This is a genomic window from Marinicrinis sediminis (assembly GCF_042685085.1).
GTDB lineage: Bacteria > Bacillota > Bacilli > Paenibacillales > KCTC-33676 > Marinicrinis > Marinicrinis sediminis.
In genome coordinates this window covers 137,645-195,315 of the sequence record NZ_JBHUMM010000045.1, presented here as the reverse complement: position 1 = coordinate 195,315, position 57,671 = coordinate 137,645, and the positions used below count along the sequence as shown (strand labels likewise).

General features: G+C 48.8%; 49 protein-coding genes and 1 pseudogene (1 of these 50 cut by a window edge). 38 read left to right on the top strand and 12 right to left on the bottom strand.

Going from position 1 to position 57,671, the window contains the following annotated elements:
* The first annotated feature begins 232 nt into the window (after window positions 1-232).
* From ACFSUC_RS19250 to ACFSUC_RS19230, 5 genes are all read left to right on the top strand, one after another.
* Window positions 233-571, top strand: a complete 339-nt coding sequence (locus ACFSUC_RS19250) for a hypothetical protein (RefSeq protein ID WP_379931275.1) — start codon at window positions 233-235, stop codon at window positions 569-571.
* A 117-nt stretch (window positions 572-688) separates the two neighbouring features.
* Window positions 689-1,465 carry an SDR family NAD(P)-dependent oxidoreductase gene (locus ACFSUC_RS19245; protein WP_379931274.1) on the top strand — a complete coding sequence of 259 codons (777 nt, stop codon included), beginning with the start codon at window positions 689-691 and terminating at the stop codon, window positions 1,463-1,465.
* Between the two features lie 17 nt (window positions 1,466-1,482).
* On the top strand, window positions 1,483-1,785 hold the full coding sequence (locus ACFSUC_RS19240) for an ArsR/SmtB family transcription factor (RefSeq protein ID WP_379931273.1): 303 nt from the start codon (window positions 1,483-1,485) through the stop codon (window positions 1,783-1,785).
* A 157-nt stretch (window positions 1,786-1,942) separates the two neighbouring features.
* Entirely contained in the window at window positions 1,943-2,251 is a 309-nt protein-coding gene (locus tag ACFSUC_RS19235) for a hypothetical protein (protein WP_379931272.1), read from the top strand.
* 11 nt (window positions 2,252-2,262) lie between these two features.
* Window positions 2,263-3,138 carry a serine/threonine protein kinase gene (locus tag ACFSUC_RS19230; protein ID WP_379931271.1) on the top strand — a complete coding sequence of 292 codons (876 nt, stop codon included), beginning with the start codon at window positions 2,263-2,265 and terminating at the stop codon, window positions 3,136-3,138.
* On the opposite strand, the gene ACFSUC_RS19225 is transcribed toward ACFSUC_RS19230, so the two are convergent.
* A complete protein-coding gene (locus tag ACFSUC_RS19225) occupies window positions 3,086-4,021 on the bottom strand; it encodes a cation diffusion facilitator family transporter (protein WP_379931270.1) in 936 nt (311 codons plus the stop codon). The two genes, ACFSUC_RS19230 and ACFSUC_RS19225, sit on opposite strands and share 53 nt — an antisense overlap.
* A gap of 266 nt (window positions 4,022-4,287) precedes the next feature.
* Here ACFSUC_RS19225 and ACFSUC_RS19220 point away from each other — a divergent pair, with 266 nt between their 5' ends.
* Window positions 4,288-4,917 (top strand): HoxN/HupN/NixA family nickel/cobalt transporter, encoded by a 630-nt coding sequence (locus ACFSUC_RS19220; protein ID WP_379931269.1) that lies wholly within the window; start codon window positions 4,288-4,290, stop codon window positions 4,915-4,917.
* Window positions 4,918-5,147: 230 nt separating this feature from the next.
* Complete coding sequence (locus tag ACFSUC_RS19215) at window positions 5,148-6,296, top strand: diguanylate cyclase (RefSeq protein WP_379931268.1); 1,149 nt, start codon at window positions 5,148-5,150, stop codon at window positions 6,294-6,296.
* Window positions 6,297-6,379: 83 nt separating this feature from the next.
* On the opposite strand, the gene ACFSUC_RS19210 is transcribed toward ACFSUC_RS19215, so the two are convergent.
* The 3 genes from ACFSUC_RS19210 to ACFSUC_RS19200 form a co-directional block, all read right to left on the bottom strand.
* Window positions 6,380-6,937 (bottom strand): hypothetical protein, encoded by a 558-nt coding sequence (locus ACFSUC_RS19210; protein ID WP_379931267.1) that lies wholly within the window; start codon window positions 6,935-6,937, stop codon window positions 6,380-6,382.
* Between the two features lie 324 nt (window positions 6,938-7,261).
* Complete coding sequence (locus ACFSUC_RS19205) at window positions 7,262-8,914, bottom strand: FAD-dependent oxidoreductase (RefSeq protein ID WP_379931266.1); 1,653 nt, start codon at window positions 8,912-8,914, stop codon at window positions 7,262-7,264.
* A 15-nt stretch (window positions 8,915-8,929) separates the two neighbouring features.
* Window positions 8,930-9,253, bottom strand: a complete 324-nt coding sequence (locus ACFSUC_RS19200) for an ArsR/SmtB family transcription factor (RefSeq protein WP_379931265.1) — start codon at window positions 9,251-9,253, stop codon at window positions 8,930-8,932.
* Window positions 9,254-9,559: 306 nt separating this feature from the next.
* Between ACFSUC_RS19200 and ACFSUC_RS19195 the strand changes: the two genes are divergently transcribed.
* The 4 genes from ACFSUC_RS19195 to ACFSUC_RS19180 all read left to right on the top strand — a co-directional run bounded on the left by ACFSUC_RS19195 (window position 9,560) and on the right by ACFSUC_RS19180 (window position 15,645).
* Window positions 9,560-10,333, top strand: coding sequence for a C40 family peptidase (locus ACFSUC_RS19195; RefSeq protein WP_379931264.1), 774 nt, complete (start codon window positions 9,560-9,562; stop codon window positions 10,331-10,333).
* Window positions 10,334-10,746: 413 nt separating this feature from the next.
* Complete coding sequence (locus ACFSUC_RS19190; protein ID WP_379931263.1) at window positions 10,747-13,908, top strand: efflux RND transporter permease subunit; 3,162 nt, start codon at window positions 10,747-10,749, stop codon at window positions 13,906-13,908.
* Window positions 13,909-13,925: 17 nt separating this feature from the next.
* Complete coding sequence (locus ACFSUC_RS19185; protein ID WP_379931262.1) at window positions 13,926-14,822, top strand: TetR/AcrR family transcriptional regulator; 897 nt, start codon at window positions 13,926-13,928, stop codon at window positions 14,820-14,822.
* Window positions 14,823-14,850: 28 nt separating this feature from the next.
* Window positions 14,851-15,645, top strand: coding sequence for a lytic transglycosylase domain-containing protein (locus tag ACFSUC_RS19180; RefSeq protein WP_379931261.1), 795 nt, complete (start codon window positions 14,851-14,853; stop codon window positions 15,643-15,645).
* Window positions 15,646-15,719: 74 nt separating this feature from the next.
* Here ACFSUC_RS19180 and ACFSUC_RS19175 read toward each other — a convergent pair whose 3' ends face one another.
* The gene (locus ACFSUC_RS19175) at window positions 15,720-16,538 is read right to left on the bottom strand and encodes an alpha/beta hydrolase (protein WP_379931260.1); all 819 of its coding nucleotides are present in this window, start codon (window positions 16,536-16,538) and stop codon (window positions 15,720-15,722) included.
* A gap of 214 nt (window positions 16,539-16,752) precedes the next feature.
* Between ACFSUC_RS19175 and ACFSUC_RS19170 the strand changes: the two genes are divergently transcribed.
* Entirely contained in the window at window positions 16,753-18,075 is a 1,323-nt protein-coding gene (locus ACFSUC_RS19170) for a sensor domain-containing diguanylate cyclase (RefSeq protein ID WP_379931259.1), read from the top strand.
* A gap of 86 nt (window positions 18,076-18,161) precedes the next feature.
* On the opposite strand, the gene ACFSUC_RS19165 is transcribed toward ACFSUC_RS19170, so the two are convergent.
* A complete protein-coding gene (locus ACFSUC_RS19165; RefSeq protein ID WP_379931258.1) occupies window positions 18,162-19,010 on the bottom strand; it encodes a C40 family peptidase in 849 nt (282 codons plus the stop codon).
* 312 nt (window positions 19,011-19,322) lie between these two features.
* On the opposite strand from ACFSUC_RS19165, the gene ACFSUC_RS19160 reads away from it, so the two are divergent.
* The 6 genes from ACFSUC_RS19160 to ACFSUC_RS19135 all read left to right on the top strand — a co-directional run bounded on the left by ACFSUC_RS19160 (window position 19,323) and on the right by ACFSUC_RS19135 (window position 25,773).
* Window positions 19,323-20,282 (top strand): HAMP domain-containing protein, encoded by a 960-nt coding sequence (locus ACFSUC_RS19160; RefSeq protein ID WP_379931257.1) that lies wholly within the window; start codon window positions 19,323-19,325, stop codon window positions 20,280-20,282.
* A gap of 139 nt (window positions 20,283-20,421) precedes the next feature.
* Window positions 20,422-21,759, top strand: a complete 1,338-nt coding sequence (locus tag ACFSUC_RS19155; protein ID WP_379931256.1) for a TrkH family potassium uptake protein — start codon at window positions 20,422-20,424, stop codon at window positions 21,757-21,759.
* 150 nt (window positions 21,760-21,909) lie between these two features.
* A complete protein-coding gene (locus ACFSUC_RS19150) occupies window positions 21,910-22,509 on the top strand; it encodes a trimeric intracellular cation channel family protein (protein WP_379931255.1) in 600 nt (199 codons plus the stop codon).
* 17 nt (window positions 22,510-22,526) lie between these two features.
* On the top strand, window positions 22,527-23,873 hold the full coding sequence (locus ACFSUC_RS19145; protein WP_379931254.1) for a TrkH family potassium uptake protein: 1,347 nt from the start codon (window positions 22,527-22,529) through the stop codon (window positions 23,871-23,873).
* Window positions 23,874-23,968: 95 nt separating this feature from the next.
* Window positions 23,969-24,610, top strand: a complete 642-nt coding sequence (locus ACFSUC_RS19140; protein WP_379931283.1) for a DedA family protein — start codon at window positions 23,969-23,971, stop codon at window positions 24,608-24,610.
* Window positions 24,611-24,798: 188 nt separating this feature from the next.
* On the top strand, window positions 24,799-25,773 hold the full coding sequence (locus tag ACFSUC_RS19135) for a serine hydrolase domain-containing protein (protein ID WP_379931253.1): 975 nt from the start codon (window positions 24,799-24,801) through the stop codon (window positions 25,771-25,773).
* On the opposite strand, the gene ACFSUC_RS19130 is transcribed toward ACFSUC_RS19135, so the two are convergent.
* Window positions 25,742-26,554 (bottom strand): Cof-type HAD-IIB family hydrolase, encoded by an 813-nt coding sequence (locus tag ACFSUC_RS19130; RefSeq protein ID WP_379931252.1) that lies wholly within the window; start codon window positions 26,552-26,554, stop codon window positions 25,742-25,744. The two genes, ACFSUC_RS19135 and ACFSUC_RS19130, sit on opposite strands and share 32 nt — an antisense overlap.
* Before the next feature lie 233 nt (window positions 26,555-26,787).
* On the opposite strand from ACFSUC_RS19130, the gene ACFSUC_RS19125 reads away from it, so the two are divergent.
* Window positions 26,788-27,087 (top strand): carboxymuconolactone decarboxylase family protein, encoded by a 300-nt coding sequence (locus tag ACFSUC_RS19125; protein WP_379931282.1) that lies wholly within the window; start codon window positions 26,788-26,790, stop codon window positions 27,085-27,087.
* A 114-nt stretch (window positions 27,088-27,201) separates the two neighbouring features.
* Here the strand turns inward: ACFSUC_RS19125 and ACFSUC_RS19120 are convergent, their stop codons facing one another.
* Entirely contained in the window at window positions 27,202-27,402 is a 201-nt protein-coding gene (locus ACFSUC_RS19120; RefSeq protein ID WP_379931251.1) for a hypothetical protein, read from the bottom strand.
* A gap of 270 nt (window positions 27,403-27,672) precedes the next feature.
* On the opposite strand from ACFSUC_RS19120, the gene ACFSUC_RS19115 reads away from it, so the two are divergent.
* The gene (locus ACFSUC_RS19115) at window positions 27,673-28,524 is read left to right on the top strand and encodes a DUF4097 family beta strand repeat-containing protein (RefSeq protein WP_379931250.1); all 852 of its coding nucleotides are present in this window, start codon (window positions 27,673-27,675) and stop codon (window positions 28,522-28,524) included.
* A gap of 107 nt (window positions 28,525-28,631) precedes the next feature.
* Here ACFSUC_RS19115 and ACFSUC_RS19110 read toward each other — a convergent pair whose 3' ends face one another.
* Window positions 28,632-29,339: a hypothetical protein gene (locus tag ACFSUC_RS19110; RefSeq protein ID WP_379931249.1), complete on the bottom strand. Its 708-nt coding sequence runs from the start codon at window positions 29,337-29,339 to the stop codon at window positions 28,632-28,634.
* Window positions 29,340-29,676: 337 nt separating this feature from the next.
* Here ACFSUC_RS19110 and coxB point away from each other — a divergent pair, with 337 nt between their 5' ends.
* The 6 genes from coxB (at window position 29,677) to ACFSUC_RS19080 (ending at window position 35,223) form a co-directional block, all read left to right on the top strand.
* A complete protein-coding gene (gene coxB / locus ACFSUC_RS19105; RefSeq protein WP_379931248.1) occupies window positions 29,677-30,699 on the top strand; it encodes a cytochrome c oxidase subunit II in 1,023 nt (340 codons plus the stop codon).
* Window positions 30,700-30,729: 30 nt separating this feature from the next.
* Window positions 30,730-32,613, top strand: a complete 1,884-nt coding sequence (gene ctaD, locus ACFSUC_RS19100; RefSeq protein WP_379931247.1) for a cytochrome c oxidase subunit I — start codon at window positions 30,730-30,732, stop codon at window positions 32,611-32,613.
* The gene (locus ACFSUC_RS19095; RefSeq protein WP_379931246.1) at window positions 32,610-33,224 is read left to right on the top strand and encodes a cytochrome (ubi)quinol oxidase subunit III; all 615 of its coding nucleotides are present in this window, start codon (window positions 32,610-32,612) and stop codon (window positions 33,222-33,224) included. The genes ctaD and ACFSUC_RS19095 overlap by 4 nt, the downstream gene beginning before the upstream one ends.
* A 4-nt stretch (window positions 33,225-33,228) precedes the next feature.
* Complete coding sequence (locus ACFSUC_RS19090) at window positions 33,229-33,555, top strand: cytochrome C oxidase subunit IV family protein (RefSeq protein WP_379931245.1); 327 nt, start codon at window positions 33,229-33,231, stop codon at window positions 33,553-33,555.
* A gap of 221 nt (window positions 33,556-33,776) precedes the next feature.
* Entirely contained in the window at window positions 33,777-34,673 is an 897-nt protein-coding gene (gene ctaG, locus ACFSUC_RS19085; RefSeq protein ID WP_379931244.1) for a cytochrome c oxidase assembly factor CtaG, read from the top strand.
* A gap of 88 nt (window positions 34,674-34,761) precedes the next feature.
* On the top strand, window positions 34,762-35,223 hold the full coding sequence (locus ACFSUC_RS19080; RefSeq protein ID WP_379931243.1) for a DUF420 domain-containing protein: 462 nt from the start codon (window positions 34,762-34,764) through the stop codon (window positions 35,221-35,223).
* Between the two features lie 181 nt (window positions 35,224-35,404).
* Here ACFSUC_RS19080 and ACFSUC_RS19075 read toward each other — a convergent pair whose 3' ends face one another.
* Window positions 35,405-36,025 (bottom strand): hypothetical protein, encoded by a 621-nt coding sequence (locus tag ACFSUC_RS19075; protein ID WP_379931242.1) that lies wholly within the window; start codon window positions 36,023-36,025, stop codon window positions 35,405-35,407.
* Window positions 36,026-36,364: 339 nt separating this feature from the next.
* Between ACFSUC_RS19075 and ACFSUC_RS19070 the strand changes: the two genes are divergently transcribed.
* Window positions 36,365-37,774, top strand: coding sequence for a C39 family peptidase (locus ACFSUC_RS19070; RefSeq protein WP_379931241.1), 1,410 nt, complete (start codon window positions 36,365-36,367; stop codon window positions 37,772-37,774).
* 193 nt (window positions 37,775-37,967) lie between these two features.
* On the opposite strand, the gene ACFSUC_RS19065 is transcribed toward ACFSUC_RS19070, so the two are convergent.
* Window positions 37,968-39,047 carry a Gfo/Idh/MocA family protein gene (locus tag ACFSUC_RS19065; RefSeq protein ID WP_379931240.1) on the bottom strand — a complete coding sequence of 360 codons (1,080 nt, stop codon included), beginning with the start codon at window positions 39,045-39,047 and terminating at the stop codon, window positions 37,968-37,970.
* Window positions 39,048-39,074: 27 nt separating this feature from the next.
* Entirely contained in the window at window positions 39,075-40,238 is a 1,164-nt protein-coding gene (locus ACFSUC_RS19060) for a Gfo/Idh/MocA family protein (protein ID WP_379931239.1), read from the bottom strand.
* 214 nt (window positions 40,239-40,452) lie between these two features.
* Here ACFSUC_RS19060 and ACFSUC_RS19055 point away from each other — a divergent pair, with 214 nt between their 5' ends.
* The 11 genes and pseudogenes from ACFSUC_RS19055 to ACFSUC_RS19005 all read left to right on the top strand — a co-directional run.
* Window positions 40,453-41,319: a helix-turn-helix transcriptional regulator gene (locus ACFSUC_RS19055; RefSeq protein WP_379931238.1), complete on the top strand. Its 867-nt coding sequence runs from the start codon at window positions 40,453-40,455 to the stop codon at window positions 41,317-41,319.
* Between the two features lie 139 nt (window positions 41,320-41,458).
* Window positions 41,459-42,430, top strand: a complete 972-nt coding sequence (locus ACFSUC_RS19050; RefSeq protein WP_379931237.1) for a carbohydrate ABC transporter permease — start codon at window positions 41,459-41,461, stop codon at window positions 42,428-42,430.
* A complete protein-coding gene (locus ACFSUC_RS19045; RefSeq protein ID WP_379931236.1) occupies window positions 42,427-43,284 on the top strand; it encodes a carbohydrate ABC transporter permease in 858 nt (285 codons plus the stop codon). The genes ACFSUC_RS19050 and ACFSUC_RS19045 overlap by 4 nt, the downstream gene beginning before the upstream one ends.
* A gap of 178 nt (window positions 43,285-43,462) precedes the next feature.
* Window positions 43,463-45,244, top strand: a complete 1,782-nt coding sequence (locus ACFSUC_RS19040; protein ID WP_379931235.1) for a cache domain-containing sensor histidine kinase — start codon at window positions 43,463-43,465, stop codon at window positions 45,242-45,244.
* Window positions 45,245-45,256: 12 nt separating this feature from the next.
* Window positions 45,257-46,885, top strand: a complete 1,629-nt coding sequence (locus ACFSUC_RS19035; protein ID WP_379931234.1) for a response regulator — start codon at window positions 45,257-45,259, stop codon at window positions 46,883-46,885.
* Window positions 46,886-47,038: 153 nt separating this feature from the next.
* Complete coding sequence (locus ACFSUC_RS19030) at window positions 47,039-48,340, top strand: ABC transporter substrate-binding protein (RefSeq protein ID WP_379931233.1); 1,302 nt, start codon at window positions 47,039-47,041, stop codon at window positions 48,338-48,340.
* A 263-nt stretch (window positions 48,341-48,603) separates the two neighbouring features.
* Window positions 48,604-49,512 (top strand): ABC transporter ATP-binding protein, encoded by a 909-nt coding sequence (locus tag ACFSUC_RS19025; RefSeq protein ID WP_379931232.1) that lies wholly within the window; start codon window positions 48,604-48,606, stop codon window positions 49,510-49,512.
* Window positions 49,505-50,809 (top strand): ABC transporter permease, encoded by a 1,305-nt coding sequence (locus ACFSUC_RS19020; protein WP_379931231.1) that lies wholly within the window; start codon window positions 49,505-49,507, stop codon window positions 50,807-50,809. Before ACFSUC_RS19025 ends, ACFSUC_RS19020 begins: the two co-directional genes overlap by 8 nt.
* Window positions 50,810-51,111: 302 nt before the next feature.
* Window positions 51,112-51,522 (top strand): hypothetical protein, encoded by a 411-nt coding sequence (locus tag ACFSUC_RS19015; RefSeq protein ID WP_379931230.1) that lies wholly within the window; start codon window positions 51,112-51,114, stop codon window positions 51,520-51,522.
* A gap of 250 nt (window positions 51,523-51,772) precedes the next feature.
* Window positions 51,773-52,895 (top strand): annotated as a pseudogene (locus tag ACFSUC_RS19010) (IS3 family transposase).
* A 1,185-nt stretch (window positions 52,896-54,080) separates the two neighbouring features.
* Window positions 54,081-57,671, top strand: partial view of an AAA family ATPase gene (locus ACFSUC_RS19005; RefSeq protein ID WP_379931229.1) — the 5' portion only. It continues 1,818 nt past the right edge of the window; 3,591 of the gene's 5,409 nt are visible here — the first part of the coding sequence; the start codon lies at window positions 54,081-54,083; its stop codon lies off the right edge, out of view.

Genomic DNA, 57,671 nt, shown 5'->3' with positions numbered 1-57,671 from the left:
TGGGGATAGCAGCCCTTTTTTGTGTAAGCCCAGCGACCATGAAAACGCCCTATATATCCTCGCTTGTCTGCCTCCATACGAGCATACTTTCATTTGTGCTGTATAAGGCCAGGAACGTTAAAGAGATTAATGACTCTTGCGCAACTGTGCCGATTGACGTACAATAAAACACAACTGATATGTTTAAATGATTAAACATTAGAACATATGACAGTTAGGATAACCAGCATATTTGAAAACAAAACAACTCAAACAACGAAAACAACGAAAAGAACCAAAACAACCAAAACAACCAAAACAACCAAAACAACCAAAACAACCAAAACAACCAAAACAACCAAAACAACCAAAACAACCAAAACAACCAAAACAACCAAAACAACCAAAAGCCCTAAAAGCCCTAAAAGCCCTAAAAGCCCTAAAAGCCCTAAAAGCCCTAAAAGCCCTAAAAGCCCTAAAAGCCCTAAAAGCCCTAAAAGCCCTAAAAGCCCTAAAAGCCCTAAAAGCCCTAAAAGCACTAAATGAACTAATTCAACAACAGAACCAAAGAACCAAAACATCTATTAAATAGAGAAGTGATCGTCGGGGAGCTTATGCATGAATTCTCACGCCAGAAGAAAACTAGTGCAGGAAACGCAACAGCCAATCGAAGCAGCAAGTGATATGCGAACATACAGGAGGAATTGACATGACACAGACAGTTTTAATTACGGGGGCATCCGGAGGAATTGGATTGGAACTCGCGCGGGAGTTTGCCGCAGCGGGTCATACGCTCATCCTGACTGCCAGAAGCGGACAGAAGCTGGAGCAGGCCAAGCAAGAGATCGAGCAGCAGTACGGAGTGCCTGTAGCTCTATTTGTACATGATCTGGCTAAGCCCGCAGAGATCGAAGCGCTGTGGACGTCTGTGCAGGAAGCGGGTTGGTCTGTAGATATCCTGGTGAACAATGCAGGGTATGGATTGTTTGGTCCTTTTGCAGAGACGGATCTGCAGGATGAACTGAACATGATTGACCTGAATGTACGGTCGCTGACGCAATTGACAAAGCTGGCTTTGCAGGATATGGTGAAGAAAGGCCGCGGCCGCATATTAAACGTGGCTTCAACGGCTGCGTTTCAGCCAGGTCCTCTCATGGCGGTCTATTATGCAACGAAGGCGTTCGTGCTTTCCTTCAGCGAGGCATTGGCCAAGGAATTGGAGGATCATGGGATCACCGTGACAGCCCTCTGCCCGGGGGCAACCGCGACGGGGTTTGAAGAAAGGGCCAATTTGCAGGGATCAGGCCTGTTGAAAAGCGGTGTGATGGACGCGCGGACAGTTGCGAGAATCGGGTATGACGGAACGATGCGCGGAAAACGAGTCGTGATTCCGGGGTGGCGCAATCGAATGCTTGCCCAGAGCGTACGCTTTATGCCGCGCAAACTGGTCACCACCATCGTGAAAAAAATTCAGCAGAAAAGCTGAGCAAGGAGGGGGCGGAGATGCACCAGGATGCAGTCGAGCGATTTCGGGTGTGTATACCCTTATTTCAGGCGTTGAGTGATTCAGCGAGGCAGGACATTATTTTGTTGCTCGCTGAGCAGCAGCCTTTGACAGTGAATGAGATTGCGGCGTCATCCAATTTATCCAGACCAGCCATCTCCCACCATTTGAAAATTTTGCGCGATAACGGACTGCTTGCGATGGAGCAGCAGGGTACACAACGCTACTATTCGCTGTCTCTGGAGAATGCCGTATCGGTGATCAAAAATTTAGTGACAACGGTAGAGGAAACGTGTCTGTAAGACAGGTCCAGCGGGCAGTTTCAGCATGAACAGTCAGAGGGTCAGTCGTTCTCACCGGGAGGACGGCTTTTTTCATATGCGCGAGCCTGCCTCATGTGAAACCATTCAGATTGGATTGCGTATGTATGGGTATTCAAAACGAGAAAGGATGAAGCGAATGTTAAAGTTTTTGGGCGTTTTATTTCTTATATTTATCATCATCATTGCTCTCGGTGCTTATTTGGTAATGAAAAAGGGCAGACATGCAATGAGAATGCTGAAGCAGCGCGGTTACCGACATCACAGCAGCAGCATGCACGCCATGCATCGTCCTCATCAGGGCCACGGTCATTACCGTCATGCGCGGCATTCAATGAGCAGCAGTGACCGCTACTATCCGCCGAGACAGGCTCACCGGGGACACAGCCGTTACGGACACGGTCATTACAAGCGCTCCCGCAGCAGTCACAGCTTTTTTTCTTCTTGAGCCCTCGTCCGGTGCTTCGTTTTTTCACCTTGCAGGCTGAGTGGTTCAGGCATGTGTGGGAAGTGTTCGTCGTGGATCGTCCGTATGAGAAAGGCAAGCAAATCAGATCCTACGAGATCATGGATTTTCTCGGGGCGGGCGGGTACGGGATGGCCTATCTGGTTCGTCATCGCAGTTCCGGAGAGCGTTATGTAATGAAGCAGCTCCGACCGAGCAGCAAGAAGAATAAGCAGGGCCTGCGTGCCCATCAGAACGAGATCGACATGCTGTCGCAATTGCATCATCCGGCCATCCCGACACTCGTCGAGCAGTTTGAATGGCAGCAGCAAGAGTTTGTTGTGATGGCGTGGGTGGAGGGCGCGACGTTTTGGGAGCAGATTTTCGAACAGGGAGTTCGCTACTCTCATGCAGAGGCCTTTCAAATGCTGCACAAGCTGCTGGACATTGTGCAGCATATTCACCAAAAGGGAATCGTACATCGCGATTTGCGCATTCCAAACGTCATTGTGCATGAAGATCGGCTGTTTGTCATTGACTTTGGACTCGCCTGCAAACAGGATGATTCCCGTCCGTTCTTGTGGGAACAGACGAGGCAAGATCCGGCCTTTGATCCGCGAAAAGCTCCGTTCTGTCAAAGCGATCATTATGCGCTGGCCCATCTCGTGCTGTTTCTGCTCTATTCATCCTATGAACCGGCAGCGAATGAGTCGGAGCGCAGCTGGCAGGAGGAACTGGGCCTTCCCTCAAGGGCCCGGCAGTTGCTCGAACGCATGCTTCAGGTGAAAGCGCCCTTTCGTTCCACGGAAGAACTCTCCACAGAGGTGGAGAATCTCATTAAAAATCACATGGATGATGCTCAAAATCCTTCGACTCCACCTGTATCGTAGCATGATGCAGGTGGTATTTATTTTCCAGCAGCTGCAGCGAACATGCCAGGACAGACTGCCACTGCATCGTATCTTCAATGACCACATGGCAGGCGATTACGTGCTTGCCGGATGTGATGGTCCAAATATGAAGGTCGTGTACGTCTGAAACGCCGGGCAGGGAAAGGAGAGAGGATTTCACCTCTTCGGGCTGGATCGAAGGAGGGGTCCCCTCCATGAGAATATGAATCGTTCCGGCCAATACTCCCCATGCCCCTCGCAAGATCAGCAGGGCGACTAGCACACTGATAACCGGATCAGCCCAGAACCAGCCAAACAGCAGCATGACTGCGCCGGCAGCAATGGCTCCAACTGAACCGAGTGCGTCTCCCAGCACATGCAGATAGGCGCTTCGCACATTCAGGTTGTCCTTCGTGTCTCCCTGCTTCATCAGCACCCAGGCACTAAGCAGATTGGCAGCAAGTCCGATGCAGGCAATGAGCATCATGACGCCGCCAGCTACTTCAGGGGGGTCCTGAATGCGCTCGAATGCCTCCCATAAAATGAAGCCGGCAATGAAAAACAGCGTCATGCTGTTCACCAGTGCAGCCAGAACTTCAAAGCGGTGATACCCATAGGTCTTGCCCATGGTGGTGGGTCGTTTGGCGATCCAGATGGCGGTCAGACTGAGTGCCAGAGAAGCGGCGTCGCTGAGCATGTGCCCGCTGTCAGACAGCAGAGCCAGACTGTGGGTAATGATACCGCCGATCGCTTCCAGCACCATGATGCTGGTTGTGACGATCAGGGCGATGGCAAGCCCACGCATATTGTTATGGCCGATTCCATGACTGTGCCCATGCCCGTGAAGCCCATGCCCGGGCCCATGATGATGATGGTGTCCCATACTGATTCCTCCCGACTGATTGTCGATCGATCTGGTTTTTGTTTTGCGGCAGCGCATATCCGCCCTCTATATACTACCGGGGGGTATATGAGAGAAGTGTATCAAAGCGAGAGAAGGATGTCAAAAGCTGGTTTTGGCAAGTGATGGTGAATCTTTTGCGAGACGGTCATTCCAAGTCTGATTAAAGTATGCTATAATATCTGTGTTAGGTTATATAACATAGACATATACATCGAGAGAAACATTAACGGACTGGAGTGAGGATCATGGAGGCAAGCTTGTGGTCATTGTTGCTGTTAGGATTTGGATTAGGAATTAAGCATGCGATTGAACCGGATCATGTGATTGCCGTTTCGACGATTGCCAGTCGTTCGAAGAAGCTTTCCCAGTCTTCCATGGCAGGGGTCTTCTGGGGGATCGGGCATTCAGTCACCATGCTGATTGTAGGTATGGTATTGATCATAAGCAAATTTCAGCTCCCGGAAACCTGGGTGTCGACGATGGAGATTGCGGTAGGACTGATGATCATTTATTTTGGATTGACCAGCATGTGGGCTCATCGGCATCAGGTCTCCGCGCAGGCAGGGGAGACGGGAATTTCGCCTAGAAGTCAATGGTATCGCTCCATCTTCATTGGAACGGTGCATGGCCTCGCTGGCAGTGCCGCACTGGTCCTGCTAACTCTGGCCACGGTAGACACTTGGTGGCAGGGCGCCTTGTATATGCTCATCTTTGGCGGAGGGACTGTAGCCGGCATGTTTTTGTTTACAACCTTGCTGGGGATGCCCTTTGTGATGAGCCAGCGATGGACTGGATTTCATCGGTCCTTTGTAAGATGGACCGGGACATTGAGTATGCTGTTCGGTGTGTACTATATTTATGCGGTGATGGCCTGAGAAGCTGGCTGAACCTTGGCTGAACCGGAAGAGAAACAGGCGACTTTCCAACAGGGAGGTCGTTTTTTGTCGTATTTGGGAGGACGCGAGGCAAGAAAAATAGCGAAAAAGCGCACATTGCCTTGTGAGTAAGCGTCTATATGTGATTAAATGAAAGGACAGTCTGCAGAGGTCTGCCCACACCATGAGGCAGTGCGGTCTGAAAAACGTAGTCAGTGGGGAATTTAAACATGATTCAAGCGTTTATATACAATATGACAGTTATGATTACCTTGACCTTTCTATTCTTGAAGTTTCGGGACTGGTTGAACCCGGTTGTGAGCAAGCGGCATCGATATTCTTATATGGTGGGCCTGTCCTTGCTGATTGGCGTTTTTACGATCGCGATCATGCATGATCAATTTGTGATCAACGGGATCTTGTTCGATCTCCGAAGTACACCGATGCTCATCTATGCCAGTCTCGCCGGCCCTGTATGGGGATTGTTGGCCGCTATTCCGGTAATGGGATATCGATTGCTGCTGGGCGGGGATACGGCCTGGCTTGGTGTAATGGTGACGGTGCTGCTGCCAGTGGGCATCGGCGGCTTCCTGTATCCGCGCACCCGCATCCGAAAGCAGCATCTGAAGCAGCTGTCACCACTGCTGTCGGAGCAGAAGATATCCTACTATCCGATGATTCGGGTTACCAATATTGTCGGACTTGCATTGATGGAGCATTTGCTGACGTATGTCATTGGGGTATTTACCCTTGAGCTGCCTGCAAAGGAATGGATCATCATTTCCGGCTTTATGGCTTTGTTCGGGACACTGTCGCTTTTGTTTACGGTCTTGATGATCAACGAACATACGAAGTCGTTTATCGACCGGGAAGAGCTGTATGTATTGTCTGCCTATGATGCGAAGACGGGTCTGCCGAATCTGCGCTATTTTGAATCCAAGGTCCGGGAGTCGCTGAGCGGCCGAACCGGATACATTATTATGATGGATATCGATCATTTCAAGGTATATAACGATACCCATGGTCATATCGCCGGAGATTTGCTGCTGGGCAAACTGGGCAAGCTGCTCCAGGAAGAAGTATCAACTCCTCATCTGGCCGGACGCTTTGGCGGGGAAGAGTTCATTATGATGGTAGATACAGACGATCTGAATGAAGCGGAGCAAGTAGCAGAGATCGTGCGTACGACAATAGAGGAGACTTCATTTTACGGGGAAAGTCATCAACCTGGCGGAACTCTGACCGTCTCCCTCGGCGTGAGCAAGGCGGGCCAGGAGCTCGAGCGTCTCATCAAGGAGGCGGATGAAGCCCTATATAGGGCGAAAGGACAGGGTCGGAACCAAACGGCTCTCTATGATCAAGAAGCGGCTACTGTGTAAAAACAGTGCCGCTTCTTTTCTGCATTCAGCTTGGCTCCGTCCGGTTCCTCCTGGCCTTACCTCCAGCGTGAATGTCCGGATCGCTAGTAATCTTTTAATTCAATATAGCCTTCTTTAAAAGTGGTGATAGAATGGCTGTCGTTGCTGATCCAGTCTAAATTAAACGCATTCGTCGATCTTAATTTATAGAAGGTATACGTTTTCGTCCTGTTTTCTCGGTGAAATTCAATTAGATGCTTGGATAACACGTCTTTTTCATTCGATTCCCTGGAGGAATGTTCGATCCATTTCTTTGCTTCATTTTGATCTGAAGAAGAGAGTTCAGTTCCACCATGTATGATTAAATACGTGCTATTAACGGAATCGCGACCTCGATTTCCGAAATGTTGATCCACAATCGCAACCTTGGGAGTCTGTCCCTTTTCCTCCCAAATATAAAATCCGTACAAATAGGGAGAGGTGTCCATAAGATCCGATTCAAACGGTCCTATTAACTGCGCGTCATAGAGATCCAGAAGCTTGACGACAGAGCGAGTAGAAGGGATTTCTTTATGGGTCATCAGATGCTGAAACAGGAGCTTCCCTCCGTAGAAAAGCGTGATGGCTAAGATCACGATTCCAAGCATGTACCTGATTTTCATACAACCCCTCTTTCTGTGTGTTGACCTGAACTCATCACATTTCATTGATTCATGGGCATATTGAACGTTTTGAAACCATTTATTTGCATCCATGCCGTTCTGCAAGATGTCAGTTACACATGTGTATGATCCTAATCCAAACTTTACATAAATGAACGAATTTTCACAACATCAATCAACTATAAGCGTGACTAGAATGATGATTTAATCGGGTACGAATGCAGGCAACCGTGATAAAAGAAAATCGAGTAGAAAGGGGGGATTACGCACCCCCTGCTACTCGATTTTTATTCGTTTTATGCTCTTTTTGTTGGATTCGATTGGTTACCGGTTCATCGCTGCATAGGACTTGTATCCGCCAGTGAGATTACGGGTTTCATAGCCGTGCTGCTCCAATATGCGGCTGGCCGTGTAACCGCGGATGCCAACCTGGCAATATACCCAGATTTCTGTTTCTGTCGGCAGCTCATTTATGCGATCGCGCAGTTCATCGACCGGGATGTGCACAGAGCCTGGAATATGACCTTGCTCAAATTCCTTTTTCGTCCGTACATCAAGCAGAACGCTCTGCTCGTCACGGGTAGATAGATCTTCTACAGCAAAGACACGGGTCTTTCCGGTACGGATATTTTCTGCCGCATATCCGGCCATGTTGACGGGATCTTTGGCAGAAGAGTAAGGGGGAGCGTACGACAGTTCGAGCTCGGTCAGATCGTTGATCGATCCTTTGAAATGGATCGCCGTGGCCAGCACATCGATGCGCTTGTCCACCCCATCCTTTCCGACTGCCTGCCCGCCCAGCAGCTTTCCTTGTTCATCGAACAGGATTTTGAGTGTCATTGCTGAAGCTCCGGGATAATAGCCCGCATGGGAAAGTGGGTGAACGATGACTTTCTGGTACGGGATGTTCTGCTGCTTCAAGGCCTTTTCGTTCATGCCTGTGCAGGCTGCAGTCAGATCAAATACCTTGATAATGGCCGTCCCCTGCGTCCCTGTATACGTGGTGGACAAGCCTGCGATCTGATCCGCTGCGATCCGTCCCTGCTTGTTGGCTGGTCCGGCAAGAGGAACAGCTGTGGCATGGCCATTTACTTTGTCTGCAACCTGAATGGCATCCCCGACGGCATAGATATCTGCCACATTGGTTCGACACTGCTCGTCAACGATGATGTGGCCTCGATCTGTACGTTCAATGCCGCTGTCTGCCAGAAAAGCGGTGTCTGGCTGGACACCAATGGCCAGAATGACAAAGTCCGTTTCCAGTGGCTGGTTAGGGTGTTCAAACGATAGCTGCAGCTTGTCGGCTTGTTCCGCGATGGCGGTCAAGCGATGCTCTGCAAGCAGATGAACCCCTTTTTGCTGGAGTTCATGCTCGATCCATACGGATACATCTGCATCAAAGGGTGCCAGAATGTGCGGGCCGGCTTCAATCAAGGCTACGTCCAATCCAATCTCCCGCAAGTTTTCTGCCATCTCTACCCCAATGAACCCGCCTCCGATAATGGTGGCATGCTGAGGGCGATGGGCTTGAATCTGTTCCTTGATTCGGTCCATATCTGGAATGCTGCGCAACGTGAATACCCGTTCGTGATCCATACCAGGCAATGCAGGCCGAATCGGCTTCGCTCCCGGAGAGAGCAGCAACTGGTCATACGATTCCTCATATTGTCCGCGCTCCCGGCTGTTGACGGTCACCATCTTCCGCTCCGGGTCAATGGCGACGACTTCGCTTTCGATCCGAATGTCCAGATTAAATCGCTGGGTCATGGCTTCAGGTGTTTGGACGAGCAATTTCCCCCGATCCTGAATCGTTTCACTGATATGATAAGGCAGACCGCAATTTGCAAATGAAATATAAGGGCCTCTTTCAAATAGGACAATGTGCGCCTGCTCGTCGAGTCTTCTTAACCGGGCCGCTGCGGAAGCTCCTCCGGCTACTCCGCCTACAATGAGTACTTTTTGTGGATGATTTGTCATACGAACGCCTCCTGATTAGTTAGTTTCCTGATGGTTGTTTTGGGAATCGAAGCGGGATGAGGTGTGGAATAGCTGCAATAGCAAACCTCTTACTTCTTCACTGGCCAATCGATAATGCATTTCAAGTCCGTTTCGTTCTGCTTGTATGAGACCTGCGCTCTTCAGCTTCTGCAGATGTTGGGAAATCGTCGGTTGCGGAACCTGCAAGCACTGCTGCATATAGCTGACATTGCAGGATGTTTTCTCAGAGAGACCATGCAGAATACATAGTCGAATCGGGTGTGCCATCAGTTTCAGCCATTCCGCAGTCTGCTCGTATTGCTGCAAGGATGTATCCATCTCTCATGACCTCCTTTTGATTGATATATGACTATATTCGAATATTACAATATATAAAGGATAGTGGCTGTGACATTGATCACAGAACAAGCGTTGAATTTTATACATTTCGTGGGCGGTCTCAAGATAAGGGGGTCTGGAGATTGGAAATGAATACGTATACAGTTTTAAACCTTGTTATATGACGGTTCCAACATTTTCAACGCCCGTGCATTTCCAGCCTGTGTTAGTCTGATTGCGGAGTAAAGGACAAGCATACAAGCTTTTGAAATCTCATGGGAGAATTGTTGAGGAGGAACCATTTGTATGAAAAAGAACTTCAAGGGAATGACAGCAGCAGCGTTAGCATCTGTACTTACGATCAGCAGCCTCGGATTGTTTCCGTCTGCAGCAGAAGGAGCAAACAGCGGTTCGATCGTAAGGGATGTTAATTTTCGTACAGCTCCATCTCTCTCTGCCAGTACAAAAGGAATGCTGGATCGTGGAGACAAGATCACCATCTTATCCAAGCCGAACAAGTATTGGTACAAGATCAAGGATGATCGTGGACGAGTTGGCTATGTGTCCAGCTTGAGCAAATATGTTCGCACCACATCCTCGTCTCCGGCCCGGGTATCGAGCGCATCTTCTTCGAGCAGCTCTTCATCCCGAAATGCCATCGTGCGCACCGGCAAGAAGTATCTGGGGACGCCTTACCAATACGGTTCCAATCGGGCAACGACCACGACTTTTGACTGCTCGGACTTTGTGCGGCACGTTTATCAGAAAGCAACCGGGATCAAGCTACCGAGCAATTCACGCTCACAGGCAAACTATTTCAAGAAAAATGGCAAGACCACGACCAACTGGCGCAGCCTCAAGCCCGGAGATGTCATCTTCTTCATGGGCTACAAAGGGACTGCAAAGAGCAACTATACGGGTATCAACAAATCCAAACAGCGCATCAGCCATAACGCCATCTACCTGGGGAACGGCAAAATCATGCACACCTACTCCAAGAACTCTGGCGGCGTACGGATTGATACGCTTGCAGGCAAGCACTGGGAGTACCGCATGGTGTTTGGAGGAAGTATTCTATAGAAGGATTGTATAGTAGTATGCTATAGGTGAACGATGCGATCTGTTGACAGGGCGCGTCAACTGAAACAACAATGAGAGGAAAGCGTACACGCTGATGATTCAGCGTGTGCGCTTTTTTTGCAGTCACTCGTTTATCCGGGTACATATCCCTCGCTTTCCCTCGCTTGTGCTGGCTGGCTACCAGCTTACCAGCTTGATCTGAACTTGAGAGAGACTTGAACTTCCTGAATTATTCACAAATGAAATGAACAGGGACTTGTATTGACTGACCAACCAGTTTATTATAAAGGAACAACAGCTTGACCAATAAGTCAGAACTAATCAGTCACATGGGGGTGCAGAGACGTAACAGCAAAGAGACATGACGATAACAGTGAATGAGGATCAAAATGATAAAATAAGGAGTGGAAGTGTTGAAAGGAATCATACAGTTTTCATTGAATAACAAGTTTGCCATCTGGATTTTGACTTTGATGGTGAGTATTGGCGGTCTTTATGCGGGTATGAATATGAAAATGGAAACACTGCCTGACATCGAGGTGCCGATTATCTCGGTGACGACGATCTATCCCGGTGCTGCGCCTGAAGAGGTGCTGGACAATATTACGAAGCCGATGGAGCAGAACACGAGAAATCTGGATGGTGTGACAACCATTCGTTCTTCTTCCTTCGAGAGCGCGTCCAATGTCATTATTGAATACAATTACGACAAGAACATGCAGGACGCTTTAAATGAGGCCCGTGAGGCGATTGCGGGAATTCCGATGCCAGCGGGTTCCCAGGAGCCGGACATTTCACGAATATCGCTAAACGCTTTCCCGATCATGTCACTTAGTGTGTCGGGAGATATGCCATTTGATGAACTGACCCAACTGACCGAAACGCAGATGATTCCGGAATTGAAGGGACTCGATGGCGTAGCCTCCATCCAAATTTCGGGTCAGCAGGTCAATCGGGTAGAACTTTCATTTGATCAACAGGAAATGGCCCGTCTTGGATTGGATGCGGAGCAGGTGAAGGGGATCATTCAGGCTTCTTCCCTTTCCGCCCCACTGGGCATATTTGAGTTTGGGGAAACGGAGAAAGCGGTCATGGTGGACGGCAATATTCATACGTTGTCCGACCTGGAGCAACTGCAGATTCCGCTTATACCAAAGCAACCGCAAGGTCAGCAGCCAGGGGCGGGACAAGCGCCAGCGTCTCCTCCCGCAGCGTCTCCTCAGGCAGGAGCTGAAGCTGAAAACGGACAAGCTGGAAATCCGGCTGTTTCCGGTCTGCCAACGATTAGTTTGAGTGAAATAGCAGACATACAGGTGACAGGCGAACTGGAGTCCATTTCCCGAACAAACGGCATGGATTCCATCGGGGTAATGATCGTGAAATCACCGGATGCCAATACAGTAGAAGTCGTGCATGACGTGAAGGACTGGATGGAACAGTTCCAATCGAATGATGCAGATGTGCAGCTCACTTCCATCTATGATCAGGGAGAGCCTATCGAGAAATCTGTGAATACGATGCTGAACAAAGCGTTGTTGGGCTCCCTGTTCGCGATTCTGATTATTATGCTGTTCTTGCGCAATCTTCGCTCGACGATGATTGCTGTGATCTCCATTCCGCTGTCGATACTGATTGCCCTGCTGATTCTGAATCAGATGGATATTACGCTCAATATTATGACATTGGGCGCAATGACGGTGGCAATTGGACGGGTAGTGGATGATTCGATCGTTGTCATTGAGAACATTTATCGAAGAATGTCCTTTTCCAATGAGAAACTGAAGGGCAAGGCCTTGATGATGGAAGCGACGCGGGAAATGTTCGTGCCCATCATGGCCTCAACGGTCGTCACGATTGCGGTGTTCTTGCCGCTAGGACTTGTAGACGGTCCAATCGGGGAAATCTTCATGCCGTTTGCCTTGACGATTGTTTTTGCCCTGCTGGCTTCCTTGCTGGTCGCCATTACGGTCGTACCGATGCTGGCGCACGCCCTCTTCAGAAAAGGACTGAAGAAAGTTCGTCATGAAGAGGAAGGTCAGGGCAGATTGACAGCGGCATACAAGAAGAGCCTGAACTGGTCACTGAATCACAAGCTGATTTCGTTCTTGCTCGCTCTCGTATTGCTGGTCAGCAGTGTGGTCGTGTTGACCCCGGCGATCGGTTTCAGCTTCCTGCCTGCAGAAGAAGACAAGATGATGATGGTCACCTACAATCCCGCACCAGGAGAGAAGAAGGAAGATATTGTGGACATGACGCTTCGCGCAGAGGAGATGCTGCTGGCCAGAGATGGTGTAGATACGATGCAGTATTCGGTAGGCGGACAGAATCCGATGAATCCGGGTGCCACCAAGCAGGCTCTGTTCTTCGTTTCCTATCTGGATGACTTTGCAGCATTTGAGGAAGAGAAGGAGACGGTTCTGTCTGCGCTTCGGGACATGGGTGGACAAGGTGAATGGAAGCAGCAAGACATGACAGGCGGCGGTGTTGGCGGCGACCAGATGACCCTGAATATATACGGGGACAAGATGGAAGATCTGAAACAGGTGGTCACGCAGGTGACGGGCGTCATGGAGGAAGAAGGGCAATTTGCCAATATCGATTCCAGTCTGTCCAACGCCTATGACCAATATCAACTGGTAGCCAATCAAGCCAAGTTGAGTCAGTACGGATTGACAGCAGGCCAGGTTGCGATGGCGCTGGCCCCGGTTCGGGAGCAGCCCGTTCTGACGACGATTAATAAGGATGGTCAGACGCTCAATGTCGTGATGAAGGTAGAGAAGAAAGCATATGCGGATCGTACAGCGCTTGAGCAGGTACAGCTTGCCTCTCCGCTCGGGATGATGGTTCCGCTTGGCGAAGTCGTGGACATTGCAGAGGGAGAGACAGCCGATACCTTGACGAGACTCGATGAACGTATTTATGTCGAGGTCACCGCTGATGTAACGACCTCTAATGTAGGAAAAGCTTCCTCAGAGCTGGAGACAGCCCTGGACGCCCTTGAACTGCCGGATGGAGTAGAGATTTCATTTGGCGGTGTGACCGAACAGATGAATGAATCATTCAGGCAGCTCGGTCTCGCTATGCTGGCTGCGGTTGCGATTGTATACTTTATTCTCGTGCTGACCTTCGGAGGCGGACTGACGCCGCTGGCTATCTTGTTCTCCTTGCCGTTTACCGTTATTGGCGGTCTGGTCGGCTTGTATCTGGCGGGTGAGACCATTAGTGTCACCGCCCTGATTGGCGCGCTCATGCTGATCGGTATCGTCGTGACCAATGCCATCGTGTTGATCGACCGCGTCATTCAGAAACAAAAGGAAGGTCTGACTGTTCGAGAGGCTCTGCTGGAAGCAGCGGGTACGAGACTCAGACCGATTCTGATGACGGCACTTGCGACGATTGGCGCCTTGTTGCCGCTTGCCCTTGGATTCGAATCGGGAGGCTTGATTTCCAAAGGACTTGGTGTTACGGTAATTGGAGGATTAACCAGTTCGACCCTGTTAACATTGATCATCGTGCCGGTTGTCTATGAATTTTTGTCCAAATTCAGAAGAAAGACACGGAGCACCGAATTATAAAGAAGGACGTGAACCTTTTGCTGGAGAAAAAAACGCAAATAATAGAAGAAGCGATCGCTCTCTTTGCAGAAAAAGGGTACTATCAAACGACTATTCAGGAAATTGCCGAACATTGCGGGATGTCGAAAGGCTCAGTCTATTCCTACTTTGAATCAAAAGAGGATTTGCTGCTCTCTATTTTTCAGTATTACTATGAGCTTTTCACAGGACGTTTAACCCGGATTGCGGAAGATACTTCCCTGGATAGTCGAGAGCGAATCATTCGCCAGATCGAAGCGATGTTTGAAGTGTTTGAGAGCCATCGTGACTTTATACTCATGCAAATGAAAGAAAAGCCGTTTAAAAATCTCAGTGAAATTTATGAGTTTGTATCCAAGATGCGTGCCGAGACTTTCCACTGGTATACGAATGCGGTCATCGATCTGTTCGGTGACTCGATTCTCTCTTATGCCTACGACTGTTCTACGATCCTGCACGGTATGGTCAATGAATATATGGGTCATATCATCCTGGATAAGACGGAGATAGACAGCAGACGGATTGCCGTCTATCTGGTCGAATGCATGGAAGATATCGCAGCCGGGCTTGTCAAGCGTCGACCACAGCCCATTCTGAATGAAGAGCTGGTTCAGCCGATGATGGAGCATGCAGATCTTGCCAAGCCAACCATTGAACAGGTGAAGCAATCGATCGACCATTTGAAGATGCATCTGGCCGAGGCTGAATTTGACAATCAGATGGTAGAGGAATGGAACTCCATCCTGCTGGTTGTGGAAGAGGAACTGAATCAGCCTGTTCCGCGAAAGGTGATTTTGAAGGGCATGCTGGGCATGCTGAAAACGTCGACCATTCCGCACGCTCAGGAATTCATCGCCCCTCTGGAACGATTGATCGAGCATCACCTTCACGATTAGAACATGAGGCAACAGCGTGTGAAAATGCTTGAAACGGACTAGAAAAGGCTATACGAAAATCTTTCGATCCGCTATGATAGAGTTAAAAATGAAAGTGTGGGTGGAGCCATTGCGCATATCCGAACAAGCGATGCAGCAAGCCAAACAAGTCCTGCCTCTTTCTGCTTCTGCTGTTTCTTCACCGTTGTCGATGCCTGATCCCGGGCAATGGGAGACAGGATTTGCTGCGGAACTGGAGAAGCTGCTGTTTGCAGGGTCCGCTTCCAAACGGATCATTCCTGCGGAATCGGCACTGCTCATGCTCAAGCACAAGAACGGGTGGGAAGGAAGCTTCAACATGGAGATGCCGGAACTCTCATCGGCTCTACCTGTTCCTGCAACAACAACCTTTCATACCCCTGCCTCCGCAAGCTATGATGAGATGATTGAAGAGGCGTCACAGCGTTACGGTCTGTCCAGTTCTCTGATTCGGGCAGTGATCCAGACGGAATCCGGTTACCAGGCTTATGCCACCTCTTCTGCAGGCGCCAAGGGACTCATGCAGCTCATGGACGCAACCGCGAGAGAGCTGGGCGTTCAGGATCCCTATGATCCGTATGAGAATATTATGGGAGGAAGCAAGTATCTGGCTGCCTTGCTTCGCAAATACCACGGCGAGGAGATGGTCGCGCTCGCCGCCTATAATGCTGGACCGGGCAGAGTGGACAGGCTCGGTATTCAGACAGATGAAGAGGTAAGGCAGAAGATGCATCTGCTGCCGTCGGAAACCCAGCAGTATGTACAGAAGGTGTCCCGTATTGCGGGCTCTGTTTCCTCCATATAACCGAAAAGGTGCACGCCGGATTGGAAAAAGCCATGTCAACCAGACGAAGGCCAAACCGATCAGCGTGCACCTTTTTATATATTCCAGCCCTGCCAGTCCTGCCGGCGATCCATGCGCGCCAGCCACGCCAGCGTCAGTTCAAACAGTTGTTCCTGATGCTCCAGCCGGGAAAAAGTATGATCGGCCTGAAACAGAACTTCCTTGCTGACGGTACCGGCATTGCGAAGCTTCAATACCTTGTCATACAGAAAACAATAGTCCGTCGGGATAACATCATCCGATGAGCCATGCAGGATCAGGGCATCGCCTTGTACGCGCTGGGCATCGAACAAAGGTTGGCACTGCTGTAGAGAATGGAAGAATCTTTCTTGCAAGCGATAGGAGAGATAGGGAACACTTCCATCACGCAGCGCCTGCTCAACCTGGGGCTTTCCGACAATCTCCATAATATCCTGATAGGGATGAGCGACGGGCGCCCAGAGAATCAGCTTGTCAATTTGCGGCTCTGTCACTGCGGTCAGGACAGCTGTTGCGCCTCCGAGACTATGACCGAGCAGGATAATCTCACTGGGTGTGAATGAATCAAGCGAATGTCTCGCATAGTCCAGCACAGCTTTCGTCTGCTGCACCATGGATTGCAGTCCCTCAGCGCCATAATCTCCGGTGCTTTCACCACATCCGGCATAATCAAAACGGAGCACGGCATACCCTTTCTTCTGCAAGGCGCGCGCACCATGGACGAACAGGCGATTTGCCCCGATCCGGCTGCCTGTAAAGCCATGGCAGATCAGGACAAGCGGCGTGGAGACACCGGGCTGTGCCAGATCACCAGGGAGATGAAGCGTAGCGGCAAGCTCAAGCTGCTGGTAAGGAATCGATAATGGGATTTGCATGCAACATTCCTCCTGATTGTTTAATACCAACAATTCCGATTAAAATAGTATGAATTATTGGGATTATCATATCACGACTCCCATCTTCTTGCAAGCAGAGTTCGTTTCTTTCGTCAAGTCTTTTTCAATGCATGTGAAATAATTTGAATTTCCTGTAAAGGTTCTATACAATGAATCCAAATCAAGAACGATTGACATTGCAGGGAGAGGTAGGATGAAATTGCAAACAAGGAGCAGTTTGGGGAGAGGCATGATTCGTCATACACTCATGACCGGTGCTCTGATTTCGATCTTGCTTGTGTCGAGTATAACCTTTATCGTATGGGACTTTACGAGTTCATATCAACATATGAGTGAATTAGAGATTGCTGGAGAAGAACTGGAACGCGTGAAGCAGGCGATGATCGATCAGCAGACCGGACAGAGGGGTTTTGCTCTATCCCGCAATGAGTCCTTTCTGGACCCCTATTACGATGGTGTGAGCAAATATAGCGAATCCAAATCGAATATCATCGATTGGTTGTCAGACAATGAGAAATTTACGGTGCCCGTTATGAACATGCTGAAGACGGCGGATGAGTGGCAAATGATATACGGGGAACCACAGGTGAAGCTGGTCCGATTCAATCAGACCATTCCAGAAAAGACGTTGATGGATGGAAAACGGTGGTTCGATGAATTTCGTGTCCTGAATCAATTCGCTGAAACGATGGTGACCAATGAGTATCAGCGTGTACGGAACCAGTTGAAGGATACGGTCGTAGCTGCACTGTATGTCACGGCAGGGGTGATTGTGCTGTTGATTCTCATATCACTGCGCAACATCACAAGACGCATTCGCAGTATTACCGCGCCGATCAATGCCTTGAACCGGGCGGTGGCGGAATATACCTACCGGCACTTTGATGTACCTGTCCCGTATTACGGAAAGCAGGACGAGCTTGGACAACTGATTCGCCGGGTGGATGTGATGCGATCCGTTTTACATGAGAAATTCCGGCAGGCCGAGTCGCTGGCGGAGGTGGATGCTCTCACCGGATTATATAATCGCAGAGCGTTTGATGAAGAGATCGCGAAGTGTGTGCAGGAAGCGGAACGAACGAATACACCGTTCAGTCTCATTCTGTTTGATATTGATTTCTTCAAAAAATTGAATGATACATACGGTCATGTTGAAGGGGATCGGGCCCTGATCCATATTGCCCAGACGATGCTGGAGCAGGTGGAAGACAATGAGTTCATGGCGCGCTACGGCGGAGAAGAGTTCGTGGTACTTCTGCGAGCGTGTGATGAGGATGGGGTTTATCGATATGGAGAGATGCTGCGTTCTGCTGTTGAGATCAATACGCTGGGTCCCTACCAGTTAACGATTAGCGTAGGGGTGGCGACATGGAACGGACATTCAGACGGACTAGAACTGGTTGAAGAGGCGGATCAGGCCTTGTATCGGGCCAAGCACAAAGGGCGTAACCGCGTGGAGAGCTTTCGTAGATTCACGGTAATCTCTTCGCCTTCTTCTGCAAGCGGTTCGGGCTAATGGCCATTCGTTTGGTGATCTCATTGCGATTTCAGTGAAACGTTAAAATGGCGGTACAGGCTGATGAGCCTGCTACCGCCATTTTTTTAATGGGATGATGGAATCGCACTGCCTCCAACGACAAACCGGTATTCCCAGTGTCTGTCGGTGAAATCATCGATGCGTACTCCGCCCGATTTTTCGGAATAGGTATGCAGAATTTTACCGTCTCCCAAGTAAATGCCGACATGGCTGATCCGCTGTTTGGATTTGTCGATACCTTTGTAGTCGGCTTCCTTGCTGCCTTTATAGCTCATAAAGAACATCAGGTCTCCGCGAGTCAGATCCTCCCAGTCGGTATGGGTTTCGCCGATCTCTTTGACGAAATCAGCCTGGGTGCGGGAGTTGCTGGGTAATTGGATACCCGCGACTTCCTTGAAAATATGCTTCACAAAATCAGAGCAATCGAACGTATCAACGGTCGAACGGTTGGACCCGAATTCATAGGGGGTGCCAAAATACGTTTTACCGGTCGCAATGATCTCCTCAATCAGGGCAGCCGTTTCATCAAGCGGCTCTTCGGTTTCGTTTACAGCCAGGTTTTCCTCAGCCGGAGCTTGTTCGGCAGGAGTCTGTTCGACAGAAGATGCTGAATCGTCAGCCTCTTGCTTGGCAGACGATGCTTCCACATGTTTCTCGGACTTCATGTTTGCCGGTTCATTTTCATTCGATTCCGGGGTGGCGTTGTTCTTTGCCGCGGGAACTGCCTCGGGAACGGAGAAAAAGCCGAACGGACTGGCATGGCTCGAAGAACCCCACAGAGAAAATGGTTTTGGCGTTGTATGAGAAGCAGGGGCAGCCTCTGCTGAACCCTGTGCAAAAGTCCCTCCGGTTACAATCAAAGCGGCTGCAACCGCGCATTTGATCGCACGATGTTGTCGATATCTCTTTTTCATAAGGGTATAACCTCCTGTTAAATGATATATAGATTGATTTGATGAAGGGAAGGCATCGCTTTTCACTTACAGACATAGGCTAACATATCTAAGTCGCTCTGAGAGACACTAATGTTTACCAGCCGTCCTTTCGCTTGTGCTCCTTGTCGTAGTAAAACGGTGAAATACGTGGTCTGCACTGGCTTCATCGTGCCGATTCCAAATCCAGCCATGGACACAATTACCTAGCCATTCAACTCACTATTGTGACAATTGGTAGAATTTTAGTATGATAGGAGTACAAATACTAGACAAAAGGATGAAGGTGAGCGAATGAAACTGCGGGGTTACTTGTCTCAATTAGGGTTAATTGCTCCTTTTTTGTCAGTGGCAGCAGGTGTCAGTTTGTATTTCCTGTTTCCGGATGAGCGTCTGAGCGCTCTGATTTTTATCGGCGTATCTCTGGTCGGTTTATTGATCGCGATTTGGATGATGTCATCTCAAGCCAAAATGTTCCGTGAAGCGATTGACAAGCTAAGTGAACGGGCTGAGCAGGTGGCACGCGGAGAATTCGAGGAACCGATTATGGTAGAGGGTCCGCAGGAGCTTCAGGAACTGGCCAGTCAGCTGAATGATATGACCTGGAAATTGAAGCAGGTGGTGAAAAATGAGATCGCAGCATCGAAGGAAGAGCAGGCATCAGATCCGATTGTGATGGATGATGCGGACGAATCGATGACGATGTGGTTGAATGCGTATCTAAGGAACCAGTTCGATCACGAGCAGGCTGTTCGAACGAACCTCGAATTTTTAAAATCGGAAAAAGATCAGTTTATTATGTTGCTCAATGAAATCATTCATCTGAACCGTGAGAGCAAGGAGCCCATGGAGCAGTTGCAGGTGGAGCCGCAAGTAACGGCGGTATTGAGTCAATTCAATCATCGATTCAAGGAAAAAGAGCTATATGTATCCGTGGATGTGCCGGAATGGCTGCCTCCGATTACGATGGGCGGTTACGCGTTGCAGAAAATTTTGTCCAGTCTTTGTGAGTTTGCCTGGAGCCGTTCACCAAAAGAAGGATCGTTACATATTCAGGCGCTGTCCAATCGCTCTGGCTGGGTCGATATTTCCTTCACTTTTGAAAATGAAGGTGCGAGCAACAGCGGTTTTGAAGTAGAACCGATCTATCTGAGAGTAGCCAGACTGATGATCGAGCAATTTGGAGGAAGTATGAAGCTTCAACAAACTGAAGGAGTAGGCAGCTGCCTGTCGTTTGCGATTCCAGCCAAGTAGGGAATCCCGAGACAGAGAAGTGTCAAGACATCCCTGACAAGCCGGGATGTCTTTTTATATGATACAAAACAGATACAAGAGAGATAGAAAACATCGGATAGAATAGAAAACAGCATATCGTGGAGAAGAGGGACCGAAGATGAAGAGAAGGCATGCACAATTTGCGGCTTCGAGGTTTTTGGTGAATGGATTTATGTTGGTGACAATCGTGGGTGCGTTGCTGTTATCCCTGCCGATTGCCTCTGAGAAAGGTCAGGATTTGTCTTTCATTGATGCGCTTTTCACGTCTACATCAGCCGTGTGTGTGACCGGATTGATCGTGATCGATACGCCCAGCCAGTTCTCGGTGTTCGGAGAGATGGTCATCATGGTGCTCATACAGATCGGCGGATTGGGATTCATGACCTTCAGTGTGCTCATCGCCGTCCTGCTCGGCAAGCGGATCGGTCTTCGGGAGCGTATGCTGTTGCAACAATCGACCAATGCGGTCAATCCCGCTGGCGTCGTCAAGCTTTCGCTGGGTATTTTCTTCATCGCGCTAGTCGTTGAAACGGTGGCAGCCGCCATCCTGACCATCCGCTTTGCGCCAGATCTCGGATGGTCGAGAGCCAGCTATTATGCGGTCTTCCATGCTATCTCCGCCTTCAACAACGCCGGATTTTCCTTGTGGCCGGATAACCTGATGCGTTATGTCGGGGACCCGGTTGTGAACATGGTGATCACGATGCTGTTTTTAATCGGCGGTATCGGTTTTTTTGTGGTGCTCGATGTGATTCGAAAACGGAAATGGGTCGCTTTCAGTCTGCATACTAAAATTGTGCTCTCTGCATCACTGTTTCTTTGTGTGGCTGGCCCGCTGGTGATTACCCTGATTGAATGGTTCAACCCGAAGACGTTCGGTATGCTGTCATTCTCGGAGCGTCTGTGGGCAGGTTATTTTCAGGGTGTGGTCACCCGGACGGCCGGGTTTAACACGCTCAATATTCCGGATATGATGACCGCTTCCCAGTTCGTCATGATTTTCTTTATGTTCATCGGGGCTTCTTCCGGTTCAACAGGAGGCGGAATCAAGACCAACACGATGGTCATCCTGCTGCTGTCGATATGGAGCACCATACGCGGTGAGAAACATATGCATATTTTCAAGCGGCGTATTGCCATTGATCTGGTGTTTCGTGCCCTCGCCGTGGTGATGATCTCGATCATGGTCGTGCTGCTGTCGGCGCTGCTGCTCACCTTGACGGAGCACAGTCTGCAGAAGGACTTTATGGAAATTCTCTTCGAATCCACCTCCGCCTTCGCCACGGTCGGTTTGTCCATGGGTCTAACCTATGAGCTTTCCTTCTGGGGGAAAGTGGTCATTATTGCCACGATGTTCATAGGTCGTCTTGGACCGTTAACGCTGGCTTATGCCATGTCTCAGACAAGCAATCAGCAGGACTATAAATATGTCGAGGAAAAGTTGATGATCGGGTAATGCCCTAACGCCGAAAGGCGTTTTTTTGTACGCTCGATGCGCGTTTTTCCCATCTTTGGGGTTGCACAATCGGTCATTTTCACCCATAATACACGTGAACCAACGATTGGGTTGAAAGAAACGGATGAAAGATGGAAAGGGTCGTTCTGCGTGACTTGGGACATGCTAAATATTATCGGCACCATTGCTTTTGCCGTAAGTGGTGTCATTGTGGCCATGGAAGAAGAGTATGACATACTGGGTGTTTACATATTGGGTCTGGTGACTGCTTTTGGCGGCGGGGCAACGCGAAACGTCCTGATCGGGGTTCCCGTATCTAACTTATGGAATCACGGAGATTTGTTCATTATTGCACTCATTACCATGACGGTCGTGTTTGTGATGCCAAGCATCTGGTTTAATTTTCTGAAGCACTGGACGTTCTTTGACGCGCTGGGTCTGGCAGCCTTCGCCATTCAGGGGGCCTTATATGCCAGTGAGATGAATCATCCGGTCAGTGCGATCGTGGTAGCGGCCTTGCTGACAGGTAGCGGGGGCGGCATCATTCGGGATGTACTTGCCAAGCGGAAGCCGCTTATCTTCAGGGAAGAAATTTATGCGATGTGGGCCATGCTGGGAGGGCTGGCGATTGCATACGGCTGGGGACAGGAGCCCTGGCAGCTTGTGGTCTTGTTCATTGCCATCGTCGTCTTGCGTATGCTGACGGTGTATTTCGGCTGGCGATTGCCTAGACGCAAATTAAAATCATAGATCGTCGGAGGAACAGAATGAAATTTTACAGGATGCAAGTGACGCCCGTCAGAGCGATTGTTTTCATGTACTTTATTACCGCTCTGGTCTCAACCATACTGGTGTATTTGCCCGTATTCCACAGACAAGGTGTCCAACTTTCATTTATCGATGCGTTGTTCACAGCCGTAAGTGCCCTGAGTGTGACGGGTTTGACGGTGGTGAATACAGCGGATACGTTTAACGGGTATGGCTATGCACTCATCATGACGATTTTCCAGCTTGGGGGAATTGGTCTGATGACGCTCGGTACGTTTATTTATCTGGTTATCGGGCGCAACATCGGACTCGGTGCAAGGCGTCTCATGATGATTGACCAGAATCGGCAGCAGCTCTCCGGGCTGGTGCGCATTTTGCGCTTCGTACTCACGTTTTCACTGGTCATTGAATTTATCGGAACGATTTTGCTAACCCTGCGTTTGTATTTCACCGGTTTTACAGACAGCCTGAAGGAAGCTTTCTATTATGGCTCTTTTCATGCGGTAGCGGCCTTTACGAACGCCGGATTTGATACGTTCGGGAACTCGCTCAGGAGCTTCGAGGACGATTATGTGATCCAGCTGATTATTATCGTGCTTATTTTGATCGGAGCGATTGGCTTCCCGGTTCTCATTGAAGTGTGGGAATTTATCAAACACCGGAAGGAGCATTTCCGCTTCTCGTTGTTTACGAAGATTACGGTGACAACGTTCGTTGTGCTTTTCATCATTGGAGTGCTGGGTATATGGTTGATGGAAAACGAGCGTTTTTTTGCAGACAAGAGCTGGCATGAGAAACTCACTTACTCGGTTTTCAACTCCATTACCGCCCGCAATGGCGGGCTTTCTACGATGGATGTCGCTGACTTTGGAGCGCCGACCCAGTTTCTGATATCCACCTTGATGGTGATCGGGGCCAGTCCGTCGAGTATGGGCGGCGGCATTCGGACAACGACCTTCGCTATCGTCATCCTGGCTATTATTGCCTACGCAAAAGGAAATTCCGAAGTTCGTGCGTTCAAGCGCAGAATCAGCCAGGAAGACGTCATGAAGAGCTTTGTTGTTTTTTCCACGGCGATTTTGATCGTGGTCGCGGGCATTATTTGTGTCGATACGTTTGAGTCCCAGCGTCATTCCCTGAATGCGGTTATTTTTGAAGTTTCGTCGGCCTTCGGGACGACAGGACTGTCAATGGGTATCACGGGGGATCTCGATCCGGAGTCAAAATCAATTCTTATCTTATTGATGTTCATGGGACGGATCGGCCTGCTCTCGCTGCTGCTGTTCTTCCAGCGGGACAAGAAGACGAAGATTCGATATCCCGAAGAGCGCGTCATTATCGGCTGACAAGCGGGAATCGATTGCGGACGTGCGTGAAATCCCCTACAATAGAGGGGGAGTCAGCACATCAAAGCGCATGGGAGAAATGATCGTTGGAGCTCGTGGAGAATTGGTTTGAAGAGTATGGCTATTTGATTTTGTTTGTCGGGCTTTTTTTGGAATTTGTGTTTTTGCCTTTTCCCGGTGAGCTTGTGATGGGGTATTCAGGAGTGATGTCCTATCGGGGAGACCTCAACTATTTCGTTTGCATCTTGCTTGCAGGTCTCGGGACCTCGATGGGAATGACCATTACGTACTTTATCGGACGAGCGGTCGGCTATCCGTTCTTCGAGAAATACGGGGCGAAATTCTTCATGGGACCGAAGCAGCGGAAAAAGGTTCAGAAGTGGTTCAATCGCTATGGAAACAAGCTGCTGTTTATTTCCTATTTCCTGCCGGGCATCCGTCATTTTACCGGTTATTTCGGTGGGATCATGTCGCTGGAGTTTCGTTCCTTTATTATCTATGTATGGAGCGGGGCGTTTACCTGGGTCGTCACGTATGTGTCACTGGGGTATCTGATTGGGCCCAAATGGGAACGGATCAGTGAGCTGATCACTCGCTATGCACTGATTCTCACCTGGACTGGTGGTCTCATCGCCGCGATTTATCTGGGCGTGAAGATATGGAAGGCCAGAGCAGCGCAGCGAGCAGGTCAACAGGAAGAAACACCCCAGCGCAGCCTTGATCAGGGACAGGATTAAGCCGGATTCGATGGACAAGCAAGGTTGGAAGGTTGCCAGATAGCAAGATAGAATAGATAGAATGGCAAGCATGAAAATGACATGCATACGAACAGGACTGCTGGAGTGATCCAGTGGTTTTTTTTATAGTGGAATGTGTTTATTTGAGCATACAAGAGAAGGAAGTGCGGGAGGAGGGCAGGGGATCCATGATAAATGTAGCGAAGCTGGAAGAGATGGAGGCGAGACTGCCTGCATACCCGAGTTTGTATGGGATCTGTATCCTTCGTCATGGTCAGCTTCTGTACGAGCGCTATTTTCATGGCTGCACGGCAGAGACGCTTATGGATCTGCGCTCAGCGACGAAAAGTTTCACTTCCGCCGTCTTGGGCACCGTGCATCCTGTACAGCAGAATGTACAGAATTCGCTCCTGGACGGACTGAAGGGATGGCATTCGGAACGAAGTTACGATCTTGAAGATTTGCTGAAGGGTAGAGAGGATGGGTCGCTGAAGCGAACGATGACCCTGCATCACGCCTTGAGCATGACGTCCGGCTTTCAATGGGAGGTGGGAAGGAAATTCGGTGAGAAGCATATCGGGGGCTTGCATCATAGCGAGGACTGGCTTCGCTTTATACTGGAGCAGTCAATGCATGGGGAGCTGAGAGGACATTTTCAATATTGCAGTCTGGATTCCCACTTGTTGTCGATCTATCTATCCGACACAACCGGCAAGTCGATGGCACTGCTCGCGGAGGAGCGGCTGTTTCATCCACTTGGGATTCAGCGCTACACATGGGAGGCCGATCCGCAAGGTCATACGCAGGGGCATGTGGGCTTATCGATGGCCATTCGTGATGTGGCCAAACTGGGCCAGCTCTATCTCAATCTCGGTATGTGGAAGGGCAGCAGGCTGCTCGGCGAATCGTGGATTCGACAGAGCTGGACCGCGCACAGTGCAGAAGTGACGGAGCACGGTCGATATGGCTACCAGTGGTGGAACCAGATCATACAGGGGACGATGGTTCATTTTGCGTTAGGTCACGGTGGTCAGTATCTGTTCGTCGTCCCCAGCAAGAATCTGGTGGTCGTCATGACGTCCAATCCAAAGGTCAGCAGATGGAAAAACCCGAAGCACCTGCTTGCTTCCTTTATTTTACCGGCTGTTCAGCATTCAGAATAAAGGTTTCGATAACATGCTTAACGCCCTCATCATTGTTGCTGTGGGTAATGAAGTTGGCAATTTCCTTGAGAGCGGGCACCGCATTCTCCATGGCGACCCCCATGCCGGCCGTTTCGATCATATCGTGGTCATTCCAGCTGTCCCCTACGGCAATCACCTCGGACAGCTCGCACTGATAGCGTTCGGCGAGAAAGGCGACGGCTGAGCCCTTCGTACCTTCCCGGTGAATAAATTCGAGGAAGTTGGGCTTGGATTTGGTGACATGCACTTCGTCACCGAGGATTTCTCTTAGCTGGGGAGCAATCTCATCCAGCAGGGCAGGCTCATCAATAATGATCAGCTTTGTCATCGGCATCATGCAGAGTTTCTCGAAGTCGCTTTCGATCTTGTAAGGCACATTGGACAGCTCGCAGTACGCCAGCAGCTTGTCGTTGACTTCTGCCGCATACAGCTCGTCCTGATAGTAAGCTTGAAGGTGAAGTCCTTTGTCTCTGGCAAACGCAAAAAGCTTCGCAACGGCTTCTGAAGGCACACTGCGCTCATACAGCACCGTCTCATCCAGACAGTTCTTGATAAGGGACCCCTGATACGTAATGATTGGCACATTCAGATCCAGCTGTTTGGCAATTTGCTTCGCTGAGGCAAACATGCGACCGGTCGCAAGAGTCACGATGACCCCCTTGTCTACGGCTGCCTGCAAGGCCAATTTGGTTCCCTCGCTTACTTCCTTCTGATCATTGATCAGTGTATCGTCGATATCAATGGTGATCATCTTGTACATATCCAGCACTCCTTTGATTTCCCTGTAGTCATCGATGTCCTCTGACCATTATACCGGACTTCATTTGGAATGGGGAAGCGATTTTCAGGGTATCTTACAAGTAGATGGTTCTTCATAGATGGTTGCAGGCTCCTATGCCTAATCGACCGGCAGAAGCAACAGAAAGGGAGTGCAGATGCGTGCATCACGATGTACTGGAAAAGGTGGGCTCCTATAAGATCGGAGTCGGGCATATGCAGAACCATATGCCGAAGATGGTGGAATCGTATCATCATTTCACTGCGGAATGCTTCAGGGAAGGGGCCCTTTCTGCCTCTGAAAAACAGTTGATTGCGCTAGGGATCAGCTTGATCAATAACAATGAAGTATGTACGTATTATCATGTGGAAGAAGCGCTTCAGCATGGTGCTACACAGGAGCAAGTGCTGGAGGCGGCTGCGGTAGCGGCTGCGCTCGGTGGCGGGCATGCCATGTCTCAAGGGGTCACCCGTGTTCAGGAAGCCCTGCATCAGGCGGGGAAGACCGTACAGTAACCCGATTGCAGCGAACAGGAAGCAGACAGGAGAGAGAGCCTGGCAAGATGCAGCGATCCTGCCAGGCTCTGTATACGTTCTGTGAGAGGACGGAGACCTCGCCTGCTTCAACAGTTATGAGGATAACTTACGACGCCACCTCCATTTGCGGTTGCGTCTTTTTTTGCGCATTGGTTTCACGGTGATGGCAGCCTGGTTGGTCGCATTGGCATTTCCATTTGGTGCGATCGCTGTGGCAATCTGCTTGACGGTGACGAGTACATATTTATTACGGCCGATTCGGATCTTGCGTGTGATGACAGAACGACGGATCATAGATACACCTCCTTGCCGGTAGGGTATACGATTAGCTTATGATGACAAGCAACAACCGGACCGTGTGTATATCCTTGCTCATCTGTCCTGATTCCACTGTCCCGACTTGTCCGGAGGAGAACTCACTGACTTGTTGTGACCGTCATATGACCGCAGACACTACCTGTCTATGACTGGCATACGTTAACATGAGGCTAAGTACAGCAGGCTGGATGCCTTGCAGATCTTAGCAGGCCCGTATGGAATGTAGACAGGAAGGGGGAACCGCACATGAGCCTGAAGAATATTATTGGCTTATTGCTGATCTTGACCGGATTGATCTATCTGGTTGCGCTGCTTTCTGACCAAACACCGGTATGGAACCATGAGCAGGTTGTTCTCGATATGAAGGAATACGATGCCTTAGAGGTTGAAGTGTTAACGGTCTTGTCCAGCTCCATGGATATTGTATTGACTGCCGTGGAGGACCGCGATGTCATTTCCGTACAGCTTCATGGTGCGGAGAAGCATAAAGACCATTATGAGATTCATATCGACGGCGGCTCGCATACACGTGTAAATATAGAGAAACATCAGCAGGGCTGGTTCAACTGGGGACGTGCTCCCTCTGTTCAGATTCAGATTCCCGCCCGTCAACTGGCACAGATTGAGGTGGCTGCGACCTCCGGAGACATGAAGCTAGAGGGGGTGCAGGCAGACAGACTGCATATGACCAGCTCCAGTGGCTCCCAGACTGTGAAGCGGATTCAGGTAAAGCGATTGACGATGAATGCTTCTTCAGGGGATATGGAGCTGAGCGAATCGGACTGGCATGAGGCCGAATTGCGTACGGGATCTGGATCTGTTGCACTTCCTGCCATGGCAGGAGACCGTACAGTGTCTGTGAAGACCGGGTCTGGGGATGTAAGTCTGGATTATCGCGTTCATCCTGCAGACACCACCTATACTTTCCGATCAGGTTCCGGTGACCAGGTTATAGACATGGATGTGGATTTGCGTAATCTGGCGCAATCCCGTCATTTATTTTCGGCGGTCGCTGGAGAAGGTAACCATTATGTTGAAATTTCAACCGGATCGGGAGATATTGAGATGAGAAGCAAAAGCAGTAAAACGCATGAGTGATCGATCGTGCACGACAAGGAGAACATAGAAAGAAGCTGCAAGCAAAGGAATGAGGCGATGCCTGGCTCCCTTCCTGCTTGCAGCTTTTTTATGGTGTGGCCGCAACCTTACTGCGTTTCACTTTGCTTAAACTGGCTGCGCACCCATTGATTGAACCGGTTCATATTCAGGTCGGTCTGTTCACCGAGCCAGGTTTTCTGGGCGTAGACATTCGCTTCATTCACAAAGTCACGATTAGCGGAAATAAACACCTCTTGTACATAAGGCTGTGCATTTCGAATGGCGATGGCCACACGCTGCTTCAGCACATGACTAATGTCCGCCGGCTTGTTAAGGGTATAATAGGAGTTGCTGTCGCCCACCAGCTTGCGGGGATTTAGATAGGAACCGCCATTGCGGATGTTGTAAACCCCTTCCGAATTGCCGACATTGGTCGTATCACTGCGTCGATTGCCGTCGCTGTTGACGCCGGTTGCAGCATGATTGAGCACGATAGCCGCATAGGCATTGCGGTCCGTGATGAACACATAGGCGTGGGCGATGCCGGGAATTTTCATGACCTGGTTGGCTGCCTTTTGGCTGAGAGCGGCATGCGTGTTGCCGTGATGATCATAGCGCTCGTTCTGAATGGTGAAGCCGTATGCCCGGTTGTACGGGTCTTTCTCGCGTGCGGGAATGCCTCCACCTGCATTGTAATCGCTTTGTTCAAAGTTTTTCGTATAGCCGCAGCCACTGAGGCACGCTGCTGACATTAGGATCAGCAACAGCATGGAAATGATGAGACGAAGGGATGTCGTGCGAATCAGGGTACGCATGAGAACCAGTCCTTCCTCTAAAAAATTGATATCTGGTGCAGCCTGGTTATCGCATGTACGTAGCATGTGCAAAATGGGGCGGAATATGTCTGAGAACGTTAACCAGAAACGGCCGGAAGCGCCGTGCAGACTGGCTTGCAAGCTTTTAGAACGTTTTGTGAACTTCCTTAAACTATGCCCCAATTTCATTGACAAAAAACTTCATCGTATTTATAGTTAATAGGGTGATTAGGTTTGTTGACAAGGTATCTCCATTCATGGTAATGGTTATAAATTTAGGCATCATCATGGTTGATTGGAAGGTTAAAATGAATTACAGAGAAGTGGGGTTGATATTGTGAAACCGTGGAAACTGGCGAAGCGACTGGCACCTTTGTTATTGCTGTTCTCATTCGTATTATCTGGATGCAGCAGTATTTTAGGAGACGATGCAAGTCCGCTGAATCCGAAAGGCAGCGTAGGGGAGGATCAACTTTCGCTGATCAAGCTATCTCTCTTTATTATGTTCTTTGTTCTTGTTGTGGTATTTGTGCTATACGCTTACATCGTGGTGAAGTTCAGAAAGCGTAAAAATCAAACCGGTGTACCGAAGCAAACAGAAGGCAGTCATGTGCTGGAAATCGTATGGACGGTTATTCCGCTCGTATTGCTTTTGATTTTGGCTGTTCCGATGGTATCCCAGACCTTTGCGCTTGCCAAGGACTATAGTGAAACCAAGGAAGCAGAGCAGGTGAAAGTTATTGGTCACCAATTCTGGTGGGAATTCCAGTATCCGGAGCATGGCATTACTACGGCCCAGGATCTGGTGATTCCGGTCAATACGAAAATTGCCTTTGAACTGACTTCTACGGATGTCATTCACTCCTTCTGGGTGCCGGGGCTAGGCGGAAAAATGGACACGAACCCGGGCATGACAAACAAGATGTATCTCGATGCAAAGGAAACGGGCGTTTATAAAGGAAAATGTGCGGAGCTTTGCGGCGCTTCCCATGCCTTGATGGACTTCAAAGTGATTGTTGTAACGGAAGAAGAATATCAGGAGTGGGTCGCCAAGATGCTGGAGCCGACTCAGCCGGTTGCGGAGCAGGATGACCTGGCACTAGGCGAGCAAATTTTCAAGGCTAAATGTATGAGCTGCCACGCAGTTGACGGAACGCAGGGCGGACTTTATCCGAATCTGAAAGGTTTTGCAGATCGTGAGCTGGTTGCCGGTATTCGTCCGAACACCGAAGAGTGGATCAAGAAATGGCTCGATGACCCTGAAAGTGTCAAAGAGGGCGTGCTGATGCCAGACGTACCATTGACGGATGAAGAGCTTGATGCATTAACCAAATATCTGCAAAGCTTGACGCTTGAATAGACGGACGCTGTGAAAAGGAGGTAACATACATTGGCTCATGCTAAAAAACAGTACAATGGTTGGCTGGATTGGCTGACAACGGTGGATCACAAGAAGATCGGGATTCTCTATTTTGCAGCGGGTGGATTTTTCTTCCTCATCGGTGGATTGGAAGCCATTCTGATTCGCTTGCAATTGATGTCCCCGGAGAACGATCTCGTCTCCGCCCAAACCTTTAATGAACTATTGACGATGCACGGAACGACCATGATTTTCCTGGCAGCGATGCCACTCTTGTTTGGACTGATGAACGCGATTGTGCCCTTGCAAATCGGGGCACGTGACGTGGCATTTCCATTCGTTAACTCACTGGGTTTCTGGACCTTCCTCTTTGGTGGTCTAATGGTCAATGTCAGCTGGTTTGTAGGAGGGGCCCCGGACGCGGGCTGGACTTCCTATACCCCGTTGGCGACCGATGCTTACAGCGGCATGGGGATCGACTTCTATGCCATTGGATTGCAGATTGCCGGTATCGGAACCCTGGTCGGGGGGATTAACTTCCTGGCTACCATTATTAATATGAGAGCGCCAGGCATGTCTTTCATGAGAATGCCGCTCTTCACTTGGTCGGTATTCGTCATGTCCCTGCTGATTCTGTTTGCCTTCCCGGCACTGGCAGTCGGACTGATCTTCTTGACCTTTGACCGTATCTTCGGTGCGAATTTCTTCGACATCGCAGGTGGCGGTAACTCGATTCTGTGGCAGCATATCTTCTGGATCTTTGGGCATCCTGAGGTATATATTCTCGTACTGCCTGCATTTGGTATTATTTCCGAAGTCATTAGTACGTTCTCCAAGAAGAGACTGTTTGGATACAGTTCCATGGTTTTTGCAACCATGCTGATCGGTTTCCTTGGTTTCATGGTATGGGTTCACCATATGTTTACGGTCGGCATGGGGCCGATCGCGAATGCGTTGTTCTCCGTAGCGACGATGTTGATTGCTGTGCCTACAGGGATCAAGATCTTCAACTGGCTGTTAACGATGTGGGGCGGACAAATTCGTTTCGATTCCCCGAACCTGTTTGCACTCGGATTCATTCCGACCTTTGTCATGGGTGGGGTTACGGGCGTCATGCTTTCCGTTCCGGCTGCTGACTATCAATATCATGACAGCTACTTCGTTGTCGCTCACTTCCACTATGTCATCATCGGTGGCGTGGTGTTCGGTCTGTTTGCCGGGGCACACTACTGGTGGCCGAAGATGTTTGGCCGCATGCTGAACGAAACGCTTGCGAAATGGACGTTCTGGACCTTCTTCATCGGATTCCATCTGACGTTCTTCGTCCAGCATTTGCTCGGACTTGACGGCATGCCGCGTCGTGTATACACGTATCTGGATAACCAGACGGGCTGGAATGAACTGAACTTTATCTCAACGATGGGTGCTCTGCTGATGGGGGTCGGGACGATTATCCTGTTGGTCAACGTCTTCATCACTACCTTGAAAAAAGCAGACGCACCAGCAGATCCATGGGATGGTCGTACACTGGAGTGGACGATTTCTTCGCCACCGCCAGAGTATAATTTCAAGCAAACGCCGCTTGTGCGTGGATTAGATGCTTTCTGGAAAGAAAAAATGGCTGGCAACAAGGAAATGACTCCGGCGGAACCGGTGGGTTCCATTCATATGCCGAATGCTTCTTTCTTGCCGTTCTTCATGTCACTCGGACTCTTTATTGCCGGGATCGGATTTATGTTCCAAAGCTATGAATTCAACAACGGATTCCTGAATATGATCTTTGGAAACTGGGTTGTCGGCATTATCGGATTGGTTGTCACATTTGCGTGTATGTTCCTGAGATCGGTCATTGATGATCATGGTTATCATATTGAACCAGAGGAACTGGAAGACGATAAGGGGGTAAAAGCATGAGCCAAACACATGTAACGGGCGAAAAGCCGCACCAACCCGAAATCGCCACGCTGGAAGGAAAGAATAAAGTTCTTGGCTTCTGGCTGTTCCTCGGTGGAGAGACCGTTTTGTTCGGTACGCTCTTCGCCACCTTCCTCGCTCTGCGGGGACAGGTGCTGGACGGACCGACTGCTGACGAATTGTTCTCCATTCCGCTAGTTGCTATTGCTACCTTCATTTTGCTGACAAGCAGTTTGACCAGTGTGTTTGCTACCCAGGCGATGCACCGCTATGATGTCAAGGCCATGATTAACTGGCTAATCCTGACGGTTGTTCTGGGTGTAAGCTTTTTGGGTTTGGAGATTTATGAGTTCTATCATTATGTGCATGAGGGACACAAGTTCGGAACCAGTGCCTTCAGTTCCTCCTTCTATGCACTGGTTGGTTTCCACGGCGCTCACGTGGCGTTCGGGGTAACCTGGATTACGATGCTGATTGTGCAGGCACGCAAGAAGGGGATTACGACTGTAACCGCACCAAAGTTCTATGTCGCAGGTCTCTACTGGCACTTTATCGACGTCGTATGGGTATTCATCTTCTCTCTCGTATACCTCATGGGAAAGGTAGGTTAAGCTGATGGGACAACAACAAGTAACTCAGCAACCAGCCTCTAAGGTAAAAAGAGGCCCGGTACACGAAGGACCGAGGAATCATATTATTACGTATGCCATATCCATGATCTTGACCTTTATTGCTTTCGTGGCGGCAGCCAACGATGCTCTGAGTGGCGGATTCGTCATCTTCCTGCTGGTCACGATGGCGATGGTGCAAGTTATTGTACAGCTTGCATTCTGGATGCATATGAAAGACAAAGGTCATGTCTACGCGTTTATCGCGCTCTTCACAGGTTTTATTACGGCACTCACTGCAGTAGCCGCTGCCCTGTTCTTGATGTGGTGGTAAACAGCAAATCGTTGAGATGGTTGACGAAGACGGAAAGGGAGCAGAGATGCTCCCTTTTTTTTCAACAAGCTATGCGATTTTCCTCGTGATGGGACAACTTTCATTTTACATCTGTACGCGGCTTGGCGTACAATACGGATAGATTGATTGTGAATCGTTTGACAGGGTTCAGGATGTCACGTTTTAACGAATCTCTCTTTTGAAGAGGAGGGGATAGATATATGCTAGGATTGCAATATTTCAGCTTTGAAGCGATCTGGAGTCCACTGTTTCTGTTGCTGTTTATCGGGGTAGCCATTGTGTATCTGCTGCTGGTTGGACCGTGGAGCATCCGTTTCAAGGAGTCAGAGGCGGTTGCGTGGTGGCGAAAAGCGGTATTTTTAATCGGCCTTACGCTGTTGTATCTGACACAGGCCGGACCGCTAAGTCTGCTGGCTCATTTGATGTTCAGTGCCCATATGTTCAATATGGCGGTGTCCTACATTCTGGTTCCCCCGTTGCTGCTCATCGGAATTCCGGCATGGATGCTGCGCCCGTTGCTGCGCATCCGTGTGCTGCAATATCTGAAGTTCCTGATGCATCCATTGCTTACCATGGTATTTTTTAATGCAGCCTTTTCGTTCTACCATATTCCGACGATTCATGATTACGTTATGACGAATTATGAAGTCCATGCTGCGTATTATGTATTGCTGCTGGTAACCTCTCTCATGATGTGGTGGCCAATCATCAATCCGCTGTCTGACGAAGAACAGTTGAGCGGATTGAAGAAGATGGGCTATATTTTTGCCAACGGCGTGCTGATTACGCCAGCTTGTGCGCTCATTGTCTTTGCCAATGAGCCGATGTACAACACCTTCACAGATCCCACCATCTGGGCAGAGGCCATGGGCTATTGTGTTCCGGCGGGACAGGACTGGGTGCTGACACAATTTTCAGGACCGCAGTTTTTTACTTCCATGTCAGCCCTTGATGATCAGCAGCTAGGCGGTGTTATTATGAAGCTGCTGCAGGAAACGTTGTATGGCATCTTGCTGTTGTATGTATTCAAGGAATGGTATCGCAATGAAAATCCGGAGAAAGAGGACGATTTGCCTCCATCGATGGACCCGGCATAATGATCGCCATCTGGTGGTGTCATGACTTGCTTTCAAGGCGTTGTGGCATCGTCATGCAGTAGAAAGAAATTGGGAAACAGAGGCAGGGATGATTGTGGCAAATATACTTCCATTCATAAGTACGTGTTTTATCGTATTGAGTGCGATTCTGGTGGCGGTTGGCTGGCGTCTCATCGTCCAGGGAAAACGCGAAGCCCATCAGAAAGTCATGGTATGGGGAGCGATCAGTGCGGTTCTGTTCTTTACGATTTATCTGACGAAGACTTTCGGCTATGGCAGTACGCCATTTGCGGGTCCAGACAGCATGGAGACATTGTACCGAATCTTTCTGATCTTCCACATCGTATTGGCTACCGTCTCTGCGGTAATGGGACTGGTTACGCTTCAGCTGGCCTATACGGGCAACTTTCTGAAGCATAAGCGACTTGGCCGACCGACTGCGGTCATTTGGTTTATTACCGCGATAACAGGAGTCGCTGTTTATTACTTGTTGTATATTCTGTACCCGGCACCGGAAACAACGAATCTGATTGATGCCATTTTTGGTTAAGGTTATACGGATATCAAAACATAAATAAAAAGTTCCCTTCTCCTGCAAAACTTGCACAGGAGAAGGGAACTTTTTATTTTGCATGAAGCCTCCAGGACAGGAAGAAGACGGAGATCAGACAGCTCAAAACAAAACCAAGATAACACCAATAATGCGATCTGATCACCGCTCTATAGATGAATCAAGAAGAGATCGGAATGATATATTCGATGCTCTTGTCCATGTTGGCATCCTGGATTTCTTCCCGCGCACGATAAAAATCCTGGGAGCTTTCATGGGTGAAGACTTCCTTATTGCCATCCTCATCCACGATACATACTTTATATTTCCGCTGGGGTGCCGGTTCTTCTTGCGCTGGTGTGAGAGGAACCTCGGATGAATAGGGTTGATGTTCCTGCACCCACAGATTCGTGTCGTAAGTCAGTTCTTCCTGCAATCGATTATAGATTGTCAGCAGCTCTTCCTGCAGTTCCTTGCCTGTCATTCGCTGCGCCCGATCATAAATGACCTGCAACTGATTGCCACTCTGGCTCCGCATGCTGGAACTTCTTCCTCGCAGTGATGGATTGACTTCGAGATAAATGCGGTCTTCTCTTGGAACAAGCTCGATTTTGCCGTTGCGCAGCTGATGTTCCTGGACAATTTTCTCTGAGAGATGGATTTGTCCGAGCTTGGATAGCTTGTTTCCGTTCTCGTTCCGTTCAAAATAAAGGGCGTGGTTCTCATCTTTTTTCAGCTGAAGCAAATCGCCAAACCCTAATCCCAACTGCTTCCGGATTTTTGTTGGAATGTAAATAAGCATGACTACCTCCTATTAAATATGAAATTTTCAGAATGAATAACCAATTTCATCCACAAATTTTCTAATGATTGTCTATATTAATGATTCGCTATCTATGCGCGAAGTCCTGCTTTACGCAGGCATAAGTTCGAGATGATTCGACTTTTGATAGAGAGGGTATAGAATCTTAAAACCAACCACCCTTCTATCTATTAAATGATTCTACTAATTAAAGGTTATCGCGTTATTTTCCTGTTCTAGCATCCTGATAGAAGTGTGGGGATCAGGATGAAAGGCGGGAGAAAAGTGGGCGAAATAAGAGTAGAAATGGCAAATGGGAACCGTATGGGGTGGTTATGTATGAACGATACCAACGAGAGGTGGTTCAGTGCATTCGCTATTGTCATTCTTAGTATCGGATTGGTTATTTTCCTGTTGGGGAGTGTCAATCAAGCGGAAGCTGTCCGAGACGCGGAAAATGCGAATGATACCGAGCTGCAACTGTTTGTAATGGTCGATAGTGAAGCGGCGATTGTAAACGATCAGATCACCGAACTGGATTTTGCTCCTCTCCTGATTGAACACGCTGTTTATCTTCCACTGCGAAACATGGTAGAGACGATGGGGGGGCAGGTTTTATACTCGAAAAGCGAACTGGCCCTGATGTGGCAAGGCGAGCGCAAGGTGCTGTCTGATCAACCAGCGAATCTCCGTCAGGTAGGCGGGACCACCTATATCGGTGCTCGTTTTTTGTCAGAGCAGATGGGGCTTGGGATATATTTCGATGCTACAAAGGTATTGGTGATGCATCACGCACCGCAATCCCCATCCGCGGCAAACCCTCCCTCATCAGCAAAACTTCAGTCTCTGCGACAGCAACTGATGCCGTATGCCCCTTATACCGTTTGGCAGAAGGACAAGCTGTTAAACGGCTATTCAAACTTGAAGGCAGCGAAGCAGTTTGCCGTGACGATGGAGAACGTGCATATCGAGCAGGAAGGAACCGTCATCTGGGACAACAAGCCACCGTATTTGGTGAAGCAGTCTGGCAGGCTGATTAACCGCTTTTCCACGTTTGCGGAGGCCGTCCGCTATGCAGAAGGCTATGCTTCGACTGAGGTCGTGTACAAGCAGCAGTCGCTGTGGGCGAGAGAAAAGCAGCCCAAGCCCATACGGATGAAGGTGGAGAAGCAGTTTCAGCTTCCGATGCTGGCCAGAGGCTGTGAAGTGACCTCGTTGTCTATGCTCTTAAGCTATCACGGTATTAAGGCGGATAAGATGAAGCTGGCGAAGGAAGTGAAGAAGGTTCCGATGTTTGAGAAAGGATCAGACGGGAAGATCTACCGGGGCAATCCATATGAGGGCTTTGTCGGGAACATCTACACCTTCCGCGAGCATGGTCTTGGCGTCTATCATGGGCCGATTGCGGAACTGGCGGAGCGTTATGCACCTGGACGGGTGGTCGATCTGACAGGCGCACGTTTTGATGATCTGCTCCATGTGCTGGCTGCCGGCATGCCGGTCTGGGTCATTCACAATACCCATTATGACTGGCTGCCGTCTTCTTACTGGACGACCTGGAAAACAAAAGCTGGTGATATCCGGATTACGTATAAGGAACATAGTGTGGTCGTCACCGGCTTTGATGAACGATATGTCTATATCGCAGACCCGCTTAACCGCAGGCAAAAGGTTGAAATCAAAAGATTTGAAGCCGGGTGGAATCAAATGGGCAAACAGGCCGTCACGATCTTGCCTTCGTCTGCCTGAGGATCAGCCTTTCAAAAACGAATAAACCTGTAAACAAACCTATAAACAAACATGTATACAAACCTGCAAACATGCAAAAAACAACCTCCTGCTCTGGGAGCATGCTCTGCCGCATCCGTATAGATTCATACACGGTTTGCGAGCTGGGAGCTTGCTCTTCCAGGTCAGGAGGTTGTGTCGGTTATATGATCAATCAGGAGAAGGATACTCGTTGCGCTTTTTGCTGGGCAATCAGACACAGTTCTGCTGCTTTGAACGTGTGCGCCTGCGTCATCGCTTTCTCCGTACGATGGATACAATCGAGGATCAGCTGACCGAAGTATGGGAAGCCCACCTGTCCATTCACAGAGAAATGCTGTTCTCCGTCTTCATTGACGAGGTAGACATGATCTCCTGTCTGTTCTCTGCTTACATCGACATACTTGCGCAGTTCGATATAGCCTTTCGTTCCGAGAATAAACGTACGTCCATCTCCCCACGTGCTAAGTCCGTCAGGCGTAAACCAGTCTACCCGGAAATACTGGGTGGCACCATTGTCGCCTACGAGCGTTGCATCCCCGTAGTCCTCAAGCTCTGGATATTCCGGATGCTGATAATTGGCGACCTTGCTATGCATCACCGTGGCATCCTTGGCACCGGAGTAGAACAAAAACTGCTCGATTTGATGACTGCCGATATCACAGAGAATGCCGCCGTATTTTTCAAATTCAAAGAACCAGTCCGGACGGGAAGGCGCATTCAGACGATGCGGACCGAATCCCGTTACTTGCATCACCTGACCAATCGCGCCCTGTTCGATCAAGTAACCGGCATAGACCGCACTTTCCACATGCAGACGCTCGCTGTAATAGACCGCGAAAATTTGTCCTGTCTCCTCACAGACCTGGCGGGCTTCCTCCAGTTGCTCCATTGTGGTGAACGGCGCTTTATCCGTAAAATAATCTTTGCCATGCTTCATTACCTTGACCCCGAGCGGACCACGCAGATTGGGCACCGCTGCTGCAGCGACCAGCTGAATATCCGCATCAGCAAGAATTTGCTCCAGCGAGTCCGCAATCGCGACATTCGGATAAATCTTCTTGAACTGCTCTACTTTGGACTTGTCTTCATCATAGACCCATTTCAGGTCAGCCCCTGCTTCAATCAATCCGTTGCACATGCCGAAGATATGACCATGATCCAGTGCAGTAGCGGCGAATTGAAACTCTCCCGATTTGACGACCGGGTTTGGCTTGCCCTGCGGGGCGTAATTCATTCCATCTGATTTTTGCATGATTGATCAGCTCCTGCTTCGAAGATTTTAGAACGTGTTGTCTACGTCAAGGGTTTGCTCATTGACCTGTTTTTTCTGAAAAGTAGAGTTCTGAATTCGCTCTTGAAGCAGCGAGTAAAACAGTTCTTCATCCAGCGGCAGATCGACCCAGTTGTCTGTCCAACTGGATAACAGCATGGCATTGGACAAAGTCAGACCTTTAATGCCCTCTTCTCCCGGAGCAAGCAGTTCTGTGCCATGCAGGATCGCATTGACCCAGTTTTGGGTGATGCCCGGGTGCTCCGGATTGCTTCCTTGTACAGGGATCTCGATCTTCCAGTTCTCCGGCTCTCCGAATCCGCCTTTAAAGGTACGGTTGAATTCCGATTCCGGGGTTCTCAGACGCCAAAATGTCATCTGATTGTCCTCAATCACAATCTTGCCCCGATCTCCGGTGATCTCAAAGCGGTTGGTGCCAGGCGCTTCACCTGTCGTGGTAATGAAAACACCCGTCGCGCCATTTTCATATTCTACATAGGCGGTAACGTCGTCCTCGACTTCAATATTGCGATACTTGCCAAATGAACAAAATGCTCTGACGCGCTTAGGCATCATGCCAGTTGTCCATTGCCACAGGTCAAGCTGATGAGGGTCCTGGTTAATCAGAACGCCGCCGCCTTCCCCGGCCCAGGTTGCACGCCAGCCGCCGGAATCATAATAGCTTTGTGGTCGATACCAGTTCGTAATGATCCAGTTGGTGCGTCTGATTTCCCCAATCTCTCCGGAGGCAATCAGGTCTCTGAGCTTCTGATATAACGGATTGGTGCGCTGATTGTACATCATGCTGAATACTTTGCCAGCTTCTGCCGCTGCTTCATTCATCTCCCGAACCTGCTTGGTGTAGACGCCGGCCGGTTTTTCCACGAGCACATGCACGCCAGCTTGCAGCGCTTCAATCGCGGCTTCCGGGTGGTGATAGTGAGGCGTAGCGATCAATACCCCATCGATATTTCCAGATGCGAGCATATCGGTTAATGAAGCATGATAAGAAACGGAATCCGCCCATTTGTCCCGTCCCCAGGCGAGTCTTTCTTCCCGTACGTCAGCAACAGCAGTTAACTGCGCTCCTTTGATTTTCCCGTTGAAAATGTACTGGGCATGCGCACTTCCCATATTGCCAAGTCCTACAATACCAATGCGTACAACGTTCATATGAATACCTCCAACTGTTTTTCGAGATTGAATTCGTTTATGACTGCTTTTATCTTACCATGCCCGTTCCCTGTTCTTCTGAACCCGAATTGTCGGATATCCGGGAATCAATTATCTCTCATTGTTGTGATGGGGTTCACACGTGCTATACTGGGAAGAAATCTGAACCTCCATTCCTGTGGAGCGAAACCAGACAGAAAGAAGGGCGGCAGACATGGATATCTCTCCGCAGAATCTGTTGATCAACAATATTGAATACAAACACCGGGCCGAAGATTATGTCGGCGTGTTTTTTCATTCCCATCCCCAGCACGAAATTTTTTATTTTCATGAAGGGGAGTGCAATTATTTGATTGGCGACAAAATCTACATGCTGCAACCTGGTGATCTGATCATCATGAATGGCATGACGCTGCATTGTGCCAAAGTATCCAGACGACAGCCCTACGTGAGGTCTGTCATTCATTTTGAGCCGTCCTTCGTGCGGGAATGGTTCCAGCTTCCCTGTACCGAACAGGTGTTACAGCCTTTTCAGCAACTGAACAATGCCCGTGTTCATTTAACGGGTGCGCAGCGGACAGAGATGGAGGAACTGCTCGTCAGACTGGCAGACAGGCAACAGAAACCGGGAGAACGAAATCGAGATCGCAGCTACCTCGCATTCTATGATCTGATGCTGTTTATATCCGGCTGCTTCTCCGCGCAGATGAAGCAAGGGGAGAACAAGGAGAGCTCAGAGAAGGTGAAGGCGGTTCAGAACATGATTACGTATCTGGCTGCGCATTATATGGATGATATCCATCTGGAGACTCTGGAAGAAGCGATCCATTTGGATAAATACTATATGTCGAAGATATTCAAGGAAATTACCGGCGTGACCATTTTTACGTACTTATATGAAAGAAGAATCAATGAATCACGCATTCTGCTCTATCTGAATCCGCAGCAGAAGGTGACAGATATCAGCTATCAGGTGGGCTTCAAGCACCCTGCACACTTCAGTCGCGTGTTCAAACAGCATGTTGGTTGCACGCCTGATCAATTTCGCAAGCAAATGCAGGCCCATGGACAGACAGATTGAAAGTCATCCGTAAAAAGTGAAAGAATTCATTACTTCCTCTTATTTTGGGCAAGCGTTCTTCCATCTACAATAGGTGTATAAGACATAACGCTATCAGGAAGCGAAGACGCTTACTACATGCTCACAAGGAGGAAGGCTCATGGCACAGGCGAAATCCATGCAAGAACCCATGACAACGATGAGTCAAACAAATACGGCCAAGAAAAAACGGCTGAGGGGCAGATGGGAAACGCCGGTTATTGGTTATCTGTTTATTGCGCCGTGGCTGATCGGTTTTCTGGGATTAACTCTCTGGCCGATGCTGATGTCACTTTATTATTCCTTTACGGAATATTCACTTCTGGAGGCGCCACAGTGGATTGGGACAGACCATTACGTCAAAATCTTCACGGCTGATCCAACATTCAACAAGTCTCTGTCGGTTACACTCTGGTTCGTGGTATTCTCTGTACCGCTTAAACTGATCTTTGCTCTATTGGTGGCCATGCTGCTCAATCAGAACGTAAAGGGCATGAGCTTTTATCGACTGCTCATCTACTTCCCGTCCCTGATCGGTACGAGTATTGCGGTCGCGATTTTGTGGAAAAACATGTTCAGTGGAGACGGTTTTATCAACCAGCTGCTCGGCTACGTAGGTATTGAAGGCCGCAGCTGGATCAACTCGCCGGATACGGCGCTCAGCACGCTCGTTATTCTCGTCGTGTGGCAGTTCGGATCTTCCATGGTTATCTTCCTGGCCGGACTGAAGAACATTCCGAGAGACCTCTATGAGGCTTCTTCGGTGGACGGTGCTTCGAAGGTGAGACAATTCTTCCAGATTACACTGCCTATGCTGTCACCGATTATTCTATTCAACATGGTGTTGCAGACGATTACATCGTTCCAGATGTTTACCCAGGCATTTGTCATTACCGAAGGGGGTCCGATTCGTTCGACCTACATGTATGCCCTCTATCTGTATGATCAGGCCTTCGGTCGCCTGCAGATGGGTTATGCGTCTGCCCTGGCCTGGATCTTGCTGATTATCATTGGACTTGCGACAGCGGTCATCTTCTTCACTTCAAGATTCTGGGTGTATTATGAAAATGACAAGGGAGGTAAAGCGAAATGATCCCAAGACAACGACAAAGACAACTCAAAGGCATGGGAACACAGCTGCTGCTTATCGTATTCAGTTTGGCGATGGTTTATCCCGTCATCTGGTGGGTTGGCGCCTCCTTCAAGGGAAATGAAGAAATGAGCTCGCCGAATATTTTCCCGACCGATTGGCTGATCAGCAACTATATTGACGGCTGGAACGCCATCCCTGGATTTACGTTCGGACATTTCTTCGGCAATACCTTCCTGCTTATTCTCGGGGTATTGTTTACAACTTTGATTTCTTGCTCCATTGTGGCCTTCGGCTTTGCGAAACTGGATTTTCCATTGCGCAACTTCTGGTTCTCACTCGTATTGGTGACCCTGATGCTGCCGAGTCAGGTTACACTGGTCCCGCAGTACGTTATCTTCCATGACCTTGGCTGGGTTGATACGTACTTGCCGTTTATCGTTCCCCATTCTCTGGCGGGCGGAATCGGCGGCTCCTTCTTCATCTTCCTGCTCGTGCAGTTTATGAGAGGATTGCCGAGAGAGCTGGACGAAGCGGCCAAGATGGACGGCTGCAGCTGGTTCGGTATCTACTGGCGAATTGCCTTGCCGTTGACCAAGCCTGCGCTGATGACGGTCGGAATCTACTGCTTCCTGTGGAACTGGGACGATTACTTCGGTCAACTGATCTACATTAACTCCGTAGACAAATATACCGTACAGCTCGCCCTGCGCATGTTTATTGATTCCCAGTCTTCCCTGCCTTGGGGTCAATTGCTGGCGATGTCCCTACTGTCGATCGTACCGGCTGCACTGATCTTCCTGTTTGCCCAGAAGCATTTTGTGGAAGGGATTGCAACCTCCGGTCTAAAAGGATAGCATCAAGAGAAGAACGTAACGCCAGAACAGATAAAAGCATAATGTGTGACAGAGGATGCATGTCTACCCATATATTTCATATGGGCAGACTGCATCCCTCTTCGCTTTTGTTGCATGCCTTGCGAGGAGGCGCACAGGTCGCGTTACGACCGTGAGAGAGTGAGAGGTGAGGGAAGAGATGAGACCGTTCAAGAAGTGGAAGCTGCAGAGGGTCATGTTCACCATTTTTGCCGGATTTATTCTGATTCTGCTCGTGTGCATCATCTGGGCGAGCTATCAGATCTCGTCCTCGCAAATGCTCAAGAATACGTCTTATTATCAGCAAAGTTTGCTGCGAGAACTGAATCGGGAAGTCAGTGTGCTCCTGCACTCCGTAGAACAATCGTCCCTTGCCGCTGCCCGCAACCTGAAGCTGGATGATTATTATCAGGAGCAGGATGGCGTCTATGATCGCTACACCCGATTGCGGACGATGCAGGATATGATGGCCCAGACGGTATACAGTTCTACCATTCTGGAATTTGTTGAGCTGTATATCGATGATCATATTCTCACACAGAAGCATGAAGCTGGCGTGCGGGTGATGGACATGGACAAGGTGGAGGATCAGAGCTTCTATTCCCTTCTGGAAGACACCGATGCAGCGTGGATGGGCAACCATATCATTGATACGTACCGTGGAGAGAGGTCGGTCATTACCTTCGCCCGCAAGCTGTATGCCTTTAACGGGGAGTTCCACGGCATTCTCGTCTTTCATGTGAAAGAATCTGTCCTAAGCGACATGCTGGATGAAGTCACAGAGGAAAATGCGATTGGGTCCAACCGTATGCTGTTCGATGCAGGCAACCGGCTGATCTTCTCAACGGATGAGGAGCCGCTATCTTTCGCTGACGAGCACGTCATGTGGCAGGAAGAATGGGGTAAGAGCAGCGGGTATGAACGTACCGTTATCGAACAGGCGTCGTCCACGGACGAGCAGCTCATGGTCTGGAACCGCGCGCCAAGAACGGGCTGGGTCATGGTTGAGCTGACCCCGTGGAAGGAAATGACCAAAGGCAGTGTGGAGCTGGCTGTTAAGCTGGCCTGGATCGGAGCGGCGGCCGTTGTAGTCGCCTTGCTGTTCACTCTGTGGGTTACCCGCCAGTTTACGAGACCGATCCGGCTGCTCACCTCAGCCATGAACAAGTTTTCTGTCACGCGCAAGTCCGTTTACTTGCCGGAGGACTATACCAACGAATTCGGCGTCATGTTCAACGGTTATGACAAGCTGACTCACCGCACGCTGGAGCTGTATCAGTCGCTGGAACAGCAGTACAAGAAGCAGCGTGAAGCCGAAATCACCGCCTTGCAGGCTAACATTAACCCGCACTTTCTGTACAACACGCTGGATCAGATCAACTGGATGGCCATTGGTGCAGGGCAATCCCAGATTAGCCGTGTACTGGAACTGGTCGGCCGCATGTTCCGCATTCAGTTATCGGACGGCAAAACGCTGATCACGCTGCGTGAAGAAATCGAGCATGTGGCATGCTATATGGAGATTCAACAGCTTCAGTTCGGAGAAGGACTTCAGTTTCAGGTAGAGGTGGAGCAGGAAGAGCTGCTCGAGTGTTATTTGCCCAAGCTGACCATTCAGCCCTTTATCGAAAACAGCATCAAGCATGGCTTTCATGGACGAACTGAAGGCAGAGTCCGGCTGCATATCCAGCCGAATGGACGTGATGTACAGTTAACCATTTACGATAATGGCAGCGGATTTGATGACACACAGCCTCAGGCCAAGCCAGCAGCCGGGCCTATGAAAATTCGGACCAAGGGGGGCTATGGCATTCGCAACGTCAGAGAGCGCATTCAGGCCCTGTTTGGAGATCGATATGACATCCAGGTCAGCAGTGTCCGTGGAGAAGGGACGACCGTGACCCTGAATATACCGCGTATGGATGAACAACAAGCCGTTTAGGGGGAGATACAGATGTGGAAGGCCATCATACTGGATGATGAGCGTCAGGTGTTGCAGGGGATGAAGAACATGATTCCCTGGGAGGAGTTCGATATTGTATGCAGCGGGGAAGCGATGGACGGACAAGCAGGTCTGGAGCTGGTCGAGCAAGTGGAACCCGATCTGGTCATTACCGATGTATATATGCCCGTCATGGATGGGCTTACCTTTATCGAGAAGCTGAGAGAACGAGGATTTCCGGGCAAGATTATCATACTGAGCGGGTATCAGGACTTTGAGTATGCGAGACAGGCGCTGCGTCTGCAAGTGGATGATTATCTGACCAAGCCAGCTACATTGGAGACGATCAAGGAGGTGCTGGAGCGGGCCGTCGGGGGACTGGAAGCCCAGGCAGCCAAACAGATGGCCGAAGAGGAGATGCAGGGCAAGCTGGAGCTGTACCAGCCCTTTTACAAGAAGGAATGGCTGAAGTCATTCGTCACGGGCACCAGACCGGACAAGGAGAATGATTTCACGCATGTGGATCATCCGCTCGTGCATTCGGCGTGTCAGGGGGTTTTGGCCGTGGAGATGATGCGCGGTGGAAGAGTGCAGACGGCCTCTATCTCGGATTGGCATCTGTTCCGGTTCGCCGTCCAGCAGCTCTTGAAAGAATTGCTGGATAAAGTGTGGCCTCAGTCCGAACTGGTTGAACTGCACAGCCATTATTTTCTCGTCCTGCTCTATGCAGATGCATCCGTACCAGCAGAAGACTTTATCGCCACCTGCGGGGAAGTGGCTGAGCAACTGTACGATGGGGTCGATCATTTCCTCAACATTCAGGTGAAGGTGGGCATCGGAGGCATTACCACTTCGATTTCCGATATGCGGACGTCTACAGAAGAAGCCTTTTCCGCAATCATCCATCAGCGGAATCCGCATCATGCCTGCAAGGATGTCTACCGGTATATGAAGAATAACCAGCGGGCTGGTCAGGGGTCGTCTGATGAAGTAGAAGAAATGTGGCCGTTTCCGTATTATCATCGCTTGTCGGAAGCGATTCAGCATGCACAGGAGAAGAAGGCATTGCAGGTGATCAGCGAATTCATGACCGAGGTGGAAGGAAGAGAGCTCAAGCCATCTTCCATGCAGCGCATCAGCAGCAGCATCTGGACCGTGATCTCGTATGCCCTCTTTGATTCGGGATTTTCGGTAGAAGAGTTGTTCCCGGGGGGAGAGAAGGAGCGGGAGGGCACCGGTATTACCAAGCCGGAGCATCTGGAAGCGTGGCTGACGGGATTGCTGCAGCAAATCAGTGAGCATGCCGGCTGGAACGAGAATCTGCGGCACAAGCAAGCCGTTGATTTCATGATCGATTACATTCATGATCATTACGCAGAAGAAATTACGCTGACGGAGATTGCCGATCAGGTATATTTGTCCCGCAACTATCTTAGCCTCATTTTCAAAAATATGACCGGTGAAACCTTCAACAGCTATGTCACCAAGGTGAGAATGGAAAAAGCCAAGAGTCTGCTGCTGGAAGGGAAGCTGCTGATCTATGAAATTGCCGAGCAGGTCGGCTACAAAAACATTCCGTATTTCAGTACCCTGTTCAAAAAGCACACCGGATACAACCCATCCGAGCTGATCAAGTCGTGATCCGGATGCACCCATACAAATGCAAAATGAAAGAGTGTTAGATTTTATAACTCTTTGTGCATTTCTCTCATACAGCTTGAAAAGCGAGGATGATACACTTGATTTACATCGGACATGAGAGCCGATGAAAGAGAAAATGAAAGGGGTTACACTATGCGTGGATGGAAAAAGGGGTTAGGAATGTTGGCCGTATTGGGAATGGTAGTCACGGCAACGGCTTGTGGCGACAACAATAATGGCAACTCGGAGAGCAGCAGCGGAAATAGCAACGTGGAAAGCAGTCAGGAGCAAGTAAAGCTCAGAATTACCTGGTGGGGTTCCCAGGCTCGTCATGATGCAACTTTGAAAGCTGTTGAATTATATGAAGAGCAGAATCCGAATGTCACGTTAGAAACTGAGTTTAATGGATGGGAAGGCTACTGGGATAAATTGACCACACAGGCAGCAGCGAAAAATGCGCCGGATATCGTACAGATGGATGCCGGCTACCTGGCTGACTGGGCTGGCCGCGGCCAACTGGCTGATGTATCAGAGGGCATCAACGTGTCGAGTGTAGACCAGGCTTTGCTGGATACCGGGAAATACGAAGGCACCCAGCGAGCAATCCCGCTAGGAAACAACGCATACGGAATGGCGTTAAACAAAGAAGCATTTGAAAAGCTTGGCGTGGCAGCCCCGGATTCAAGCTGGACCTGGGATGACTATGTTGCACTAGGCGAGGAAGTCAAAGCTAAATTGGGTGCGGATCAATACGTTTATATGGACGGTACCAAAGACATTAACACGTATTCCGCGTATCAGCTTGCCCATGGCAAAGGTCCATACATCAAGGACGGAAAAATGAACATCGACAAGGACCTGTGGCTGAAGTACATCAACCAGTTCAAGGACATGAGAGAAAAAGGCATTGTTCCTCCGGCTGAATTATCGGTTACAGACAAAGAACTCGATCCTCAGAATGACCTGATGGTGACAGGCAAAACGTTGTTCAAGCCGCTTCATGCCGCTCAATCGGTCGCACTGGACAGCTTGAAGCCAGGTGCATTTGACATGATCACAATGCCGAGTGCCGAAGAAGGCGGAAGCTGGTTGAAAGCATCCATGTACTGGAGTGTCAGCGAAGATTCCAAAAACAAGGAAGAAGCCAAGAAATTCATCGACTGGTTCATCAACAATGAAGAAGCAGGCAAAATCTTGGGTACAAGCCGTGGTGTGCCGGTATCCAGTGATGTCGTAAGCAAGCTGGAAAGCCAGTTTACAGAAGCAGATCAAATGGGTATCGAACTCATTAGCGACACGGCTCCGAAGGCACAGCAATATGTGAACGTGCCACAAGGATGGTCCAACTTCTTCAACAAGGATTATGATTTGATTGGCGAGCAAATTATGTTCGATCAATTGACGCCAGAGCAAGGCTGGGAAGAGCTGGTCAACCTTGGCAAGCAGTACGAATAATCTGGATCAGAACCTGATCTGATACAGATTGGATCCAAATGAAAAGCGCCCTTCCGGGTAAAGGCGGAGAGACAGTGTCTCTTCTGGCCTTCCTGGAAAGGGCGTTTTTTCGTGTTCAGGAAACAAATGGTTTTGTGATCGCTACCAGTTCGATTACAATTGAAAAAGCATGGCATTGAAACTTGTACCAGAACCGCCCGTATTACAGAGAAGAAATGATAAGGCGTGCATAAGCAGGCAATGAGATTGAAGGAGTGAAACGAATGAGTGTCCCGTTGAAACTGAACCGGGTAACAAAGACCTATGCGAGCAAGACGGCCGTCAATGGCATCGACCTACAAGTCAACCGGGGAGAAATCTATGGCTTGCTCGGAGCGAATGGTGCAGGCAAAACGACGACCATGCGGATGGTTCTCGGACTGATTTATCCCGATGAAGGAGATATTTCCTATTTCGGTAAGCCGTATGACAAGGAATTAACCCGGAAATTTGGATACCTGCCGGAGGAAAGAGGACTGTATCCGAAGGTAAAGGTGTCGGAGCAAATTCTGTATCTGGCCCAGTTGAAAGGCATGTCCCGCAAGGACGCAGATCGCAGTCTGAAAGAATGGCTGGAGAAATTCGGAGTGCCGGAGAACTACAACCGCAAGATCGAGGAGTTGTCCAAAGGGAATCAGCAGAAGATCCAGTTCATCGCAGCGGTCATACATCAGCCGGAAATCATCATTATGGACGAAGCGTTCAGCGGCTTGGACCCGGTTAATGTAGAGTTGTTGAAGGATACGGTCAAGCAGCTTCGTGATCAGGGAACGTCCATCCTGTTCTCTACCCACCGCATGGAGCATGTGGAGGAGCTTTGCAAAAATATCTCCATCCTGCATCAATCCAATACCGTCCTGCAAGGGAACATTCGGGAAATCAAGAGTCGCTTCCCCAAGGAAAAAGTATGGATTCGTACGGTACAGCCTGTGCAGGGGCTGGAACAGATTGCGGGTGTGGAGCAGGTCAGAGAGATGGAGAATGGCTGCGAAATCAAGATCACCCGTCCGGAAGCTGCCCAGCACATTCTGACGCAGGCGATGCAGCAGACGACGGTGGAGAAGTTCGAAATCAAGGAACCGACGTTGAACGAAATCTTTATTAAATCAGTGGGAGGGAATGCAGATGAATGATTTCAAGACCGTCATTGGATTTACCTTCCGCAACAAGTTCAGAACGAAAGCGTTTATGGTCACCACACTTATCATCGCCCTGCTTATTACCATTGTGGCTCACATTCCATATGCCATCTCCATCTTCAGCTCGGATGAACCGACAAAGATCGGTATGATTCAGTCCCAGGATGAAGAGATCACGACCATGCTGGCGGCCTTCTTCGAGGCCCAGGAAGATTCGGACATCGAACTGACCCTGTATGAATCAGGTGCAGATACAGCGGGCCAGGAGAAAGAGATGAAGCAGTATGTCCAGGACGGGGAGATTGAGGGTTACCTCATGCTGGAGCCAAGTGAATCTGGTGGATTCCCGAAAGTGTACTACAAGTCAGAAGGGAACACCGATTTTTCCGTCATGAGTCCGCTGGAGACCGGTCTGCAGATCGTGAAGACGCAGTGGATCGGTACGGAGCTCGGCCTGACGGATCAGCAGCAACAGCAGCTGTATGAGCCGGTTCAACTGGAGAAGAGACAGATTTCCGCTACGTCCGGTTCTGGCGCAGGGGGGATCAAGGAAGAAGGAAAGACGTTTGCAGAAACCGCTACCTCCATGGGGCTGGTCTATGTCGTCGTCATTGTCCTCTTCACCGGCATCATGGTGTCTGGTCAGCTGATCGCGACCGAGATTACAGCGGAGAAGAGCTCCCGCGTCATGGAGATCCTCATTACGAGCGTATCTCCACTCAAGCAAATGTTCGGAAAGATTATCGGGATGTTCTTGATTGCACTCGCCCAGATTGGATTCCTGGGAGTGACAGTGGCACTCAACCTGTCCCTGCCCTACAATCAGGAGATTCTCAAGAATCTGGAGATTGATCTCAGTCAAATCCCGGCTTCGCTATGGGTATATGCCGTCGTGTTCTACCTGATGGGATTCTTCCTGTATGCGACCTTGTTTGCCGCGATTGGCTCGATTGTCAGTCGAACCGAGGACCTGGGTCAGGCCGTGATGCCGATTACGTTCCTGTCGCTCGCAGGCTTCTACCTGGTGATCTTCGGATTGAACTCGCCGGATAGTAGCTATATAGTCTTCACCTCGTTCATTCCGTTCTTTAGCCCGTTTGTGATGTTTATGCGGATTGGCGTCGTAGACCCGGCACTGTGGGAAGTGCTGCTGTCCATTGGCATTTTGGCTGTGACCATTTACTTATGTGGCTGGCTGTCTGCGAAGATATATCGCACAGGCGTCCTCATGTACGGCAAGAAGCCTTCCTGGAAAGAAATTCGCAAGGCGATGAAAGCCTACAAGTTCTAACAGCAGTTTCATAGTGTGGGTAATACGTACTGTTGTCACTCGTTATACGTGCAATTGTCACTCACAGTAAAATAAAATCCCACGGAAAACCGTCACCAGAGTACGGGAAAACGCAGACGTAGACGTATCAAGGGTTTATCAGTTATTGAGATTCAAAATCTCCGCGATTCGGAAAATGCTATTTCATAGTGACGTAATCCTCACTTGTTGAACGTGAATTGGCACTTTCCTGAATCTGAATGTAGGTGGAAAATGAATCTAATCGGAGAAAACATTCGAACAAAACATAAGGAGACTGGAGGATGAAACGAATTTTAGAATTAAACTCAAATCAAAAATATATTGAATTTATTCTTTCACAGTATGACAATGCTCCCTCTGAAATGACAATGAAGGAGCTAAGAAAAAAATTTGAAGGAAAGTTTAAATTTAATCAAGTAATGCTTAATCAGTATTTTGGAATAATGAGAATCTTACCACTAATACTGATTAAACAAGAATATGCAGATGCAAGTGTTCCTCTTGAAGGCGATATTGAAAAAATAAAAGTAATTAGAGATTCAATATCACATAATGATTTTGAGATTTCTAGTGAAGGCTATACTTTCAAGAATAAAAAAAATACTATTAGATTTTCATTTGATGACTTTCTGGAATTTATTCATAAAATAGAAAATGACTTTTATAAAGACAGGATTAAAGATGGTAATTAAGTGTTCGAAGCTTGTGCCATCGTAGGGCACAATATTCACGCATGGGGTATGCGTCCTCTGCCCTGGAGAAACTAGGAAGCGGAATCAGTCGGACATCGACATCGTGAATAGAGGGAACGTTATATAAAAGAGTTGGAAACTATTTAGCAGAGGGTGGAACTGACCCCATAGCGTGAGACAAATCAAAACACCTTCAAGAAAAGACTTCCATATCGTATGATGTGGAGGACAACTTGGAGGTGTTTTTGCATTGGCAACTAGAGTGAGTTATCCAGTGGAAACAAAGATGAAGACGATTGAAATGAGGTTGGCGGGTGTTCCGGTGAAGGAGATCATGGAATAGCTCGTCATAAAAAATAAGACACAGATTGGGATCTGGTTGAGATGGTATCACAACGGTGAGTTGAAGCGACTTAAGCAGCCAGTGGGGAAACAGTACAGCTACGGAAAAGGGCCAGCGTACGCTTCAGAACTCGAGATGATGAAAGCCGAGAATCGCTTTTTGAGGCAGCAAATAGACGTTCTAAAAAAGTACAAGGAGATCGAAAGGAGGTGGAACCACGAATCGTCATCGCCTGGATGGCATCTATCCAGCCTGTAAGTGGCTCGGAATAGCACGTGCCTCTTACTATTGCTGGAAAGCGGCCTGCGAGAAGAGAAAGCAGGATCAAACGGTTGAGAGGATCCGTGAGCTCTGTACCCAGCATAAATTTCGCTATGGCTATCGCAAAATTACCGCGCTGCTTAGGAACGAAAAGCGGATCAACCATAAACACGTGCAGCGTATTATGCAATCGGAGCGGCTACAATGTCGGGTCAGAGTCAAGAAACGTAGACAAAATGGACAGCCTGCACACATAGCTGAGCATGTACTACAGCGACAGTTTCATACAGATGCACCTATGCAAAAGCTGGTCACAGACATCACCTATTTGCCGTTCGGTGGACAGATGATGTACTTATCGAGTATTTTAGACTTGTTTAACGGGGAGATTGTGGCGTACAGTATAGCAGACAAGCAGGACACTACTTTTGTACTCGATACCTTAAATCAATTGCCAATCCTACCTGGTACGATGCTCCATAGTGATCAAGGCAGTGTTTATACGTCCCAGGCGTATCAAGAGGCTGTAAAAGGAAAAGGCATTATCATGAGCATGTCCCGAAAAGGAACGCCTGCTGATCATGCCCCCATCGAATCGTTTCATTCCATACTAAAGTCTTAAACGTTCTATCTCGAAGGTTTAACCTGCACAACGACGGCAATCGTGGAACAGACCGTTCAAGATTATATCACTTACTATAACAAAATTCGGATTCAAAGAAAACTAAATAACCAGTCGCCCGTTGATTACAGGCGACTGGCTGCATAAACTTGAATGGTGTTTTGATCCCTGTCTCAAAGGCGGGGGTCAGTTCCTTGAGACTCCACAGTGCTTTTTTAGTATAGAACGTATATTCGCTGATAATCTATAGTCGTTGCGATTTGTCATAATGGAGGAAAGACATATGGAGTGAGTATAATGGATCAACCGATCTATATCGCCGTTACAGGCACGTAACACTATTATGGAGTTGACTTTATAAAGCTGGGTCAGATTGTTCATTTTAGTTAAGACTCGGACAATCTGCATGACCATGAAGTGATAAAAGTAGAAATGATCCCATCTGACAAAATTGGATATGTCGCTAATAGTACGCATAATGTACCGAAAGGATGCCGCAGTGCCGGTCGCATTTATGATATGTTGGATCACCATGTTTGAGGTATGGTGCGATTTGTCGTGAAAGAAACAGCAATTGTTGAACTTACGAAGAGCCAAGAAGAAGTGTACATCATCAAAACAATAGTATGTTTTATTTTGCTTCCTGCCAATAGGCAGGAAGAACTAGGGAAAATGTCGAATTCCATTAATGATCAGGATTTACAATACATATGAGTCAATAGGAGAAGCGACGTGATGGGTAAAGCGAAACGGCTGTATAAAGTGCTACTTGCCTTTCAAACGAATTCGGGTATTTCTGCTGAGGCATGTCTGAGACAAGCTGCAGGAGATTAGAAAGGAAGACCAGTCATTACCCAAGCTAGGCTCGTTGTACATATGTTTAGCGAACGGGGGACTAGTGGGAGGAAAGGTTAAGTATCAGTTCGTTATGGATGAACAATCATGGTTGGGAAGTAGGGCAAATCCGACGTTGCGTGATGAAGAGTACAGGAGGGCCTTCAAGGGTATTCAAACGGCCTCAACGGACAAGGGGCTTTAAAAAAGTATTGTTACGAGCACTTGATCATGATACAGAGACGTTGATTGGTGAGTGTTGTCGAGTCTACCCAGAGACCGTCGACCAAATCGTTCAGCTAGCGAAGGCAAAATAGATATATCAAAATTTTATGACTCTTATATGCCGTAGGTTACGCTTTACTGCAGCAAATAAATATAGCAGTGCCAAAGCGACGTTATGTAAATGTGGTGCAATATTTTTGTGAGCGTTAGCAGGTCAAGGTGAAAGTTGTTCCAGGAAGAATTAAGGTACTTCATAAAATAGGGGGAGACAATTTGAACTCACTAGAAAGTGTAAAGATGTTTTTGGATCAAATGGTGCAGGGTCGCAATAATATCGATCTGTATCTGAGTGAACTTACAACGCTAGTCAAATCCGGTCAACTGTTATCTGCCGAAAGCAGCGCTAGCCTTGTTGAAGCGATGGACATAGTTGTAAAGTTACAGGACGAATGTCTAGCAGTGCTATCACCGATGAAAAGTAAACCTTCAACGATTGTAGAAATCACCACGTTGATCGATGAACTAGAACGATTTCATTCGCTTGCCGCACAGGTAGAAGCAGCGAAGGAATCTTTACGTCTGTTTGGACTTCTTAAATGTAAGGACGAAGAAATAGCGGAAGAGTTTATTGTTCAACAAGCCAAGGTTCAGAAGTTGTTGCAGGAGTTCGATGGTGAGGAACTAATTTCGATCACAGAGATTTATTCGATCGTGGTCGATTTAGTGCGTGACCCTGACGAACTGGAGCAAAAGCAGGAGATTTACCGAAGAATTACAAGGGAAATCAGCTACGGAACTCGGGAAGCATTGGCGAATGGATGGCTATTTTGGCCGGATAATTCGATAGTATCTGTCACCGATAAGTTGGAGCAGGATGTGCAGAAGGAACACTCGAAAGCGGATTGCACAAACCTAATAGATATTCCTGTAGAGGTTTGTATTGACTTTAGTCAAGCGCTACATATCTTGCAAGAAAAGCAGATTAACAAAAACAACTTCTCTGTCAAGCAATTTGAGGGAGACATTAGACAAATGGCTGTTAGCACCGTGATCCCGGCATTTGTGATGGGCTACATCTATCAATATGGGATGATTTCTCTCGATCTACTTCAGGAGTCAAAGCTAAAGTGGGGGACTGATCAAACTGCAAGTGCGATAGATCAATTTCAAATGGTGCTTCAAAAGCTAGTTCAAAAGGGGTACCTTGTGGAACATCGAATCACCTTGGACGAGGATTCTGATGCCTATTATGTGCTCAGCGAATATGGTGGCGGAGCCTTCCGCAAAGAAACCAGCAGGAAGCTGATTCAGTCCAATTATAAACTGACCTCCCGTATGTCTGATGACTGGATTCGCTTGGGGCCTGACAATGTGGTAGCCGTCACAAGCAGATTAAAGCTACTTGATCAAGTCTTCAATAAACTTGAGAAGACCATGAAAGAGGAGCTGAATATTATTTCAACATGCATTACTCCATTCCTACATCGAATTATTCGATCTCGCCAAGGACAAACCTATATGCTTATTCCGGGTATGCTTGATAGGACCTGTTCTAGAGAGGAATTGGGACGGATATCGGAAACCTTACTCCAATTTAAAGGTTCGATTGCCATAGTTGCTGTCTCTTCAACGGAGTCTGGCCAATTTTTTGCGAGTGGATTTTCTACAGACGAGTGTAAGGTCTATTACATATCCCTCGATAAGGAGTCATTCTACGTAGGTGACAGTGAAGGAAATGATGCGCTGGCTTCCTTGTTCCAGTTGAATGCATTCGAACAGGCAGAGGAGGCTGATGAGCAGTTGCCTGAGGAAGAAGAATTGCTAACTGAAGAGCGGGTCGTCGAAGAGAAAATTGTTGATGAACCAGTTACCAGTGAACAGGCTACCGAGATTCAAACTGCTGCGTCTGTAGAGAATGACATCATCCTGGGGGCTCGAGACACATTATTGAAAGAAACTAGATTTATGACTGAATTTGGTGAAATGGTAGAGGGGTCGATGAACTCCCTAGTTTTGGAGACAGCAACGAGTGAACCTCAACTTCCAGCATCAATTGAACCGGCTGATCTGGTTCAGGTTGTAAATACCTCTCTTACCATGTTCGCAGACGGTAGAAAAGCTGAAGGGATGCTTCTGCTGCATTCTGTTGCCGAGTATTCGGAGGATGTCGATGTCCTGCGCAGAAAAGTCTCTTTTGTGTTGGGAGACCCGTTGATAACAAATGAAGATTGGTTTTCGTTGGCGGATACTGTGGCAAGTTTGCCGTTCAGTGAAGAGGATGAATCGCTGAATGACTATCTCAACGCAGCCATGTGGCTCCGAATCTTCTTTGATCCTGATAATGCTAACGACTATCGCTTGAATAACCGCTGGCGTCAGATTAACGATGACCTATCTAGTCGAGTGCTGGAGCATAATCCTGCGATTAAACAGTTGATCAGCTATTTTTGGAATTTTATCGAACGCCATCATGTCGGGATCAAGTATTGCACATCAGGAGAAGTGACCCGGCAGGTCGAAATTGTAAATGCATTGGAACTGTGCAAGCGGCAGATTGAACAAACGTTGCAAACAGTGTTTCAGCGTAATATTCGAGCCGAAATCAATCATCCGAAAATCCATGCGATGATGACGGAATTATATGGAAACAGCGGCTTGTTGACTCATAAACTGCAAGATGCATTCAGCATGCCTCTATTTGAACTGCGTAATTTCGTCCAACAATTCACAGAGGCTGATTTGAATGGAGATTTTGAATATCTTAATGTCAGGGCAAATGACGGGAAGTTGGAAGTATTTCTTGACCGGTATTGGGAAGAGATGGACTTCAAGTCTGTTTCCATGAGAAATGATACACTGACGGGCGCTTTGAGAAACCGCATGCGCAGCCGTCTCTGTGAAGCGGCAGAACCTTTGCTACAGAGTTATGTTTGCCGCTGCCAATCCGAATTGCGGCAGGGGTCGACCAATATTTCGCCGGAAACGGTGAATAAAACACGGCGTAAAGTGATGGAATTATTGAATGCTGTGCTCAACCAACTTAAAGAAAATACAGGAGTCGAGGAGCGTGCGGGTGGAAGTTGCCTTCAACTTCTTGTTTGCCAGCTCCGGGATGCCTTCAGCGATCTGACGGAAGAACAGTCGCATCCTTTTTACGAGTCATTGCTGCTTACCGGCTTGATTGAAATGGACATGAAGTATTTGCCGATCGTGAACGAGTCATGGCTGAAAGATCTGCCAACTTTAGATGGATACCGTATGTGGGAACGCATTCTCCGCCATTGCAGTTCGGAGCTGTCTTCCTGGGAGGAAGCGGCCCGACGGTCACTGCGGAATTACGATCTGGGCATGTACGATCTGATATTTAAGCGGTACCGTGATAAATTGCCGCTTCAACTTCATGACCACGATCCGAAAGTGATTGAAACGAGGAATAAGAAAGATGCGCAATTTACCAAATACAAAGAAGAATTCATGACTGCGGTGGAAAGCGCGCAAAATTACGGACAGTTGGCTAGTAAAGATGAATTGTACGCTTATATCCGGATGGCGGAAGCCGCAGAGAAGCATGCGAGGGAAACGGGAAATGTCGGTTTCTTCAAAATGCTGCTGGACGAATGCATGCAGCAAATTCGTAGGGGGTCGGATGACCGCATGGAGGCGATGCGGAATCGTCTGGAGAAGCTGAAGAGTGATATTTTGCGAGACCCGGACCGCGATGAAGCCGAGAGCGATGATGAAATCTTGCAGCAGTGGCCGATTCTTGGCAAAATTGAACGCATGCTGGAGAAGCGAAATATGACTGTGGCGGAGGATTATGTCCAACTGGCCGGCAGCGGGCAGAAAGATACTCCGTCGATTGAC

What these genes read in the sequence shown, in the direction of transcription:
- ACFSUC_RS19245 (WP_379931274.1), top strand. Translation starts at nt 689, where the DNA reads ATGACACAGACAGTTTTAATTACGGGGGCATCCGGAGGAATTGGATTG.
- ACFSUC_RS19240 (WP_379931273.1), top strand. Translation starts at nt 1,483, where the DNA reads ATGCACCAGGATGCAGTCGAGCGATTTCGGGTGTGTATACCCTTATTT.
- ACFSUC_RS19235 (WP_379931272.1), top strand. Translation starts at nt 1,943, where the DNA reads ATGTTAAAGTTTTTGGGCGTTTTATTTCTTATATTTATCATCATCATT.
- ACFSUC_RS19225 (WP_379931270.1), bottom strand. Translation starts at nt 4,021, where the DNA reads ATGGGACACCATCATCATCATGGGCCCGGGCATGGGCTTCACGGGCAT.
- ACFSUC_RS19220 (WP_379931269.1), top strand. Translation starts at nt 4,288, where the DNA reads ATGGAGGCAAGCTTGTGGTCATTGTTGCTGTTAGGATTTGGATTAGGA.
- ACFSUC_RS19215 (WP_379931268.1), top strand. Translation starts at nt 5,148, where the DNA reads ATGATTCAAGCGTTTATATACAATATGACAGTTATGATTACCTTGACC.
- ACFSUC_RS19210 (WP_379931267.1), bottom strand. Translation starts at nt 6,937, where the DNA reads ATGAAAATCAGGTACATGCTTGGAATCGTGATCTTAGCCATCACGCTT.
- ACFSUC_RS19205 (WP_379931266.1), bottom strand. Translation starts at nt 8,914, where the DNA reads ATGACAAATCATCCACAAAAAGTACTCATTGTAGGCGGAGTAGCCGGA.
- ACFSUC_RS19200 (WP_379931265.1), bottom strand. Translation starts at nt 9,253, where the DNA reads ATGGATACATCCTTGCAGCAATACGAGCAGACTGCGGAATGGCTGAAA.
- ACFSUC_RS19195 (WP_379931264.1), top strand. Translation starts at nt 9,560, where the DNA reads ATGAAAAAGAACTTCAAGGGAATGACAGCAGCAGCGTTAGCATCTGTA.
- ACFSUC_RS19175 (WP_379931260.1), bottom strand. Translation starts at nt 16,538, where the DNA reads ATGCAAATCCCATTATCGATTCCTTACCAGCAGCTTGAGCTTGCCGCT.
- ACFSUC_RS19170 (WP_379931259.1), top strand. Translation starts at nt 16,753, where the DNA reads ATGAAATTGCAAACAAGGAGCAGTTTGGGGAGAGGCATGATTCGTCAT.
- ACFSUC_RS19165 (WP_379931258.1), bottom strand. Translation starts at nt 19,010, where the DNA reads ATGAAAAAGAGATATCGACAACATCGTGCGATCAAATGCGCGGTTGCA.
- ACFSUC_RS19160 (WP_379931257.1), top strand. Translation starts at nt 19,323, where the DNA reads ATGAAACTGCGGGGTTACTTGTCTCAATTAGGGTTAATTGCTCCTTTT.
- ACFSUC_RS19155 (WP_379931256.1), top strand. Translation starts at nt 20,422, where the DNA reads ATGAAGAGAAGGCATGCACAATTTGCGGCTTCGAGGTTTTTGGTGAAT.
- ACFSUC_RS19145 (WP_379931254.1), top strand. Translation starts at nt 22,527, where the DNA reads ATGAAATTTTACAGGATGCAAGTGACGCCCGTCAGAGCGATTGTTTTC.
- ACFSUC_RS19135 (WP_379931253.1), top strand. Translation starts at nt 24,799, where the DNA reads ATGATAAATGTAGCGAAGCTGGAAGAGATGGAGGCGAGACTGCCTGCA.
- ACFSUC_RS19130 (WP_379931252.1), bottom strand. Translation starts at nt 26,554, where the DNA reads ATGTACAAGATGATCACCATTGATATCGACGATACACTGATCAATGAT.
- ACFSUC_RS19125 (WP_379931282.1), top strand. Translation starts at nt 26,788, where the DNA reads ATGCAGAACCATATGCCGAAGATGGTGGAATCGTATCATCATTTCACT.
- ACFSUC_RS19120 (WP_379931251.1), bottom strand. Translation starts at nt 27,402, where the DNA reads ATGATCCGTCGTTCTGTCATCACACGCAAGATCCGAATCGGCCGTAAT.
- ACFSUC_RS19115 (WP_379931250.1), top strand. Translation starts at nt 27,673, where the DNA reads ATGAGCCTGAAGAATATTATTGGCTTATTGCTGATCTTGACCGGATTG.
- ACFSUC_RS19110 (WP_379931249.1), bottom strand. Translation starts at nt 29,339, where the DNA reads ATGCGTACCCTGATTCGCACGACATCCCTTCGTCTCATCATTTCCATG.
- ACFSUC_RS19095 (WP_379931246.1), top strand. Translation starts at nt 32,610, where the DNA reads ATGAGCCAAACACATGTAACGGGCGAAAAGCCGCACCAACCCGAAATC.
- ACFSUC_RS19090 (WP_379931245.1), top strand. Translation starts at nt 33,229, where the DNA reads ATGGGACAACAACAAGTAACTCAGCAACCAGCCTCTAAGGTAAAAAGA.
- ctaG (WP_379931244.1), top strand. Translation starts at nt 33,777, where the DNA reads ATGCTAGGATTGCAATATTTCAGCTTTGAAGCGATCTGGAGTCCACTG.
- ACFSUC_RS19080 (WP_379931243.1), top strand. Translation starts at nt 34,762, where the DNA reads ATGATTGTGGCAAATATACTTCCATTCATAAGTACGTGTTTTATCGTA.
- ACFSUC_RS19075 (WP_379931242.1), bottom strand. Translation starts at nt 36,025, where the DNA reads ATGCTTATTTACATTCCAACAAAAATCCGGAAGCAGTTGGGATTAGGG.
- ACFSUC_RS19070 (WP_379931241.1), top strand. Translation starts at nt 36,365, where the DNA reads ATGAACGATACCAACGAGAGGTGGTTCAGTGCATTCGCTATTGTCATT.
- ACFSUC_RS19065 (WP_379931240.1), bottom strand. Translation starts at nt 39,047, where the DNA reads ATGCAAAAATCAGATGGAATGAATTACGCCCCGCAGGGCAAGCCAAAC.
- ACFSUC_RS19060 (WP_379931239.1), bottom strand. Translation starts at nt 40,238, where the DNA reads ATGAACGTTGTACGCATTGGTATTGTAGGACTTGGCAATATGGGAAGT.
- ACFSUC_RS19055 (WP_379931238.1), top strand. Translation starts at nt 40,453, where the DNA reads ATGGATATCTCTCCGCAGAATCTGTTGATCAACAATATTGAATACAAA.
- ACFSUC_RS19050 (WP_379931237.1), top strand. Translation starts at nt 41,459, where the DNA reads ATGGCACAGGCGAAATCCATGCAAGAACCCATGACAACGATGAGTCAA.
- ACFSUC_RS19045 (WP_379931236.1), top strand. Translation starts at nt 42,427, where the DNA reads ATGATCCCAAGACAACGACAAAGACAACTCAAAGGCATGGGAACACAG.
- ACFSUC_RS19040 (WP_379931235.1), top strand. Translation starts at nt 43,463, where the DNA reads ATGAGACCGTTCAAGAAGTGGAAGCTGCAGAGGGTCATGTTCACCATT.
- ACFSUC_RS19035 (WP_379931234.1), top strand. Translation starts at nt 45,257, where the DNA reads ATGTGGAAGGCCATCATACTGGATGATGAGCGTCAGGTGTTGCAGGGG.
- ACFSUC_RS19030 (WP_379931233.1), top strand. Translation starts at nt 47,039, where the DNA reads ATGCGTGGATGGAAAAAGGGGTTAGGAATGTTGGCCGTATTGGGAATG.
- ACFSUC_RS19025 (WP_379931232.1), top strand. Translation starts at nt 48,604, where the DNA reads ATGAGTGTCCCGTTGAAACTGAACCGGGTAACAAAGACCTATGCGAGC.
- ACFSUC_RS19020 (WP_379931231.1), top strand. Translation starts at nt 49,505, where the DNA reads ATGAATGATTTCAAGACCGTCATTGGATTTACCTTCCGCAACAAGTTC.
- ACFSUC_RS19015 (WP_379931230.1), top strand. Translation starts at nt 51,112, where the DNA reads ATGAAACGAATTTTAGAATTAAACTCAAATCAAAAATATATTGAATTT.